Origin of the sequence: Ruegeria sp. SCP11, from assembly GCF_040329455.1 — a bacterium.
GTDB lineage: Bacteria > Pseudomonadota > Alphaproteobacteria > Rhodobacterales > Rhodobacteraceae > Ruegeria > Ruegeria atlantica_E.
This window is the reverse complement of record NZ_JBDZYG010000006.1, coordinates 56540-112848: the sequence shown is the minus strand read 5'-3', so window position 1 is coordinate 112848 and position 56309 is coordinate 56540. Positions and strand designations below refer to the sequence as shown.

General features: G+C 57.8%; 57 protein-coding genes, 1 pseudogene and 1 riboswitch (2 of these 59 running past the window's edge). Of the genes and pseudogenes, 27 read left to right on the top strand and 31 right to left on the bottom strand.

All coding sequences use genetic code 11. The features are described 5' to 3' along the window. Positions 1 to 173, bottom strand: partial view of a thioesterase family protein gene (locus tag ABLN94_RS11055; RefSeq protein ID WP_352992355.1) — the start only. 634 nt of this gene lie to the left of the window's left edge; only the first 173 of its 807 coding nucleotides appear in the window; its start codon is at positions 171 to 173; its stop codon lies off the left edge, out of view. Positions 174 to 317: 144 nt separating this feature from the next. Here ABLN94_RS11055 and ABLN94_RS11050 point away from each other — a divergent pair, with 144 nt between their 5' ends. Next, positions 318 to 1253 carry a 2-hydroxyacid dehydrogenase gene (locus tag ABLN94_RS11050; RefSeq protein ID WP_352992353.1) on the top strand — a complete coding sequence of 312 codons (936 nt, stop codon included), beginning with the start codon at positions 318 to 320 and terminating at the stop codon, positions 1251 to 1253. A gap of 1 nt (position 1254) precedes the next feature. Here ABLN94_RS11050 and ABLN94_RS11045 read toward each other — a convergent pair whose 3' ends face one another. Then, entirely contained in the window at positions 1255 to 1611 is a 357-nt protein-coding gene (locus tag ABLN94_RS11045; protein WP_170492467.1) for a hypothetical protein, read from the bottom strand. Positions 1612 to 1721: 110 nt separating this feature from the next. On the opposite strand from ABLN94_RS11045, the pseudogene ABLN94_RS11040 reads away from it, so the two are divergent. The 3 genes and pseudogenes from ABLN94_RS11040 to ABLN94_RS11030 all read left to right on the top strand — a co-directional run. After that, positions 1722 to 1991, top strand: a pseudogene (locus ABLN94_RS11040) ((S)-ureidoglycine aminohydrolase); the annotation flags it as partial. Between the two features lie 101 nt (positions 1992 to 2092). Next, positions 2093 to 2416, top strand: a complete 324-nt coding sequence (locus ABLN94_RS11035) for a hypothetical protein (RefSeq protein WP_352992351.1) — start codon at positions 2093 to 2095, stop codon at positions 2414 to 2416. Positions 2417 to 2470: 54 nt separating this feature from the next. Beyond that, positions 2471 to 3457, top strand: a complete 987-nt coding sequence (locus tag ABLN94_RS11030; RefSeq protein WP_352992349.1) for a type I glyceraldehyde-3-phosphate dehydrogenase — start codon at positions 2471 to 2473, stop codon at positions 3455 to 3457. Positions 3458 to 3631: 174 nt separating this feature from the next. On the opposite strand, the gene puuE is transcribed toward ABLN94_RS11030, so the two are convergent. Then, complete coding sequence (gene puuE, locus ABLN94_RS11025) at positions 3632 to 5050, bottom strand: allantoinase PuuE (RefSeq protein WP_352992347.1); 1419 nt, start codon at positions 5048 to 5050, stop codon at positions 3632 to 3634. Positions 5051 to 5650: 600 nt separating this feature from the next. Here puuE and ABLN94_RS11020 point away from each other — a divergent pair. Then, complete coding sequence (locus ABLN94_RS11020) at positions 5651 to 7453, top strand: autotransporter assembly complex protein TamA (RefSeq protein WP_352992345.1); 1803 nt, start codon at positions 5651 to 5653, stop codon at positions 7451 to 7453. Continuing rightward, entirely contained in the window at positions 7450 to 11532 is a 4083-nt protein-coding gene (locus ABLN94_RS11015) for a translocation/assembly module TamB domain-containing protein (protein WP_352992343.1), read from the top strand. Before ABLN94_RS11020 ends, ABLN94_RS11015 begins: the two co-directional genes overlap by 4 nt. Here ABLN94_RS11015 and ABLN94_RS11010 read toward each other — a convergent pair. The 5 genes from ABLN94_RS11010 to ABLN94_RS10990 all read right to left on the bottom strand — a co-directional run bounded on the left by ABLN94_RS11010 (position 11529) and on the right by ABLN94_RS10990 (position 18399). Next, positions 11529 to 12038 carry a thioesterase family protein gene (locus ABLN94_RS11010; RefSeq protein WP_352992341.1) on the bottom strand — a complete coding sequence of 170 codons (510 nt, stop codon included), beginning with the start codon at positions 12036 to 12038 and terminating at the stop codon, positions 11529 to 11531. The genes ABLN94_RS11015 and ABLN94_RS11010 overlap by 4 nt on opposite strands. After that, positions 12031 to 12819: a cyclase family protein gene (locus ABLN94_RS11005; RefSeq protein ID WP_352992339.1), complete on the bottom strand. Its 789-nt coding sequence runs from the start codon at positions 12817 to 12819 to the stop codon at positions 12031 to 12033. The genes ABLN94_RS11010 and ABLN94_RS11005 overlap by 8 nt, the downstream gene beginning before the upstream one ends. A gap of 111 nt (positions 12820 to 12930) precedes the next feature. Then, the gene (gene fdhF, locus ABLN94_RS11000) at positions 12931 to 15714 is read right to left on the bottom strand and encodes a formate dehydrogenase subunit alpha (protein ID WP_352992338.1); all 2784 of its coding nucleotides are present in this window, start codon (positions 15712 to 15714) and stop codon (positions 12931 to 12933) included. Between the two features lie 14 nt (positions 15715 to 15728). Then, complete coding sequence (locus ABLN94_RS10995) at positions 15729 to 17432, bottom strand: NAD(P)H-dependent oxidoreductase subunit E (protein ID WP_352992336.1); 1704 nt, start codon at positions 17430 to 17432, stop codon at positions 15729 to 15731. 85 nt (positions 17433 to 17517) lie between these two features. Beyond that, a complete protein-coding gene (locus tag ABLN94_RS10990; RefSeq protein WP_352992334.1) occupies positions 17518 to 18399 on the bottom strand; it encodes a LysR family transcriptional regulator in 882 nt (293 codons plus the stop codon). Between the two features lie 156 nt (positions 18400 to 18555). On the opposite strand from ABLN94_RS10990, the gene ABLN94_RS10985 reads away from it, so the two are divergent. Further along, positions 18556 to 19068 carry an ester cyclase gene (locus ABLN94_RS10985; protein ID WP_352992332.1) on the top strand — a complete coding sequence of 171 codons (513 nt, stop codon included), beginning with the start codon at positions 18556 to 18558 and terminating at the stop codon, positions 19066 to 19068. 54 nt (positions 19069 to 19122) lie between these two features. Here ABLN94_RS10985 and ychF read toward each other — a convergent pair whose 3' ends face one another. Continuing rightward, complete coding sequence (gene ychF, locus ABLN94_RS10980; RefSeq protein WP_352992330.1) at positions 19123 to 20220, bottom strand: redox-regulated ATPase YchF; 1098 nt, start codon at positions 20218 to 20220, stop codon at positions 19123 to 19125. Between the two features lie 197 nt (positions 20221 to 20417). On the opposite strand from ychF, the gene ABLN94_RS10975 reads away from it, so the two are divergent. The 8 genes from ABLN94_RS10975 (at position 20418) to ABLN94_RS10940 (ending at position 26712) form a co-directional block, all read left to right on the top strand. Beyond that, complete coding sequence (locus ABLN94_RS10975; protein WP_352992328.1) at positions 20418 to 20903, top strand: acyloxyacyl hydrolase; 486 nt, start codon at positions 20418 to 20420, stop codon at positions 20901 to 20903. A 78-nt stretch (positions 20904 to 20981) separates the two neighbouring features. Continuing rightward, on the top strand, positions 20982 to 21773 hold the full coding sequence (gene trpA / locus ABLN94_RS10970) for a tryptophan synthase subunit alpha (RefSeq protein WP_352992326.1): 792 nt from the start codon (positions 20982 to 20984) through the stop codon (positions 21771 to 21773). A 139-nt stretch (positions 21774 to 21912) separates the two neighbouring features. Continuing rightward, entirely contained in the window at positions 21913 to 23079 is a 1167-nt protein-coding gene (locus tag ABLN94_RS10965; RefSeq protein WP_352992324.1) for an alpha-hydroxy acid oxidase, read from the top strand. Between the two features lie 121 nt (positions 23080 to 23200). Then, a complete protein-coding gene (locus tag ABLN94_RS10960) occupies positions 23201 to 23857 on the top strand; it encodes a 50S ribosomal protein L25/general stress protein Ctc (protein ID WP_352992322.1) in 657 nt (218 codons plus the stop codon). A 128-nt stretch (positions 23858 to 23985) separates the two neighbouring features. Next, the gene (gene pth / locus ABLN94_RS10955; RefSeq protein ID WP_352992320.1) at positions 23986 to 24672 is read left to right on the top strand and encodes an aminoacyl-tRNA hydrolase; all 687 of its coding nucleotides are present in this window, start codon (positions 23986 to 23988) and stop codon (positions 24670 to 24672) included. An 81-nt stretch (positions 24673 to 24753) separates the two neighbouring features. Further along, positions 24754 to 25917 carry a serine hydrolase domain-containing protein gene (locus ABLN94_RS10950; protein ID WP_352992318.1) on the top strand — a complete coding sequence of 388 codons (1164 nt, stop codon included), beginning with the start codon at positions 24754 to 24756 and terminating at the stop codon, positions 25915 to 25917. Positions 25918 to 25926: 9 nt separating this feature from the next. Then, positions 25927 to 26304: a DUF2237 family protein gene (locus ABLN94_RS10945; protein ID WP_352992316.1), complete on the top strand. Its 378-nt coding sequence runs from the start codon at positions 25927 to 25929 to the stop codon at positions 26302 to 26304. 207 nt (positions 26305 to 26511) lie between these two features. Further along, the gene (locus tag ABLN94_RS10940) at positions 26512 to 26712 is read left to right on the top strand and encodes an antibiotic biosynthesis monooxygenase family protein (protein ID WP_352992314.1); all 201 of its coding nucleotides are present in this window, start codon (positions 26512 to 26514) and stop codon (positions 26710 to 26712) included. A 53-nt stretch (positions 26713 to 26765) separates the two neighbouring features. Here ABLN94_RS10940 and trpB read toward each other — a convergent pair whose 3' ends face one another. From trpB to ABLN94_RS10900, 8 genes are all read right to left on the bottom strand, one after another. After that, complete coding sequence (gene trpB / locus ABLN94_RS10935) at positions 26766 to 28013, bottom strand: tryptophan synthase subunit beta (RefSeq protein WP_352992312.1); 1248 nt, start codon at positions 28011 to 28013, stop codon at positions 26766 to 26768. Positions 28014 to 28080: 67 nt separating this feature from the next. Then, complete coding sequence (locus ABLN94_RS10930) at positions 28081 to 28416, bottom strand: hypothetical protein (protein ID WP_352992310.1); 336 nt, start codon at positions 28414 to 28416, stop codon at positions 28081 to 28083. Positions 28417 to 28462: 46 nt separating this feature from the next. Then, positions 28463 to 29104 (bottom strand): phosphoribosylanthranilate isomerase, encoded by a 642-nt coding sequence (locus ABLN94_RS10925; RefSeq protein WP_352992308.1) that lies wholly within the window; start codon positions 29102 to 29104, stop codon positions 28463 to 28465. A gap of 9 nt (positions 29105 to 29113) precedes the next feature. Beyond that, on the bottom strand, positions 29114 to 29464 hold the full coding sequence (locus ABLN94_RS10920; RefSeq protein WP_170492591.1) for a lipopolysaccharide assembly protein LapA domain-containing protein: 351 nt from the start codon (positions 29462 to 29464) through the stop codon (positions 29114 to 29116). A gap of 6 nt (positions 29465 to 29470) precedes the next feature. Continuing rightward, the gene (ihfB, locus tag ABLN94_RS10915) at positions 29471 to 29755 is read right to left on the bottom strand and encodes an integration host factor subunit beta (protein WP_037310872.1); all 285 of its coding nucleotides are present in this window, start codon (positions 29753 to 29755) and stop codon (positions 29471 to 29473) included. Positions 29756 to 30026: 271 nt separating this feature from the next. Continuing rightward, a complete protein-coding gene (gene rpsA, locus ABLN94_RS10910; RefSeq protein WP_039532111.1) occupies positions 30027 to 31703 on the bottom strand; it encodes a 30S ribosomal protein S1 in 1677 nt (558 codons plus the stop codon). Positions 31704 to 31934: 231 nt separating this feature from the next. Continuing rightward, the gene (locus ABLN94_RS10905) at positions 31935 to 32843 is read right to left on the bottom strand and encodes a hypothetical protein (RefSeq protein ID WP_352992305.1); all 909 of its coding nucleotides are present in this window, start codon (positions 32841 to 32843) and stop codon (positions 31935 to 31937) included. 237 nt (positions 32844 to 33080) lie between these two features. Further along, positions 33081 to 33605, bottom strand: a complete 525-nt coding sequence (locus tag ABLN94_RS10900) for a hypothetical protein (RefSeq protein ID WP_352992303.1) — start codon at positions 33603 to 33605, stop codon at positions 33081 to 33083. Positions 33606 to 33823: 218 nt separating this feature from the next. Here ABLN94_RS10900 and ABLN94_RS10895 point away from each other — a divergent pair, with 218 nt between their 5' ends. Beyond that, positions 33824 to 34303 (top strand): YHS domain-containing (seleno)protein, encoded by a 480-nt coding sequence (locus ABLN94_RS10895; RefSeq protein ID WP_352992301.1) that lies wholly within the window; start codon positions 33824 to 33826, stop codon positions 34301 to 34303. 17 nt (positions 34304 to 34320) lie between these two features. Here the strand turns inward: ABLN94_RS10895 and cmk are convergent, their stop codons facing one another. The 11 genes from cmk to miaB all read right to left on the bottom strand — a co-directional run bounded on the left by cmk (position 34321) and on the right by miaB (position 45996). Next, positions 34321 to 34938, bottom strand: coding sequence for a (d)CMP kinase (gene cmk / locus ABLN94_RS10890; RefSeq protein WP_352992299.1), 618 nt, complete (start codon positions 34936 to 34938; stop codon positions 34321 to 34323). Then, a complete protein-coding gene (gene aroA / locus ABLN94_RS10885) occupies positions 34935 to 36281 on the bottom strand; it encodes a 3-phosphoshikimate 1-carboxyvinyltransferase (protein ID WP_352992297.1) in 1347 nt (448 codons plus the stop codon). The genes cmk and aroA overlap by 4 nt, the downstream gene beginning before the upstream one ends. 98 nt (positions 36282 to 36379) lie before the next feature. Beyond that, positions 36380 to 37453 carry an amidohydrolase family protein gene (locus ABLN94_RS10880; RefSeq protein ID WP_352992295.1) on the bottom strand — a complete coding sequence of 358 codons (1074 nt, stop codon included), beginning with the start codon at positions 37451 to 37453 and terminating at the stop codon, positions 36380 to 36382. Positions 37454 to 37538: 85 nt separating this feature from the next. Further along, on the bottom strand, positions 37539 to 38252 hold the full coding sequence (trmB, locus tag ABLN94_RS10875; protein WP_352992293.1) for a tRNA (guanine(46)-N(7))-methyltransferase TrmB: 714 nt from the start codon (positions 38250 to 38252) through the stop codon (positions 37539 to 37541). Positions 38253 to 38345: 93 nt separating this feature from the next. Continuing rightward, entirely contained in the window at positions 38346 to 39527 is a 1182-nt protein-coding gene (metK, locus tag ABLN94_RS10870) for a methionine adenosyltransferase (RefSeq protein ID WP_352992291.1), read from the bottom strand. Between the two features lie 5 nt (positions 39528 to 39532). Beyond that, a riboswitch (SAM-SAH riboswitch) is annotated at positions 39533 to 39580 on the bottom strand. Between the two features lie 42 nt (positions 39581 to 39622). Further along, positions 39623 to 41119, bottom strand: coding sequence for an apolipoprotein N-acyltransferase (lnt, locus tag ABLN94_RS10865; protein ID WP_352992289.1), 1497 nt, complete (start codon positions 41117 to 41119; stop codon positions 39623 to 39625). Next, a complete protein-coding gene (locus ABLN94_RS10860; RefSeq protein WP_170492374.1) occupies positions 41116 to 42003 on the bottom strand; it encodes a hemolysin family protein in 888 nt (295 codons plus the stop codon). Before ABLN94_RS10860 ends, lnt begins: the two co-directional genes overlap by 4 nt. Before the next feature lie 36 nt (positions 42004 to 42039). Beyond that, positions 42040 to 42534 carry an rRNA maturation RNase YbeY gene (ybeY, locus tag ABLN94_RS10855; protein ID WP_352992287.1) on the bottom strand — a complete coding sequence of 165 codons (495 nt, stop codon included), beginning with the start codon at positions 42532 to 42534 and terminating at the stop codon, positions 42040 to 42042. Positions 42535 to 42567: 33 nt separating this feature from the next. Beyond that, positions 42568 to 43590 carry a PhoH family protein gene (locus ABLN94_RS10850; protein ID WP_352992285.1) on the bottom strand — a complete coding sequence of 341 codons (1023 nt, stop codon included), beginning with the start codon at positions 43588 to 43590 and terminating at the stop codon, positions 42568 to 42570. A 139-nt stretch (positions 43591 to 43729) separates the two neighbouring features. After that, positions 43730 to 44494: an outer membrane protein gene (locus tag ABLN94_RS10845; RefSeq protein ID WP_352992283.1), complete on the bottom strand. Its 765-nt coding sequence runs from the start codon at positions 44492 to 44494 to the stop codon at positions 43730 to 43732. A 182-nt stretch (positions 44495 to 44676) separates the two neighbouring features. Continuing rightward, positions 44677 to 45996 (bottom strand): tRNA (N6-isopentenyl adenosine(37)-C2)-methylthiotransferase MiaB, encoded by a 1320-nt coding sequence (gene miaB, locus ABLN94_RS10840; RefSeq protein WP_352992281.1) that lies wholly within the window; start codon positions 45994 to 45996, stop codon positions 44677 to 44679. A gap of 120 nt (positions 45997 to 46116) precedes the next feature. Between miaB and ABLN94_RS10835 the strand changes: the two genes are divergently transcribed. Then, entirely contained in the window at positions 46117 to 46980 is an 864-nt protein-coding gene (locus ABLN94_RS10835) for a hypothetical protein (RefSeq protein WP_352992279.1), read from the top strand. Between the two features lie 7 nt (positions 46981 to 46987). Here ABLN94_RS10835 and ABLN94_RS10830 read toward each other — a convergent pair whose 3' ends face one another. Continuing rightward, complete coding sequence (locus tag ABLN94_RS10830; protein WP_352992277.1) at positions 46988 to 47785, bottom strand: phytanoyl-CoA dioxygenase family protein; 798 nt, start codon at positions 47783 to 47785, stop codon at positions 46988 to 46990. An 87-nt stretch (positions 47786 to 47872) separates the two neighbouring features. Between ABLN94_RS10830 and ABLN94_RS10825 the strand changes: the two genes are divergently transcribed. Continuing rightward, positions 47873 to 48763: a LysR family transcriptional regulator gene (locus tag ABLN94_RS10825; RefSeq protein WP_352992275.1), complete on the top strand. Its 891-nt coding sequence runs from the start codon at positions 47873 to 47875 to the stop codon at positions 48761 to 48763. 2 nt (positions 48764 to 48765) lie between these two features. On the opposite strand, the gene irrA is transcribed toward ABLN94_RS10825, so the two are convergent. Continuing rightward, positions 48766 to 49182 carry an iron response transcriptional regulator IrrA gene (irrA, locus tag ABLN94_RS10820; protein WP_352992273.1) on the bottom strand — a complete coding sequence of 139 codons (417 nt, stop codon included), beginning with the start codon at positions 49180 to 49182 and terminating at the stop codon, positions 48766 to 48768. 188 nt (positions 49183 to 49370) lie between these two features. Between irrA and fabA the strand changes: the two genes are divergently transcribed. Genes fabA through ABLN94_RS10800 form a run of 4 tightly spaced genes read left to right on the top strand, consistent with a single transcriptional unit; the run spans position 49371 to position 52200 of the window. Next, the gene (gene fabA, locus ABLN94_RS10815; RefSeq protein WP_170492352.1) at positions 49371 to 49880 is read left to right on the top strand and encodes a bifunctional 3-hydroxydecanoyl-ACP dehydratase/trans-2-decenoyl-ACP isomerase; all 510 of its coding nucleotides are present in this window, start codon (positions 49371 to 49373) and stop codon (positions 49878 to 49880) included. A gap of 48 nt (positions 49881 to 49928) precedes the next feature. After that, positions 49929 to 51158: a beta-ketoacyl-ACP synthase I gene (gene fabB / locus ABLN94_RS10810; RefSeq protein ID WP_352992271.1), complete on the top strand. Its 1230-nt coding sequence runs from the start codon at positions 49929 to 49931 to the stop codon at positions 51156 to 51158. Positions 51159 to 51163: 5 nt separating this feature from the next. Next, positions 51164 to 51955, top strand: a complete 792-nt coding sequence (locus tag ABLN94_RS10805) for an enoyl-ACP reductase FabI (RefSeq protein WP_352992269.1) — start codon at positions 51164 to 51166, stop codon at positions 51953 to 51955. A 59-nt stretch (positions 51956 to 52014) separates the two neighbouring features. Further along, complete coding sequence (locus ABLN94_RS10800) at positions 52015 to 52200, top strand: hypothetical protein (RefSeq protein WP_352992268.1); 186 nt, start codon at positions 52015 to 52017, stop codon at positions 52198 to 52200. Between the two features lie 22 nt (positions 52201 to 52222). On the opposite strand, the gene ABLN94_RS10795 is transcribed toward ABLN94_RS10800, so the two are convergent. Further along, positions 52223 to 52651: an FKBP-type peptidyl-prolyl cis-trans isomerase gene (locus tag ABLN94_RS10795; RefSeq protein WP_352992266.1), complete on the bottom strand. Its 429-nt coding sequence runs from the start codon at positions 52649 to 52651 to the stop codon at positions 52223 to 52225. Positions 52652 to 52779: 128 nt separating this feature from the next. On the opposite strand from ABLN94_RS10795, the gene ABLN94_RS10790 reads away from it, so the two are divergent. The 5 genes in view from ABLN94_RS10790 to ABLN94_RS10770 are tightly spaced (at most 59 nt apart) and all read left to right on the top strand, a layout consistent with a single transcriptional unit that may run on beyond the window. Further along, positions 52780 to 53469, top strand: coding sequence for a haloacid dehalogenase type II (locus ABLN94_RS10790; protein ID WP_352992264.1), 690 nt, complete (start codon positions 52780 to 52782; stop codon positions 53467 to 53469). Further along, positions 53466 to 54293 (top strand): alpha/beta fold hydrolase, encoded by an 828-nt coding sequence (locus tag ABLN94_RS10785; RefSeq protein WP_352992262.1) that lies wholly within the window; start codon positions 53466 to 53468, stop codon positions 54291 to 54293. The genes ABLN94_RS10790 and ABLN94_RS10785 overlap by 4 nt, the downstream gene beginning before the upstream one ends. Further along, positions 54290 to 55264: a threonine ammonia-lyase gene (locus ABLN94_RS10780; RefSeq protein ID WP_352992260.1), complete on the top strand. Its 975-nt coding sequence runs from the start codon at positions 54290 to 54292 to the stop codon at positions 55262 to 55264. The genes ABLN94_RS10785 and ABLN94_RS10780 overlap by 4 nt, the downstream gene beginning before the upstream one ends. A 59-nt stretch (positions 55265 to 55323) precedes the next feature. Beyond that, positions 55324 to 56112 carry a 3-oxoadipate enol-lactonase gene (gene pcaD, locus ABLN94_RS10775; protein ID WP_352992258.1) on the top strand — a complete coding sequence of 263 codons (789 nt, stop codon included), beginning with the start codon at positions 55324 to 55326 and terminating at the stop codon, positions 56110 to 56112. Between the two features lie 12 nt (positions 56113 to 56124). After that, a protein-coding gene (locus tag ABLN94_RS10770; RefSeq protein WP_352992256.1) for an alpha/beta fold hydrolase crosses the window boundary here: on the top strand, positions 56125 to 56309 show its 5' end (the start). The gene runs 538 nt beyond the window's last position; 185 of the gene's 723 nt are visible here — the first part of the coding sequence; the start codon lies at positions 56125 to 56127; its stop codon lies off the right edge, out of view.

Genomic DNA, 56309 nt, shown 5'->3' with positions numbered 1-56309 from the left:
ATCTTCTCGGAACCCACCTCGGTTTCCGCCGCGCGCACGATCAGGCCACTGACCGGACCCGCGTGACAGTGATCGGCGGACCAGGGCCCACGTGCTGGGTCGTTGCCGATAAAGGCACCGTCTTCGCGCAGATGAAAATAGGCCTGCTGGCTTAGGTCGTATGTCCCGTTCATGGACTGCCTCAAAAAGTGTTTTCTGGTCGCGCAGCCCGACAACCGGGCTTTACCTTTCGGCGAAGAATGACTTAGCTCTCACTGCGATGTCCAGTCGTGTAACGGGACGTCACGACACAAGACTTCGAAAATGAGGGGAGAGACATGGCGTTGTTGATTGAAACCGGGCTGTCCGATTGGATAAGCGATATCGACATTGCCCGAGATATTCAGCGGCTGCACCCCAACGCAGATGTGCGGACGCCGGAGACACTGGGCGACCCGGCGGATATCACGATGCTCGCAGTGGTCGGATTGCAGGATGAACACCCCAAACGCCTGCCCAATCTGAAACTGGTGCAAAAACTGGGCGCCGGGGTCGAAACCATCGTTAGCAACCCCAATCTGCCCGACCATGTACGTATCGCGCGGTTGAAACCCGATGCCCCTGCTCAGGGAATCGCTGAATGGTTTGTCGCTTACGTCCTGCGCCACCAGCGCCACATACCCTTTCACGAAGCGGCGCAAGCCCGCGCGGAATGGTCACCCAAAGCTCCGATTTACTCACCCGACACTGTGGTCGGCGTGCTGGGGCTGGGCCATATCGGCGCGCGCAGTGCGAAAATGCTCCGCGCAGTTGGCTTCCAGGTTGTGGGCTGGAGCCGCTCATCCAAAGAAATCGACGGCGTCACCTGCCTGCACGGCGATGCCGCTCTGCCCGAGTTGCTGGGCCAATGCGACCATGTCTGCGCAATCCTGCCCTCTACCCCCCAGACTGTTGGGCTGTTCGACGCCCAGATGCTGTCCGCCATGAAACCCGGCAGTCAGTTGCTGAACGCAGGCCGTGGCGACCTGATCGACGAAGTCGCCCTGATAACGGCTTTGGATAAAGGCACGCCGGGCCACGCGGTGCTGGATGTTACCTCAACCGAGCCGCTGCCGTCCGACAGCCCGCTTTGGGCACATCCCGGCGTCACCATCACCCCGCACGTCTCGGGCTGGCATCTGGGTGAAGCGCTGGCAGATGTGGGCGAAAACTTAAGGCGACTGACCGCAGGCGAAGCTCTGCTGCATGAGGTAGACCGCGCACGGGGCTACTAAATCAGGGCGTCAGGATCCAGTTGCCGCCAGCATCGCGGCACCGACGGGTCCTGACCTCTCGACTCTGCTCCGCGCCCTCGGGCTGAATAAAGTGCTGCAAGTGCACACAATTGTCACGGACGTCGCGGACACGGATTGTACCTTTCGATCCGGTTGCATCATTCACCCAGGTACTTTCTTCACCGACCCGAGGGGTACTACCCGCCAGCATCGCGGCCGAGGTTGCACTCAAAACCTCGAAATCCGCCGGGCTCAGCCCCATTTCCGCGATGATTCGGGAAATAGACTTGGCCTCCACGCCCGCAGCCATACCCAGCAGCGCAACCGTCATCACTGTAGAAGAAATCCAGGCTTTCATGTTCGCCTCGCCTTTCTGAAAAAGATTTGCATTCAAGATTATACCGGCAGCAAACGGGGGCCAAGCCCTGACAGGCAACCTTCTGTTTATCCCGAACAAACCTAACGAGCCTGCGCCGCGATATGCACGTCAACATCGTCAATTTCGAACCCGGCGGCGTCATTCCCTTTGCCGAAACACATATGATCGCGCACGGCCTCTACGTGTTGGAAGGCAAAGCTGTTTACCGGTTCAATCAGGACTGGGTCGAGGTCGAGGTCGCGGCTGGGGATTACATGTGGCTGCGCGCCTTCTATCTGCAGGCCTGCTACGCGATTGACCCGGGGCGATTCCGGTATTTGCTTTACACAGATGTGAACCGGCATATGCCCCTGTCTTAAGCCAAACGCTGACGCGAAATTGACCTTTTCAGGTGCAGGGGTTCACAGAAGCGCTTGAATCTGGTGAAATAACACCGGTTTTTAGCACTGGAGATTGTTCAATGGTACTTCGCGGATCCCTGCTGGCACTGGCAGCTGTAGTTGGCCTGACGGCCTTGGAGGCAACCCCTGTTGCCGCCAAAGAGGAAACCAAATCGGTCTTCGTCATGAGCCGCACCTGGGCCGTTACACAGGTCTCGGATGCTCCGGTCGTGTACCGCGCCACCCGTGACAACAACAATCTGAACCCGTTCGGCCCGCCGCCGCGCCTGCGCACCATTCAGGCCATGGCAGCCATTCAGGCGGCCACAGGATGCAAGCCAATCCGGGCCAGCATGTATCAGAACATTTCGGGACAGTTCTTCTCGCAGGTCAGCTGCAACTGATCTAACGGCGAAACGGGCATTGAGGTTCACACAACGCGCTGCCATAGCTTGCGCATGAAACTCGCGATCAACGGATTCGGCCGCATTGGCCGCACGATCTTGCGGCAGCTTCTGGCGTTGCCGTGGGGCAAGGATATGGAGTTGGTGCTGATCAACGATATCGCACCGCTGGAAACTTGTTCCTACCTGTTCAAATATGACAGCACATTTGGACCCTATCGAGGAGAAGTAGAGACCGGCGACGGGGCGCTTGTGGTTGATGGCCACACAATCCCTGTGACCCATTGCCCGGATCTGTCCCGTGTCGATCTGACTGGCGTTGATGTCCTGATGGATTGCACCGGCGTTGCGCGCACCTCGGACGTGGCCAGCCAAGGGCTGACTGCCGGGGCGGGCAAAGTATTGATCTCCGGCCCCTCGCCCGCGACCGAGGTCACTATTGTTCTGGGTGCGAACGAGGATCATCTGGGCAACGCAAGAATCGTGTCGAACGCGTCCTGCACCACCAACGGGCTGGCACCTCTGGTCAAGGTTCTGGACAGGATCGGAGGCATCGCCTCGGCCCATATGACGACCATCCACTGCTATACCAACAGCCAGCCGATGATTGATGCACCACGTGGCGATCTGGCCCGGTCGCGCGCCGGCGCGCTGTCCATGGTCCCGACAACCTCAAGTGCCACGCATTTGATTGATGAGGTCATGCCCCACCTCGCGGGCCGCATCTCGGGTGCAGCGGTACGTGTTCCCACAGCCAGCGTGTCTGCGGTGGACTTGGTTGCCACGCTGGACCGAGGCTTATCCGCCACCGCATTTGAGACCAAACTGCGCGAGGCCGTCGCCCAATCCCCCGTTCTGGGTTGGACCGATCACCCGCTAGTGTCCTCAGACCTGCGCACTCGACCGGAATCTCTCGTAATTGCTGGCCCAGAATTGCGGGTGATCGGAGATAATCAGGTCCGCATTTTCGGCTGGTATGACAATGAATGGGGCTTCTCAGCGCGCATGCTGGACGTTGCCCGGCTGATGGCCCGCCCCTGATCCTGCAATGACGCAGCGCGCGGGGTTGCTCGGGTGAAGCAATAGACGCGGACATGATGCCGTCCATATTTTCTCTGATTGATGACCCAGTTCGGATCACCTCGGGCTTCAATCAAACCCTAAAAAACAGCGCGAAGGCTTCAGCAGCCTAGGGCATGGCGACAATCCGGCGGTTTATGACGGCAACAAATCCCGCAGGCGGAACTCAGCGATGCGTTCAACCTGACGGCAGGCCTCGGCGAATTCCGCATCGCGGTCCTGTTCGATCCGCCGCTGAAAGGCCTGCAGGATCGAGGCTTTGTCATGGTCACGCACTGCAATGATAAACGGGAACCCAAACTTCTCAGTATACCGCTGGTTCAGCTCGGAAAATGTCTCGCGCTCCCCATCCGTCAGCGCGTCCAACCCGGCCGAGGCTTGCTCGGACGTGCTTTCCTGCGTCAGCCGCTTGGCTTGTGCCAGCTTGCCCGCCAGATCCGGATGCGCGGCCAGCACACCCAAACGCTCCTCTTCCGAAGCCGAGCGGAACATGCGGCTTAACGCATTATGCAGCCCGCCCGCAGTGTCATGCACTGGCCCCAATTCCAACTCAAAGGCGCGCTCGGCAATCCAGGCCGAATGCTCAAAAATACCACCATAAGCCGCAAGGAACGTATCACGCTCCATCTGCGAAGGTTTCGGGTGCTGCACAGGCGGGTGTTGCGCTGCCCAATGCTCAGCAATCTGCAACCGCGTCGCGAACCAAACATCCGAAAATCCGCGCGCGTAATCCAGAAACCGCTTCAAAGCCATCACTCGACCCGGGCGCCCGACAAGACGGCAATGCAGACCAATCGACAACATCTTGGGCATCCCGGCCTCACCTTCGGCATAAAGCGCATCGAAACTGTCTTTGAGGTAGGTGTAGAACTGATCGCCCGAGTTGAACCCTTGCGGCGAGGCAAAGCGCATGTCGTTGCAGTCCAGCGTGTAAGGTACGATCAACTGATCCCGCCCCCCTGTCTGCATCCAGTAGGGCAGGTCGTCCGCGTAGGTGTCAGCGACATAGGAAAATCCACCCTCTTCGGCCACCAGTCGGACAGTATTTAAGGAACAACGGCCGGTGTACCAGCCACGCGGTCTTTCCCCCACAACCTCGGTGTGCAGTCGAATGGCCTCGGCAATCTCGGCGCGTTCTTGCGCTTCGGGCATGTCTTTGTATTCGATCCATTTCAGACCGTGGCTGGCGATTTCCCAGTTTGCCGCTTTCATTGCGGCAACCTGATCCGGTGATCGAGCCAAAGCGGTCGCCACACCATAAACGGTGATCGGAATGTCCTGCATCAACCGGTGTAGACGCCAGAACCCGGCACGCGACCCGTATTCATAGATCGTTTCCATATTCCAATGACGCTGACCGGGCCATGGCGCAACACCGACAACCTCGGATAAGAATGCCTCGGACGCAGCGTCGCCGTGCAGAATATTATTCTCGCCGCCCTCTTCGTAGTTCAGCACAATCTGCACGGCCAGCTTTGCTCCGCCGGGCCACTTGGCATTCGGAGGGTTTGCCCCGTATCCAATCATATTCCGAGGGTATCGAGGGGGTTGCATGGCATCTCCCTTTCTTGAGCGTTTCGACGGCTTTGGCCCAGATCGGCGCCTTCGATTATCAAACTAAACCGAACGCGTTTCCGGTCCTTTCGGCATTTCCACTACTGTGAACATTGCGCCAGACTGCCGAAAAGCAAAAGGCAAATTATAAGGGGGCCCGAGGCTGGCTATGTAACAACCCACGTTCTGGGCACGACGCGCGGCTGCCCGACCGAAGGACTGATAGTTACTCCAAGTCAAATCATCGGAGTGACCCGCCGCAAACTGGCCGAAACCGATGCCGAGAAGCGTGACCATTTGCAGTTGTCGTTTTCCCCTTTGCCTAACTGACCTACAGTGGCCGTTGACCCAATTCTGAAAGCCTCCAGTTTGGTCTAGCGCTATAGCTGTGACGCGAACTGCTGGAAATCTTAGGCGACAACACCCGCGATGCCAGGTTTTGAAACAGGGGCTGGACGGGCACACAAACCGTTAATTCAGCACAGGTTTCGATAATTCCTTTTCCTGCGTTGAAACTGATGCTCTAACATCAACCTGTCAGCCGTCGTGTTGCATAAGACGGCGATATTGAGTTCGACTTGGGGCAGTTGGAGCCATTCGATGCGGGGAAGCAGGCCACGGGCCTTTGTGAAATATTGCCTTCTCGGCGCGATTGTCGCCTTTCCGACATCTTTGGCGGCGTTGGAGACAACGCTGAACGCGCCGGGCGCTCCAAAAGCCTTGATTGAACGCATCGAGGAAACTTCATCGGTTGCGACTGCAGAAGACCGGGGATTGGACACCCCACTGGAGATTCTGTCTGCCGCCTTGTCGGATTACCGCACTATCGTTCAGATCCTATATGATGAGGGCTATTTTAGCCCGGTCGTCAGCATCAAGCTGGACGGGCAGGAAGCGGCTGACATGAGCTCCCTCACCGTGCCCAACGCGATCAACCGTGCAGTCATCACGGTCAACACCGGGCCGACCTTCACCTTTGGTACCGCCATCGTTGCCCCTGTCGCACCGGACACTGTTCTGCCCGAAGAGTTCGCGCCGGGCAAGTTGGCAACAACCGGAGCCATTCAACAGGCGGCCTCGGCCGGAGTTCAGGGCTGGCGTGATGCGGGCCACGCTAAGGCGACGGTCGAGGACCAGAAGGTCATTGCCCGCCACGCCCAGAACCGGCTGGATGCGCAGATCGACCTTGCACCAGGTCAACGCCTGACATTTGGCAAGATGTTCATTAAAGGCGATACCGACGTGCGCCACCGCTCGATCGAAAAAATCGCGGGATTCCCATCAGGCGAGGTGTACTCGCCCGCAGAAATCCAGAAAGTTGGAACCCGGTTGCGCCGCACTGGCACATTCAGTGTCGTGTCGATCGAGGAGCGTGAAACCCCCAACCCCGACGGCACGTTGGATTTTGATGCGACGTTCGAAGACATGCCAAAACGTCGCATTACATTAGGGTTCGAACTTGCCTCCAACGCCGGATTAGACGTCACCGCGACCTGGACACACCGCAACGTTTTCCGTCGCGCTGAACGGCTGCGGTTCGAAGCTGCCTTGCGAAACATTGGGGGTACGGAAGATCTGGATGGTCGTATTGGCCTACGCCTGGATCAACCCGACCGATTGGGTCCGGATGACAACACGTTTTGGAGCGCACTGCTGGAGCGACGAAATACCGAAAACTATAACGTGAGCATTGCTTCGCTGGGCTATGGTGCGCGGCGTACCTTTTCCGACAGGCTCTATGCCGAAGCTTCGATCGGGTTCCAGTGGTCGGATGCCGATGACGCCTATGGCAGCGGTCGCAAGTTTCGCTATTTCATCATTCCATTCCGGTCAGAATGGGATCAGCGCGACAGCAAGGTCAGCGCCACGCGCGGGTACTATCTGGACGCTCAGGCGATGCCCTTTGCCGGGCTGTCAGGAACGGAAAACGGCCTTCGGCTGTTCTTTGATGGGCGCGGCTATACCAGCCTGAGCACAGGAGGGCGGATAGTTTTGGCGGGTCGCGCGCAATTGGGATCTGTGATCGGACCTTCCCCCAGTGGCGTGACGCCAGATTTTCTGTTTTTCTCGGGCGGCGCGGGTACCGTACGCGGTCAACCCTTCGAAAGCCTTGGTATTCCGGTTAACGGCGGCGTGGCAGGTGGCAAGTCCTTCCTCGGGCTGTCAGGTGAGGTTCGCGGAAAGATCACCGACACGATATCACTTGTCGGATTCTATGATTTCGGTACGGTGGATACGTCGTCATTTATCGGCAGCGATGCAGAGTATCATTCCGGTGCCGGGCTTGGGGTTCGGTATGATCTGGGTGGCTTCGGCCCCTTACGCCTTGATCTTGCCCTGCCCGTTCAGGGTGACACGGGCAGCGGTCTGCAATTTTATATCGGGATCGGACAGGCATTTTGATACGGCAGTATTCATATCCGGTTGTAACGACAGTGCTGATCCTGACCGCGCCGCATTTGGCCGCGCAAGAGGATGACGGCGGTGGCAGCATGCTGGAACGTTTCCTGCAGGACACGCTGTCAGGGGATGATCAAAACGTCACCGTCAAGGGTCTGCAAGGCGCGCTGAGTGCACGGGCTACAATCGAGGAAATCACCGTATCCGACGACGACGGCGTCTGGCTGACCATCAAGGATGCCGAACTGGACTGGAACCGGTTGGCCCTGATCCGTGGCCGGTTTTCCGTCAATGCCCTGACCGCACAAGAGATCGACATCGCCCGCGCGCCTGGTACCACGACTAAGGACACTCCGGCACCTTCGGCCGAAACCAAGCCCTTTCAACTGCCCGAATTGCCCGTCTCAATCGAGATCGGTGAAATTCGGATAGATGAGCTGTCGCTGGGCGAGCCCCTGATTGGAGTCGCCGCTGATCTTTCGGTAACGGGAAACTTGTCATTTGCAGATGGGGCTCTGGACACCAATCTGGACATCACCCGGCTGGACCGGGCAGGGGATGAGGTAACGCTGGCCGCGGGATTCCAGAATTCCTCACGCGAGATCAATCTGGACCTGCAGGTGAATGAAGCTGCAGGCGGGCTGATTTCGACCGCACTGAAAATTCCTGACAGCCCGCCGATCGGCTTCTCTGCCAAAGGCGCGGGGCCTCTGACCGACTTCACGGCAGATATTGCGCTAAGCAGTGATAACCAGCAGCGGGTCACCGGGCAGGTTCAGCTGCGCGCCGCTGAAACGGGTGCAGCAGATGGGATCGCCTTTACTGCCGATCTGGGCGGTGACCTGACCCCCTTCTTGGCCGAGGATCTGGACCCGTTCTTTGGCCCGAAAACACGCCTGTACGTCGATGGCCAAACCAAACCGCAAGGCGCGCTGGACATCCCCGATCTGGAACTGACCACTCAAGCCCTCGATCTGAAGGGGGAGTTGCAACTGGCAGAAGGCGGCACGCTGCAGTTGGCGGCCTTGCAAGGCCGCATTACCCCACCTGATGGGCAAGCGGTCGTGTTGCCTGTGGCAGGCGGAGATACATCGATCGAGGCCGCGCAGATTTCGGCGCTGTTCGACCAACGAAACGGCAACCTGTGGGATCTGAGCCTGACAGCAAATGCGTTTCAGTCTCCGCAAGCGAAGCTGGACACCGCCCGGATCACCGCACAGGGCGTTTTGGAACAAGGCGAAATGTTCAGCGTGCAGGGCGACGTGCAAGCCATCGTCAATGGTATTGACCTGAACGATCAGGGCCTGACCACAGCCTTGGGAGACCGCCTAACACTGGACGGTCAGTTTGATTACGGCAGCGACCAGTCCCTGAACCTGTCCGGCTTCGAACTGGTGGGGACAGATTATACGCTTGCACTGGACGCGCTGATCGACGGGCTGACCAGTGGATTGACAGTTGATGGATCAGCCACTCTTGAGGCGTCTGATCTGTCTCGGTTCTCGGAGCTCGCCCAACTTGATCTGGGCGGGTCGGCTTCGGCGCGAGTCGATGGCAAAGGCTCGCCACTGGAGGGCAGTTTTGACGGCAAACTGGTCGTCGAAGGCCGCGATCTGGTTACTGGGCGCGACGATATCGACCCCGTTATCGAGGGCGAAACCACGATAACTCTGGACGGCAGCCGTGGCAGCGACGGAATTTCTATCCGTGAATTTAACCTGAACAGCGAGGCTGCGCAGGCGCAGGCCAGCGGCGAAGTTACCACGCCCAATGGCAATCTGACCATCGACGGGAAAGCCAGTGTGAATGCTCCTGATCTGGCCGTCTTTTCCGGTTTGGCCAAGCGTGACCTTGGCGGCGCTGTGCAGGCCGAGATAGACGGCAAAGGTGCCATTCAGACGCTGGAATTCGACGGCACCGCGAGTCTCATCGGACAGGACGTCAAGACTGGAATGTCCGACATTGATCCTTTGCTGGCCGGCAAGACCACTATCAAATGGGACGGCGCACGTACCGAGGACCAAATCGAAATTCGTCAGGCATCCGTCAATGGCACCGCTTTGACCGCGCAGGTCGCCGCCACGGTGGACGATCCAACCGGAGATCTGGCGGTCGATGGCAACGCCCGCGTTTACGCACCGGATCTGTCCTTGTTCTCGGGCCTAGCCAAACGCGATCTGAACGGCTCGGTAAACGTGAATGTGAAGGGCAATGGAACCCTCGCCAACCGGATCTTCGACATTCAGGGCGATCTGAACGCCGATGACATTCAACTCGGCATCGAAATGGTCGACAAACTGATCCAAGGCCGCACGACCCTGAGGGTCGATGCGGCTAAGGCAGAAGACCTCGTCGATGTCCGCACCTTCCGTCTACGGGGTACGGCCCTGTCGGCCACCGCTTCCGGTAAATTGGATCGTACGGCCGGAGGGCTGAACTTCACCGCCGAACTCGACGATTTGTCCCGCGTCCTCGCCTCAATGTCCGGGCCGCTGACTTTGGACGGCAACGTCGCCCCTACCGGATCGGGGCTAGAGGGTACCATGCGGCTGAATGGGCCCGACAGCTCTTACGCGGCGCTGACCGGAACGGTGGATACGAACGGTACGGCGGATTTGGATTTCGACGCCAAGCTGAACAAGATCGAACGCTTTGTGCCCGAGTTTCCCGGCACCATCGCGGCCACCGGTAACGCCAAGCGCGACAATGGGGTTTGGACCATCGACGGTTCGGCCAATGGGCCGGCCAATATCGAAAGTTCGATCGCAGGCACTTTTGATGAAACCACGGGCGAAGCCGATATGCGGGCGCAAGGTGGTGTCAATCTGGGCATCGCCAACATCTTTATATCGCCCAACAAGATCGAAGGATCGGCGCGACACAATCTGAGACTACGGGGCAAACCCGCGCTCAGTTCGCTGAGTGGCAGCATCACCACGTCGGGAACGTCACTGGCCCTCCCCGATATCGGGCAGACGATCACAGGCATCAGCGGCTCGGTCGAGCTGGCACAGAGCCGGGCCACGATTTCGATGAATGGCGGCATGCGAGCTGGAGGGAATTTTACCGTCTCTGGTCCTGTGAGCCTAGAGCCTCCGTTTAATGCAAACATTGTCACGCGGCTCAATCAACTCGTACTCACCGATAAGCTGCTTTATGAAACTACTTTGAATGGCGAAATCGCCATGACGGGTGCTCTGGCAGGCAACAGTGCCATTTCCGGGCAAATCACGTTTGAAGAGACCAATATCAACCTCGCCGCCGCAGCCGGTGCGGTTGGGGCCGCGCCGATCCCCGAGATCAAGCACATCAACGAAAGCGCCGCTGGATACCTCACCAGAGAACGCGCGCGTCTGGTCGTCGAAGAAGGCGCAACCAAAAGCGACTCGCGTATCGCACTGGATGTCAGCCTACGGGCTCCCAAAGCGGTTTTTGTACGGGGCCGAGGTGTGAATGCCGAACTTGGCGGTAGCCTGTTTATCGGTGGTACGACGGCCTCGGTCATCCCGTCCGGCCAAATCGAACTGATCCGGGGCAATATCGACATATTGGGCCGCAGGTTGGCTTTGACCAAGGGGCTCGTGACTCTGCAGGGTGATCTCAAACCGTATATCGAGTTCGCGTCTTCCACCAGCACATCGGATGGGACTGCCACCATCGAAATCTCTGGCCCTCTGGATGCGCCCAAGGTTGACGTCTATTCTGATCCAGAACGTCCTGCAGAAGAGGCACTGGCCATGCTCCTGTTCGGCAACCGTTTTTCAGAGATTTCTCCCTTTATGATTGCCCAGATGGCCGCGTCCTTGGCCCAACTCAGCGGAGCCGGCGGCGATACAACAAAGGGGCTGCGCGATTCAACCGGCGTGGACACGGTGGATATCGGTACGACCGAAGGCGGTGCTGGCCGTCTGGGTGCGGGCGCTTATCTCAGTGACAATCTCTATACCGATTTCACCGTCAACACCGAGGGCGATACCGAGGTGAACCTGAACCTTGACGTCACCGAAAGTTTCACCGTGCGCGGCACCGTTGACGGGCGTGGTGAAACGGGGATGGGGATCTTTTTTGAACGGGACTACTAGGCACGCCGAATACCAATTGGTTGCCCTACCTGCGGTGCAGGCTCAAGACCTGCATGGTCACAGACCATCCGGGCCAAGCGCGCGGCCGCCCAGTCCGGGTAAGGTACAGATCGCCCGGTTTCGTGGCTGACATTCATGAATAGCGCCTCTTGCGTAGCGCAGATTTCTGCATCTTCGGACATCATCTGTGCGAAGTAGTGACCGCGCTTCTGGTCCGCGTCCAGCATGCGGAAGCGGAACCAAAACCGCTGGTCCTGCCGCACCTCGCGCAGAAAATTCATGTGAGATTGCAGAATGTATGGCCCTTGATCCAGCGATTTGACCTGCGGCTCGCCCAAACCCAGATGTTCAACCATCAGCTTTTCCAGCGCCAGGTCGAAGGCCACGCCGTAGTAACCCACGTTCATGTGGCCGTTATAGTCAATCCATTCTGGCAGAACCGAAAAGCCTCGGATTTCAATTGGCGCATCATACGGCCCGTCATGTCCGCTGAGAGGGTCAGTCATCAGTTTCCTCGTCAAAGATCGCAACAGCACGGACGAACCCTGCCGAAGCCCCTTTGATCTTGAATGGAAAGCACGAGATTTCAAACCCCGTGGGTGGCAGGCCCTCAAGGTTCGTCAGCTTTTCAATGTGGCAGTAGCCAATTTCTATCGAGGCCCGATGCCCCTCCCAGATGATCGACGGATCGCGTGTTTCGGCATATTCCTGTGCTGTCAGCGCAAAAGGTGCATCCCAGCTCCAGGCATCGGTGCCGGTGACCCGCACACCGCGCTCGGTCAGGTACAGCGTCGCCTCGCGCCCCATGCCGCAGCCTTTCATCAGATAATCGGGCTGTCCGTATTGCGTCCCGGCCGAGGTGTTCACGATTACAATATCCAACGGCTGCAACACGTGACCTATCCGTTTCAACTCGGCCTCCACATCCGCAGCGGACACCACATAGCCATCATCAAAATGGCGGAAATCCAGCTTTACACCGGGGTTCATGCACCATTCCAAAGGCACCTCGTCGACGGTGATCGCCCGTTCACCGTTGTTCATCGTCGAGTGATGGTGGTAGGGCGCATCCAGATGGGTGCCGTTGTGGGTGGCAATCTTAAGCCGCTCGATGGCCCAGCCTTCACCGCCCGGAAGGTCATCTTTTAGCAAACCCGGAAAGAAGGACATGACCTGTTCGGCGGTCTGCTCGTGGGTCATATACTCAATCTCTGGCAGCATGATCGGTGGGTCCGACACGATGCCCATTTCCAAAGGAACGGAAAGATCGACGAAACGACGAGCCATGTATACCTCCTCCACCAACGACGGTGACAGGGTTGGCTGCAAGTAACTCTCTGTCAAGGAAAGAAAAAGGCGGCCCTATGGGCCGCCATTCAGAGTTTGTGAGTGGTGGTCTTATTCCGCCGCGATGGCGTCTTCGATCTTTTCGACCCTGATCGCCGAGAATTTGAACTCGGGGATTTTGCCATATGGGTCGATGGCCGAGTTGGTCAGGATGTTCGCCGCCGCCTCGACATAGGCAAACGGGATGAACACCATGTCTTCGGCAATCGCCCGGTCAGCACGCGCCATGATCTCGATCGAGCCGCGACGGGTGGTCAGTCGGATCATCTCACCCGGTTCGATCCCCATTAGCTTCAGCGTCCGGGGGTTCAGCGAACAGTTCGCTTCCGGCTCCACCGCGTCCAGAACGTTGGACCGGCGAGTCATCGAACCCGTATGCCAGTGTTCCAACTGACGGCCGGTGGTGGCGATCATCGGGTATTCCTCATCCGGTGCCTCATCCGGCGGGATGACACTGGCTGGAGTGAACCGGGCACGGCCTTCCGCCCGTGGGAAGCCGTCACCGAACACGATCGCCTGCCCCGGGTCTGTCTCGGACAGCGACGGGTAGGTGATGGTCTCGGTCTCCAGACGCTCCCACGTGATGTTGTTGAGCGAGTTCATCGTCAACTTCATCTCGGCAAAGACCTGGGACACATCGGTGTAATCCCAGTTCAGCCCAATCCGCTGCGCCAGTTCGACGGTGATCTTCCAATCCTCACGCGCCTCACCCGGAGGGGTCACGGCCGGACGCACACGCTGAACCTGACGGTTGGTGTTAGACACGGTGCCGTTCTTTTCATACAGCGCCGAGGCCGGCAGGATGATGTCAGCGTAGTTCGCCGTCTCGGTCAGGAAGATGTCCTGCACGATCATCAGGTCCAGCTTGGCCAGCGCGTCCCGCGCGTGGTTCACATCCGGGTCGGACATGGCCGGGTTTTCACCCATGATGTACATGCCCTTGATGTTACCGGCATAAGCCTGATCGATAATCTCGGTGACCGTCAGACCCTTCTCGTTCGAGAAATCTTCGGAATCCCACACACCGTTGAACTTCGCCCGGATGCCGTCATCGGTGACCGACTGGTAATCCGGAAGGAACATCGGGATCAAACCCGCATCCGACGCACCCTGCACGTTGTTCTGTCCGCGGAGCGGGTGCAGACCCGCGCCCGGTTTCCCAACGTTGCCGGTCATCAGAGCCAGCGAGATCAGACAGCGAGAGTTATCCGTGCCGTGGATGTGTTGGCTGACGCCCATGCCCCAGAAGATCAGACCGGCCTTGGCCTGCGCAAAGGTGCGGGCCACACGGCGCAGCTGATCCGGCTCAATACCGCAGATCGGCGACATCGCCTCGGGCGTGAACTGACGCAGATGCTCCTTCTCGGCCTCCCAGTTCTCGGTCCAGCGGTGGATGTACTGGCTGTCATACAGCTCTTCTTCGACGATCACGTTCATGATCGCGTTGAGCATCGAGACATCCGCGCCCGGACGGAACTGCAGCATCTCATCCGCAAACTTGCGCATACCAACGCCGCGTGGATCCATCACGATCAGCTTGCCGCCGCGCTTGGCGAACTGCTTGAAGTAGGTCGCCGCGACGGGGTGGTTCTCGATCGGATTCGAGCCGATGATGATCGCCACGTCCGCGTTTTCGATCTCGTTGAAGGTCGCGGTCACCGCGCCGGAACCGACGTTCTCGATCAGAGCGGCCACAGACGACGCGTGGCACAGACGGGTGCAGTGGTCGACGTTGTTGTGCTTGAAGCCCTGACGGATGAACTTCTGGAACAGGTACGCTTCTTCGTTCGTACATTTGGCCGAACCAAAGCCTGCAACGCTGCGCGGATCTTCTTCGCGCAGGGTTTTCAGCTTTGTGGCGGCCAGATCCATCGCCTCTTCCCAGGTCGCTTCGCGGAAATGGGTCGAGAGGTTGCCCGGATCGACGTTCAGACCCTTGGCTGGTGCGTCGTCACGACGGATCAGAGGCTTGGTCAGGCGATGCGGGTGGTGGATGTAGTCAAAGCCAAAACGGCCTTTGACACACAGGCGGCCTTCGTTTGCGGGGCCGTTGATGCCCTCGACGTATTTGACCTTGCCGTCTTTGACCTTCAGCGAGACCTTACAGCCCACACCGCAGAACGGGCAGACGCTTTCAGTCTCGGAATCGTAATCCTTGCTGTCGCCTTTCTGCTGGTCGTCCAACACGGTGGCAGGCATCAGCGCACCGGTCGGGCAGGCCTGAACACATTCACCGCAGGCCACACAAGTCGAGTCACCCATCGGGTCGTTCTGGTCGAACACCACCTGCGCGGTGTGGCCACGACCGGCCATGCCGATCACGTCATTCACCTGCACTTCACGGCAGGCCCGGACGCAGAGGTTGCAGTTGATACAGGCGTCGAGGTTAACGCGCATCGCAACGTGGCTGTCATCCAGAAGCGGAATTTTCTCGGCCTCTTTCGCCGGAAAACGGCTGTCGCTGACGTCGTTCAGCTTGGCCATGTCCCAGAAGTGGCTGGAGGTGTCGTGCGCTTCCTCGGGCTGGTCGGCGACTAGCAATTCCATGACCATGGCGCGTGATTTCTCAGCGCGGTCGGAATCCGTTTTCACCACCATACCGTCCGCTGCGGGACGGATGCACGAGGCGACCAGCGTGCGCTCACCTTCCACCTCGACCATACAGGCGCGGCAGTTGCCATCGGGGCGATAACCCGGTTGTGGCTTGTGGCACAGGTGAGGGATGGTGAACCCCTGCCCCTTTGCGGCTTCCCAGATGGTCCAGCCCTCGGGCACGGTGACATCTTCGCCGTTCAGGTTGAAGGTGACGGTCTTATTTGGGCTTGCATCAAGCATGGCTCTGTCTCCCCTCAGATTTCGTCAGCGAAATGTTTCATGACGAGGCGGATCGGGTTCGGGGCCGCCTGCCCCAGACCGCAGATCGAGGCATCGCCCATGACCTGACACAGGTCTTCCAGCAGGTCCTGATCCCACTTGTCGGCCTGCATCAGCTTCACTGCCTTTTCGCAGCCAGCACGACAGGGCGTACACTGGCCGCAGCTTTCGTCCTCGAAGAACCGCAGCATGTTCAACGCCGCGTCGCGGGCGGTGTCCTGATCGGACAGAACCACCACGGCGGCCGAACCGATGAAGGTGCCATGCGGCTGCAGCGTGTCGAAATCCAGTGGGATGTCATGCATCGAAGCGGGCAACAGACCAGAGGACGGACCACCCGGCTGATACGCCTTGAAGGTCTGCCCCTCGGCCATGCCCCCAGCCGCTTCGATCACGTCCAGAATGGTCGAACCTGCAGGCAGCAGGTAAACGCCCGGCTTCGCCACCCGGCCCGAGACCGAATAGCTGCGCAGGCCCTTACGGCCGTTCTTTTCAGTGCTGTTGAGGCATTCTGGCCCCTCGCGGCAAACTTTGGTGACCCAGTACAGCGTCTCGACATTGTGCACGAGTGTCGGGCGGTTAAAGACCCCAACCTGCGCCACAAACGGAGGACGGTGACGCGGCAGGCCCTTCTTGCCTTCAATCGACTCGATCATCGCGGATTCTTCACCGCAAATGTAAGCGCCAGCACCGCGACGCAAGTCAATATAGCCGGGCTCAACAATCCCCGCCTCTTCCAGCGCGGCGATTTCACGGCGCAGAATTTCCAGCACCGCAGGGTATTCGTCACGCATATAGATATAGCAGGTTTCGGCCTCGACCGCCCAGGCGGCGATCAGCATGCCTTCGAGGAAGACATGCGGCGTGCGCTCCAGATAATAACGGTCTTTGAACGTGCCGGGCTCGCCTTCGTCGCCGTTCACGGCCAGATAACGCGGACCTTCGTTCATGCGAACAAAGCCCCATTTCTTGCCGGACGGGAAGCCAGCACCACCCAGACCACGCAGGCCCGAGGACAGGACGTCTTCCTGCACCTTCTCCCAATCTCCACCTTCACGCAGCTCTTTCAGCTTGGCGTAGCCGCCATTGGCCTCGTAGGTCGCAAAGGTCTCGTAGTCGGGCAGATGCGCATGGGTGTCATTGGCGGCAATCGCGGCCTGCACCTTTTCAGGAGTCGCGTGGTCGATGTGGTTGTGACCGATCTCCAGCACCGGCGCGGTGTCACAACGGCCCATGCACGGCGCGCGAACGACGCGGACTTCAGCGGGGTCCAAACCATCCTCCAGCGCCTTCTGCAACTGCTGGGCACCGGCCATTTCGCAAGACAGGGAATCACAGACCCGGATGGTCAGCGCAGGTGGAGGGGTTTCACCCTCTTTCACCACATCGAAATGGGCGTAAAAAGTCGCGGTCTCATAGATCTCGGCCTGACCGATCCGCATCTCGACCGCCAGCGCTGCGATGTGGTCGGCGCTGATATGGCCGTGTTCGTCCTGAATCAAATGCAGGAATTCGATCAGCAGGTCGCGGCGGCGCGGGCGATCGCCCAGCAGGCGGTGAATCTCAGCCTGTGCCTCATCCGTGAACTGACGGCCTTTGGGCGTATGCCGCCCCTTGCCTTTACCTGACTTCCAGACGCCCTTGGGTGCGCCTGATGGCTTGGTGTCTAATGGTGCCATGATGCCCTCCGATTAAGGCTCCGTGTCTCATCAGACTAGCATATCGTCAAATCTCTTGTCGCAATCGCACGATAACGACTGCTTATCACCGCAAAGACGTCACCACGGCGCGCAAAGCCTCGACCGTCGGCAGTTCCGGGTCGCGGGACAGAGTGGCCAGACAAATCGGTTTGCTAACAACGGGATCGACCAGAGGCAGCACCTTCGTCCCCTTCAGATCACCCAGCGCGCGGACCAGAACCCGAGGCACAACGGTGGCCGCCAGCCCTTCTCGCGCCATCACCATCGAAGCCGTGAAGCCGCTGGTTTCTGCCACCACATCCGGGTGCAGGCCTTGGTCCGCGAAAATCCGGTCCAGAATGCGACGGTTCTGCATCTGCGGCTCTAAAAGGCTGAGCGGGAATTCGGCCACCCGCGCCCACGGAATCGGACCGGTCTCATCCGTCATATGCGACGGCACCAGCAGAACATAGGTTTCCTCATACAGAGGCTGCACCTGACGCAGATCAGTGCCGATACTGTCGCCATAGGTGATGCCCGCATCCAGACTGCCCTCATCCAGCCGGTGCTGAATAGCCGTCGCCGACATGGTTTCGATCCGCGTGATGATGCGGGGATGTGCATCGCGCAATCGCTTGATCAGGCGACCGGTGAAGGCAATCGCGGTCGGGATCACGCCCAAAATCAGCGTCCCGGTGATCTCACCCTTAGCGGCCAGAACCTGCTGTTCCAGCGCCTTCGTGTCGTCGAGGATACGTCGCGCCCGCTGGACAATCATCTCGCCCTCTTCGGTCAGGCCCTGAAATCGGTTCGCACGGCGCACAATGGAAACACCCAACCGGTCCTCAAGATTGCGGATGCGCATCGAGAACGCAGGTTGTGAAATCCCGCACTCCTCGGCTGCCTTGGCAAAGTGACGGTGCCGCGCCAGAGCGCTGAGTAGTTGCAGGTCGCGGATTTCAATCATGCTATTGTTTCTTCTTGACGTCAGAAGCGCAGAGTAACGCGTTTCCAGCTCGGTGAAACCTTTTGTTGCCGTCCGAAATACCGCAAATTGCAATTTCCCGTATCGCAATGCGCGCGTTATCGTGTCCGAAGTCGGCATGATGGACGGAGGAGGTCAATGGCCAGAAAATACATCAGCCTGGTCACGCGCCTTTGGGCACTGGCGATTATCCTTAACATTGCCGCAGGAGGAGGTGTGATGGCACAACAAACTGACAATTCCGCAGCAAAAAACTTGTCCCGGCAGGCCGTTGAAATGTGGGCAGCAGAGTCCTCGATAGACGAAACAATTTTCGCCGAAGGGTATCAAAACCATCAAGCACCTTTGGCTACCGGCGGCACCGGAAGCATCGATTTGGCTACATGGGCAGGAATTGTAGCGGAAAACCACAAGGCCTTCCCCGATCTGAAGGTCGAGATATTTGGGCAAATCGCCGAAGGTGACCGCGTGTCCACCCATTGGCGGTTCTTTGGGACTCAGCAAGGGTCCTACCTCGGCCAGCCCGCCTCTGGCCGTCCAGTCAATTGGACCGGTGTTCAGATCGACCGGATCGCCGATGAAAAAATAGCGGAAAGCTGGGTCGTCTGGGACTACTTCACACTACGGCACGAGCTTGGTGTGGGAAACTAGCGCCACAGGCCCAGCTACGCCCGGACTCAATTAATCCGGGCGCTTATGCATTGCTCAGGTGTTGAACAGGAAGTGCATCACATCACCGTCTTTGACGATGTAGCCCTTGCCCTCTGCCCGCATCTTGCCGGCCTCTTTCGCACCCTGCTCGCCGTTGGCAGTAATGTAGTCGTCATAGGCGATGGTTTCGGCGCGGATGAAGCCTTTTTCGAAGTCACCGTGGATCACACCAGCGGCCTGAGGCGCAGCGGTGCCGGTGCGGATGGTCCAGGCGCGGGCCTCTTTCGGGCCGACGGTGAAATAGGTTTCCAGTTTGAGCAGGTCGTAGCCCGCGCGGATCAGACGATCGAGGCCGGGTTCTTCCAAGCCCATTTCCTCAAGGAACATCTGGGCTTCGTCTTCTTCCAGCAGGCTGATCTCTTCCTCGATCTTGGCGCTGATGATAACGTGTGCATTGCCTTGGGCGGCGGCCATCTCGGCGACTTTGGCCGAGTATTCATTGCCTTCGGCAGCTTCCTCTTCGGACACGTTGCAGACGTACAGGACAGGTTTGGTGGTCAGCAGTTGCAACATCTTCCAGGCTTTGGCGTCTTCATCCGACACTTCGACCAGACGCGCAGGCTTGCCGTTTTCCAGCATCTCTTGCGCGATGGCCAGCAGTCGGTCCTGCTGTTGCGCCTCTTTGTCGTTGCCCTTCAGCTTGCGCACCAGATTGGCGCGGCGCTTTTCGATGCTTTCCAGATCGGCCAGCATCAGCTCGGTCTCGATGGTATCGGCATCGGCCACCGGGTCGACACGGCCGTCCACATGAGTCACATCACCGTCCTCGAAACAGCGCAACACATGGGCGATGGCATCAGTCTCGCGAATATTGGCCAGAAACTGGTTGCCCAAACCTTCGCCTTTCGAAGCGCCCTTAACCAGGCCCGCAATATCAACGAAAGTCATCCGCGTTGGAATGATCTGCTTCGAGCTTGCAATAGCCGCGAGCTTGTCCAGCCGATCATCAGGAACGGCCACATCACCCACATTAGGTTCGATGGTGCAGAACGGGAAGTTCGCCGCTTGCGCAGCAGCTGTTTTGGTCAGCGCATTGAAGAGGGTCGACTTACCCACATTCGGCAAACCCACGATTCCCATTTTAAAGCCCATGCTGGCCTCCTGAAGCGATACGACGGCGTCTTCTAGGCAGGTCCGGTGAAATGCGCAAGTCAGATGGCAGAAAGCTCAGAAAGTCCAAATTGCAACATCACGAAAAAGTTCGTGATACGTGAACTTGCCCGAATTGAATCCTGCATCCTAAGATCACCAAATAAGACGTTGCGAACAAACAATAGTGAATACTTGATATGAAGAACTTAGCTGCAGCCGTTGCGCTGCTCCTTGCAGCCCAAACAGCTCAGGCTCAGTCCATTGTCTTTGGCGCAGGATATTCCGATTTTTCCGACAGCTCGGCCGATGATGAAGCTGTGTTTTCACTTGAGTATCAACACAGCCCCTTTCACGAAGCTACTCGCTTTTCCGCAACTTGGGGCAGCGCTCTGACCGTGGACACAGCAAGTAACGTACATATCGGCATCGGCCTGATCGGGTTTTACACCTTTGCTGATCGCTGGTTCCTCGAAGGCAGTGTCATGCCCGGGTATTTTGCCGAAGGAGACGATCTGAACGATCTTGGCGGCGAATTCCAAATCCGGAGCCTGCTGGGCGTTGGCTACACACTGAACAGCGGCAACAAAATCTCTGCGGCGATAACGCACAAATCCAACGCCAGCACGAATGACGATAACCCAGGTGTCAACTCAGCCCTACTGCGGTATCACTTCGAGTTCTGAGGCAATCTGACCCGTCGGGATTGATTTCCGGGCAAAGTTTCTGCACATCAGGTTCAACTCTGAATGCAAGGACTGCAGATGACCCGTATTGATGCCAAGTTCGCCGCTCTGAAGGCCGAGGGGAAAAAAGCCTTTGTCGCATATATCATGGCAGGTGACCCCGATTTCGACACCTCGCTTGAGATCGTAAAAGGCCTGCCGGGTGCGGGCGTCGACGTGATCGAACTGGGCCTGCCTTTTACAGACCCTATGGCGGACGGTCCGACTATCCAGGCCGCCGGTCAGCGTGCACTGGATGGCGGCATGACACTGCAGCGGACTCTGGAACTTGCCCGCGCATTCCGCAAAACCGACGACAAAACCCCGATTGTGCTGATGGGATACTACAACCCGATCTATAGCCGCGGTGTGGAGAACTTTCTGGCTGACGCCAAAGCTGCCGGGATCGACGGTCTGATCGTGGTTGACCTACCGCCGGAAGAAGATGAGGAACTGTGCCTCCCTGCGCAGGCGGCAGGTCTGAATTTTATCCGCCTGGCCACACCGACCACCGATGACAAGCGCCTGCCCCGCGTTCTGCAGAACACCTCGGGCTTTGTGTACTATGTCTCGATCACAGGCATTACCGGCGCAGCCGAGGCGCAGGTCACGAATGTGGGCCCCGAAGTGGCCCGGATCAAATCCGCGACAGATTTGCCCGTGATCGTGGGCTTTGGCATCAACACGCCCGAGAAATCCAAGGCCATCGCCAGCGTAGCCGATGGCGCGGTCGTCGGGTCGGCCATCGTCAGCCAGATCGCTGCAGGCAAGCCAGTGACTGAGGTTCTCGACTTCGTAAAAACTCTGTCCGATGGCGCACATTCAGCCTGATCGTTCGACAGACATTCCAATCGGCAAAACCGCAGCACGCGCCCGGCCTGCTGCGGTTTTTTTTCATGCACACACCCAATTGCAACACACGGGGCACCCCAGTAGAAATACTTAACCACTCAACTAAAGGCCTTGGCCCATGCCCGTAATCACCACGATCGAAGACCTGCGGCGCATCTATGAGCGCCGCGTTCCTCGGATGTTTTACGACTATGCCGAAAGCGGTAGTTGGACCGAGCAAACCTTTCGCGATAACAGCTCGGACTTCGCAGATATTCGCCTGCGGCAACGGGTAGCCGTGGACATGGCCGGACGTTCAACCTCTTCAAAAATGATCGGTGAAGATGTTGCGATGCCGGTCGCGCTTGCTCCGGTCGGTCTGACGGGTATGCAGCATGCAGACGGCGAGATGAAAACCGCCAAAGCTGCAGAAGAATACGGCGTGCCCTTTACCCTGTCCACCATGTCAATCAATTCGATCGAAGACGTGGCCGAACACACAACCAAGCCCTTCTGGTTCCAACTCTACACGATGAAGGATCAGGACTACGTCAGCCGCCTGATCCAGCGCGCGAAAGATGCGAAATGCTCGGCACTGATGATCACGCTGGATCTACAAATCCTGGGCCAACGGCACAAAGATTTGAAAAACGGTTTGTCCGCACCTCCGAAATTGACAGCAAAAACTATCGCGAACCTGATGACCAAATGGTCGTGGGGCATTGAGATGTTGGGCGCGAAACGCCGTGAATTCGGAAATATTGTCGGTCATGTCGAAGGTATCTCAGATGCCTCTTCCCTCGGCGCCTGGACCGCCGAGCAGTTCGACCCCAGCCTCGACTGGGGTAAGGTAGAAAAGCTGATGGAAGAATGGGGCGGCAAAGTCATCCTCAAGGGTATTTTGGACGCCGAAGACGCCAAGATGGCCGCTAAACTTGGTGCTGACGCCATCATCGTTTCAAACCACGGGGGCCGCCAATTGGACGGTGCGCTCAGTTCCATCCACATGCTACCGCAAATCATGGACGCGGTCGGAGGTGACATCGAGGTTCATCTGGACAGTGGCATCCGGTCTGGACAGGACGTTCTCAAGGCCTTGGCTCTGGGCGCCAAAGGCACCTATATAGGCCGCGCCTTTGTCTATGGACTGGGTGCAATGGGTCAGAAGGGCGTCACCACCGCACTGGATGTTATCCATAAAGAGCTGGACACGACTATGGCATTGTGCGGCGAACGCAACATTGGTGATCTGGGACGCCATAACCTGCTGATCCCTGAAGGTTTCGGCGGTCGTTGGCTGGACTGACTTAAGCCGAATTACAAAAGCTCAAAAAGCCCTTTCCAAATCCAATGAATCAAGCTAAGGACGCGGCTTCACGCGGGCATACAGCCTTGGAGGATGCCCGCCCTAACATTGGAGAATTATCATGGCTGGAGAGATTCCTGATCTCGTAGCTCTGGAACGGACGGGGACAGGCAAGGGCGCCGCTCGTCAAGCACGCCGCGACGGCATGGTTCCGGGCATTGTTTTTGGTGGTGACAAAGAACCGCTGCCGATTCAGATCCCGTTTAACGTTCTGTTCAAGCGCCTGAAAGCAGGCCGGTTCAAGTCGACCCTGTGGAACCTGAAGGTCGAAGGCCACGAAGACGTCCGCGTCATCTGCCGCGACGTTCAGCGTGATGTCGTCAAAGACCTGCCGACCCACCTGGACCTGATGCGCCTGCGCCGGACCACCAAGATCGCGCTGTTCATCCCCGTTGAGTTCATCAACGAAGACGCAGCCCCCGGCATCAAGAAGGGCGGCGTTCTGACCGTTGTCCGTCCGGAAGTCGAACTGATGTGCACCGCCGGTGACATTCCTGAAAAGATCACCGTTGACGTGACCGGAATGAACATCAACGATGTTGTCACCATTTCATCGGTTGAGCTGCCCGCAGGCACCAAGCCGACCATCGACCGTGACTTTGTCATCGCGAACGTCTCGGCGCCGACCGGTCTGTCGACTAGCGACGACGAAGAAGAAGGCGAAGAAGTGGCTGCAGACGAAGTTGAAGTCGTCGGTCAGGAAGAAGCAGAAGAATAAATCCGGACCCAACATTCCGGATTTTGAAACGGGGCTCAAATCGGGCCCCGTTTTCTTTTGACACTACAGGCTGGAAAAGCGGTTGCATTCCGTGCCATCAACCATCTGCGCTGAACAAGGACGAGACTATGAAATTGTTTGTCGGATTGGGAAACCCGGGATCGAAATACGCCCGCAACCGGCACAATATCGGCTTCATGGCCGTGGACCGGATCGCCGAGGATCACGGCTTTGGCCCGTGGAAATCCAAGTTTCAGGCAGAGATCGCCGAGGGGCGTCTGGGTAACGAAAAAGTACTGCTGATCAAGCCGCAAACCTTCATGAATCGTTCCGGCCAGTCCGTGGGCGAGGCAATGCGGTTCTATAAGCTGGACTCGACCGACGTGACAATCTTTCACGATGAACTGGATCTCGCCCCCGGCAAGGTTCGGGTCAAAGCGGGGGGCGGGCATGCCGGGCACAATGGGTTGCGCTCGATCCACGAACACATAAGCCCGGCCTATGATCGGGTACGGTTGGGGATCGGCCATCCGGGACGGAAAGAAATGGTCTCACCCTACGTTCTCGGCGACTTTGCCAAGGCCGATGCGGACTGGCTGGATGACGTTCTGCGCGGCGTGTCGGACGGGGCAGGTTATCTGGCAGACGGAGACGGCGGAAAGTTCATGAATGCGGTCGCGCTGCGCACTGCCCCTCCTCGGTCATCAAAATCACCGGCTGAGGCGTCAAAACCTGCAACCAAGTCTGGGCCTGAGCCTGCGCCGGAAGTCGACGATCGAACGGCCATGCAAAAGCTGCTGGACAAGTTCAAATAGCGCTGGTCACTTTGCCGTAACGTCCCAATTGCAGAAAAGCATTGCAGGCGCTCCTATGCGGCAGGGAAAGGGAGGCAAACTATGAGAGCTGTGTTGAGGTGGGTGCTGCGCATCCTGCTTATGCTAGTGCTGGCAGCGGTCGTTGTGGGGTTCTGGAAACGCGAAGAGCTTCAGCGCCTGGTCGCCGTGAACTCTTTGTTTTCCGAGGAAAAGATCGTTCACAACTTTTCCAACATGGATGAAGCTTTCCTGACGATCGACTTGCCACGCGGCAATGGCCCGACCTCGGAACTCTCCTACGGCCCCGGTTTTGATCTGCCCGAGGGCACCGATAACTGGATCGAGGACCGCTCGGTCACCTCTCTGCTGGTCATGCAAGACGGGCAAATCCGTTTTGAGGAATATTATCTGGGCACTTCGCCCGAAGATCGGCGGATATCTTGGTCGGTTGCCAAGAGTTACCTATCGGCACTGTTCGGCATCCTGTTGGCCGAGGGCGCAATCGAGTCGCTGGATGATCCGGTGGTGAAATACGCACCGAGTCTGGCAGGAACCGCTTATGACGGCGCATCGATCCGTAACGTGCTGAACATGGCCAGCGGCGTCACCTTCAACGAGGATTATTTCGATCCCAACTCGGACATCAACCGGATGGGTCGCGTGGTGGCATTGGGCGGAGAGTTAGATGACTTCGCGGCCTCGCTTCAGGACACCTTCGCCACTCCAGGCGAGACATGGCAATATGTATCGATCGACACCCATGTCATCGGCATGGTGATCCGCGGCGCGACCGGGCGCAGCGTGACCGAGTTGCTCACCGAGAAGATCATTCAGCCACTGGGGCTGGAATATGACGGATACTATGTCACCGACGGTGCCGGAGTTGCCTTTGTGCTGGGTGGTCTGAACTTCACCACTCGTGATTTTGCGCGCTTCGGTCAGATGATCTTGCAAAACGGGGAATATGACGGCCAGCAACTCGTACCGTCGGAATGGATTGCCGAATCCGTCCTCCCCAGTGCCCCAACAGCGGCCGGCAAGATTGGGTATGGCTATCAGTGGTGGATTCCCCTTGGCGCGCATGAAGGCGAATTTTTGGCCCGTGGCGTCTATGGCCAATACATCTATTTCGACCAACCGCGCGGTGTGCTGATCGTGACGACCGGGGCAGACCGCCAGTTCCGTGACCCGGGCATCAACGAAGAAAACATAGAAATGTTCCGCAAGATCGCCCAAAGCCTGTAAGGTGGTTCTATGCAAAAACAAGACAGTATCAATGTTTTGGGGGGCGTGCTTGCCCCTTGTTCCCGCGATCCGCTAACCGGGTTCTTCCGCGACGGGGCCTGTAATACGTGCCACGAGGATCAGGGTAGCCATACGGTATGCGCCGTGATGACAGCCGAATTTTTGGCCTTTTCGAAATATGTCGGTAACGACCTGAGCACCCCCCGCCCCGATTTCAACTTTCCCGGTTTGAAACCCGGTGACAGCTGGTGCTTGTGCGCCGGGCGGTTCCTGCAAGCCCATGACGAGGGCTGCGCCCCCAAAGTGCATCTAGAAGCAACCCATCAGCGGGCGCTGGATGTAGTGCCGTTGGATATCCTGCAACAGCACACCGCTACACCGGATTGACGCCGGACGCGGAATACTCACTATGCAATCTGCAAGGCGACACCCTGTTTGTTCAGCCAGCCCTCAAAATGAACGAATGAGGTATGCCATGAGCTTTATTGCAATGAACCGTTTCAAAGTCCGCCTTGGAAGCAAACCCAAATTCGAAAACGTCTGGAAAGAACGTCAGAGCCGCCTAAATGAAGTGCGGGCTTTAAAGAGTTTCGCTTGCTCAAAGGACCCGAAGGCGACGGGTACCGCTTATTTTCCAGCCATGTGATCTGGGACCGACGCGAAGACTTTGAGGCCTGGACGAAATCCGAGCAGTTTCGCGATGTGCATAAGAACGCTGGAAACAGCAAGACCAAATCTGCGCTGATGGGTCCGCCACAGTTCGAAGGTTTCGAAACCGTTCTGCACCAAGGTTAAAGAAAAACCGGCCCCTGTATGGGCCGGTTTTATCACTTCAGGATATTGGGCGTTTAGCCCGCCGTACGACCTTCGGTATCCGACATGTCGAAGTTCAGGTATTTGGCTACGGTCTGCACGTCCTTGTCGCCACGCCCGCACATGTTCATACAGATCAAGTGATCCTTGGGTAGCTCGGGCGCGATTTTCATCACATGCGCCAGCGCATGGCACGGCTCGAGCGCCGGGATGATGCCCTCGGTCGCACAGCACAGTTGGAACGCCTCAAGTGCCTCTTTGTCGGTGATCGAAACATAGTTGGCGCGGCCGATGTCGTGCAGCCACGAGTGCTCAGGCCCGATGCCCGGATAATCCAGTCCGGCCGAGATCGAATAGCCTTCCAGAATCTGCCCGTCATCATCCTGAAGCAGATAGGTGCGGTTGCCGTGCAATACACCCGGGCGACCACCGGTTAATGAGGCGCAATGCTCCATCTTTTCGTTCACCCCTTTACCACCGGCTTCAACACCGATGATGTTGACGTCCTTGTCATCCAGGAACGGATAGAACAGGCCCATCGCGTTCGATCCACCACCAATGGCAGCGATGATCGTGTCGGGCAGACGGCCTTCGGCCTTATGCATCTGCTCCTTGGCTTCTTTGCCGATGATCGACTGGAAATCGCGGACCATCGCCGGGTACGGATGCGGACCGGCCACGGTGCCGATGCAATAGAACGTGTCGCGCACATTGGTCACCCAGTCGCGCAGCGCGTCGTTCATGGCGTCTTTCAATGTGCCACGGCCAGACGTCACCGGGATCACTTCGGCGCCCAGCAGGCGCATACGGAACACGTTCGGAGCCTGACGTTGCACGTCATGCGCGCCCATGTAGACCACGCATTTCAGGCCGAACTTGGCGCAGACGGTGGCAGTAGCCACGCCGTGCTGACCTGCACCAGTTTCCGCAATGATCCGGGTTTTACCCATACGCCGCGCCAGAATGATCTGGCCCAGCACATTGTTGATCTTGTGTGCACCGGTGTGGTTCAGCTCATCGCGCTTCAGATAGATTTTCGCGCCGCCCAGATGCTCGGTCAGGCGTTCCGCATAATACAGAGGCGAGGGGCGGCCCACATAGTTGGCCCACAGATCGTCCATCTCGGCCCAGAATGTCGGATCATCCTTGGCTTTCTCATATTCCTCTTCCAGCGACAGGATCAGGGGCATCAGCGTTTCGCTGACAAACCGCCCGCCGAAAATGCCGAAACGGCCCTGTTCGTCGGGGCCGGACATAAAGGAATTGAAAAGGTCGTTGGCCATGGGAGTCTCCATCGTCGTACCTGTTGTTCATAGGAGGTGGCGGCAGGATTTGCCATGCCAAAACGTATTATTCCGCCGCTTCAATGCGCTGCGTCCAAACCTGCAGTGCCTGCTCTCTACTTGGCACTGCAATGCATGGAAAATGGTGAAATTCGTTTACCTCCGCCAGCCGCGAAACCGCTTGCACAACGCGGCGATGCGGGCCTGAATGGGCAAAGGTCAGCATGGCTTCGGCGTCGTGCCAAACACTGAGCGAGAAATAGAGCCCCTGATGCAGGAACACATCTGCTTGCAAGCAGAGCGGATCACCCCGCGCCTGTAGCAGTGCCTGGCGCGCACGCCAAAACAGCTCCGGCCCGTGGTACCACCGCTTCAAGGAAATTCCGCCAATCGCTGCAAGCATGGTTGCGCCCTCCCCAACAGAGATACGCTCCCATCGGGTGATCAGATCACCGGGCCGCCTTGATAAAGGCTTTGATGAGGTCCCCGTCCTTGACACCGGGCGCACTTTCCACGCCCGATGCAACGTCGACCTGCTGAGCGCCCGTCATCCGAATGGCCTCGGCCACGTTGTCCGGATTCAGCCCTCCGGCCAGCATCCACGGCTTGCGCCAATACTTGCGCCCGGCCAGTAGACGCCAATCAAAAGCCAATCCGTTACCACCCGGCAAAACGGCATTCTTCGGGGCTTTCGCGTCAATAAGCAACTGATCGGCAACATCGCTATACGCGTCGATTGCAGCCAAGTCTTCAGCTTCCGCAACACCAATGACTTTCATGACCGGCAAACCATAGCGATCCTTGACCTCGCGCACCCGCTCTACCGTTTCAGATCCATGCAGTTGCAACATGTCAAATGGGACCGTTCGCGTAATGCTGTCGAGTAGCTCATCCGTGGCGTTCACCACCAAAGCCACCTTTGCCACGCCCACCGGAACCGGGGCAGCCAACTCGGCAGCCTGTTCAGGTGAAACGTAGCGGGGCGACTTAGGAAAGAAATTAAAGCCCAGATAGCGCGCGCCCGCATCCACTGAAGCACGCACGTGATCGGGTGCGGTTAAACCGCAGATTTTGACAGACACTTCAGGCATCGCGCTGTCTCAGCTTGCCTCGTCCAACAGTGCCAAAACTTCGTCCTGACCTTCGTTCTGCTTTTTCTTGAGCTTCTTGACCTCACGCTCAAGCTTGCGCACTTCGCTTTTCTTCACCGAAGCATCCCGGCGATGCTTGTGCTCGCGCAGCCATTCCCAAAGGAAACCGATGATAAGGCCAGCAACCACACCACCCAGCACCACCACAAACAGTGGCAGAGACGTACTGAGGTTAAAGCCAACGAGCTCGGCAAAAGGTTCCGGCATCAGCGTAAGTTCAACCGATTCACGATTGGCCAGAGAGACCGAAATCAGAACGATCCCGAGGATCGCCAAAAAAGCATATCGAATATAGCGCATCATGCCCTAGGCTTTACCGTTCAAACGATCCCTAAGCAACTTGCCAGTTTTGAAAAATGGAACACATTTCTCTTCGACCTGCACAGTTTCGCCCGTGCGGGGATTGCGCCCAACGCGCGCGTCGCGCTGCTTGACCGAGAACGCACCGAAGCCACGCAGTTCCACGCGGTCACCGCGCGCCATGGCATCGGTCACCTCTTCGAACACAGTATTCACAATCCGCTCGACATCGCGTTGATAAAGATGCGGGTTTTCGTCGGCGATTTTCTGAATCAGTTCTGAACGGATCATGAGCGTTACCCTCCCAGGCGACCGGTTAGCCATCTCTATTTATTTGGCCAGTATAGAAAAAAACCCGGTTCGGGGGAACGTCAACTCTGTGTACAAAGCCTTCATTTTCCTATCAATTCACGCGTTTTTTTGCTTGTGAGCGAGAATTACTCGCTTAATGCGTGAACGACAGGTGAATAAAGCCCAAAAATTGGAACATATTGATTCGCAACAAAAACGGCCCCGCGCAGATACGCGGGGCCGTAAATTCGGCTAAGGCTGAGGCCCGTGCTTAGTCGCCCGATTTCAGCGCTGCACCCAGGATGTCGCCCAGCGATGCGCCCGAGTCGGAAGAACCGTACTGTTCCACGGCCTCTTTCTCTTCGGCGATCTCGCGTGCCTTGATCGACAGGCCCAGACGACGGGTCTTGCTGTCGACGTTGGTGACGCGAACGTCGACCTTGTCACCGACCGAGAAACGCTCGGGGCGCTGTTCGGCACGGTCACGCGACAGGTCCGAACGACGGATGAACGACTTCATGCCTTCGTATTCGACCTCGATGCCGCCATCTTCGATCGCGGTGACTTCAACGGTGATGACCGAGCCACGCTTCACGCCGCCCACGGCTTCGGCGAACTTGTCACCGCCCAGGGCTTTGATCGACAGCGAGATACGCTCTTTTTCCACGTCAACTTCCGAGACAACGGCCGAAACCATGTCGCCTTTGCGGTAGTTCTGGATCGCATCCTCGCCACGCTCGTCCCAGGACAGGTCGCTGAGGTGAACCATTCCGTCGATGTCGCCTTCGAGGCCAATGAACAGACCGAATTCGGTGATGTTCTTGACTTCGCCTTCGACCTCGGTGCCCTCGGGGTGTGTTTCTGCAAACACTTCCCATGGGTTGCGCTGAGTCTGCTTCAGGCCCAGAGACACGCGACGTTTGGCGCCGTCGATTTCCAGAACCATGACGTCGACTTCCTGGCTGGTCGAAACGATCTTGCCGGGGTGGACGTTTTTCTTGGTCCAGGACATCTCGGATACGTGCACCAGACCTTCGACACCGGCTTCCAGCTCGACGAACGCGCCGTAGTCGGTGATGTTGGTGACGCGACCCTGATGGACCGAGCCCAGCGGGTACTTGGCAGCAACCAGATCCCACGGATCTTCCTGCAGCTGCTTCATGCCCAGGCTGATGCGGTGGGTCTCTTTGTTGATCTTGATGACCTGAACCTTGATGGTTTCGCCGATCGTCAGGATCTCAGACGGGTGGTTCACACGACGCCATGCCATGTCGGTGACGTGCAGCAGGCCGTCAACGCCGCCCAGGTCAACAAATGCACCGTATTCGGTGATGTTCTTGACAACACCCTCGACGGTCTGACCTTCGGACAGGTTGCCGATGACTTCGGCACGCTGTTCGGCACGCGATTCTTCCAGGATTGCACGACGCGAGACAACGATGTTGCCACGGCGGCGGTCCATTTTCAGAATCTGGAACGGCTGCTTCAGACCCATCAGCGGGCCAGCGTCGCGCACGGGGCGTACATCAACCTGCGAGCCGGGCAGGAACGCAACTGCGCCACCCAGATCGACGGTGAAGCCACCTTTGACGCGACCAAAGATTGCACCTTCGACGCGCTGGTCGTCGGCATATGCTTTTTCCAGACGGTCCCATGCCTCTTCACGGCGGGCCATCTCGCGCGAGATGACAGCTTCGCCACGGGCGTTTTCTGCGGCGCGCAGGTAAACTTCGACCTCGTCGCCTACAGCGATTTCAGGGGCTTCGCCGGGATTTGCGAATTCTTTCAGATCAACGCGGCCTTCCATTTTGTAGCCTACGTCGATGATGGCTTGGCCGGCTTCGATCGCCAGAACCTTACCTTTGACAACAGAACCCTCTTCGGGTGTGTCCATTTCGAAGCTTTCATTCAGGAGGGCTTCGAATTCCTCCATGGATGCGTTAGCCATGTGGCGTTGTTTTCCTTTACATAACGTTTTTGCTGGCCGAGCGGTTGTCTCCGCCGGTCTTGATTGAAGCCCACCTTCGGCAGGCCTGTTTGGTCATGGTAACCGCAAAACAAAGAGGGTCGGTTTTTCCGACCCTGCTCGCTCTCTATGTTTTCCGGTGTTTTCACCTTGTTGACGGGGCGTCTATAGAGATTTCCGCCCAATCAAGCAAGAGGCCAAGGCCAGTTATTCCTAGATCGGAATCTGCAGGCCGAAAAACACAGACAGTGCGTCTACGTCATCATCGACGGAACCTGGATTTCCAACCACCGGAAGAGTGTCTGGATTATAGTTCGACGTATCCATTACATTGAACAGCCGGGTGTAGGCGACACCAAATTCGAACATGCCACCCGAAACAATACGTTCTGCCGGGACAGATACGTTTGCCGAAAGGTCCAGCGAATACACTGTTTGCTGGTCGTTGATGGCCAACTCACCAATATTTCCAACCCATTCGTCGTTTATTTTCAGAGAGCGGTTGCCAGAATAAACTCCGGCGATGCCTTCAATCTGCAGCGACGTTTGCCCCCTTAGCTGAAAGCTCTTCCGCGCTCCCAACAGAAGGCCAATGCCCGTGAAGTCATTAGACCGGTGTTGGTCCGAAGATTCACCCGGATAGAACATCATGCCGTCCGACTTTGACGAAAAGTCGAGAACCCCTACACCGCCCAGGACTTGAACACCTTGGTCGGGGTATTCATGAGTGGCCATGATCCGAAACTGACCAAATCGGGTCGTGTTTTCCGTCTCTGCACCATTCATGCACAAACTGTGGGATAGAGAGATCACGTCAAAGGTCGAACAACGATCACCATCATCGTAATCGTCATCGTCAGTCAGCCGGTTGTAAGTGAAACTGATCTCACCACCCAACGAACCAAACATCGCATCATCTGTCAGGGCGATGTGACCGTAAAAGCCGCTACCGTAATCCGATTCAATTACCGACTGGTCAAAATTGTCATAGGCATATGGGTAATCGGAGAACGATGTCCCATACCCCCCACGAAGAGTCAGTTTTGTATCTGCAATTGCCTGAGACGATAGTATCAGGGCACCAACCACGCCGCTTGCGCAAACTCGTGAAAATTTTGTCATTTCCGTCCCGTTTTTTTTCGGAACATACATGACTGATCCGCTTAGACAGCGCTGCTGACCTTTCTCCCGTTAACTATTTGTTAAGTGTTGCCCTTACGTAACAAGCAGCCCACTGATAAACCCTAGGCATATGGCCGAAAACCCCTGAAGTTCACCTTTCATTGAATAGTGCAACGGACCAGAACTTCGGCGCCATGATCTTCGTGAGAAGGTAAGATTTAGTCGAGATTTGAAAAATCAGATCTCTTCGCCTTTCTTCAAAAGGTCTTCGATCAGTTCGCGTTGCAGATTGCCACTATCTCCGCCCCCGAACTGTTGGGCTCCTCCGGAATAAAGCGAACCATAAGTTTTTGCGATATTTACGGTCTGCGCCAGCCCCGAGATCAACTGATCCTTTTCCAGCGGCGAAAGTGGATGAATAAACGCCGCCCATAGCATCCCGTTCGCAATCGCATAGCGCGCGTCCAGGGCGCTGTCGAAATTGGCCTGCATCATGCGATGCATGTCTTCGGGGGTCAGGTCCTCTGCACTGCGGATCGGCACCATGGCGCGCATCCGATCAGCGTTGATATCGGTGATTACCAGAACCGGAACATCCGACACCGTCAGCTGAAACCCCGGACCCCGGGGTTGGGCCTCGGGGTCGAGCGCAAATATGATTTTGCCCAGGCGTTCATAATCCATCGGAGGTTCGGCTTCAGGGGTTTCCTGAGCCGCCAGACCTCCGGCCAGAAAAATCAGCATTAGGGCTAGTCGGATCATGGCATCTCTCCTGCAGGCTACACGTCAACCATAGGAACCCATCCGCACTCTGACCAAACAAAGCTTAGTGAAGAGTATTTCCTAAGCGGTCACAATTCTGAACGATCTGCAAGGTTTGACGTCCTTGCTGCGATAGCCCGTTCAGAACCGGCCACCTAGCTTTGTTTCAGCGGCTGGCAGAACCGTCAGCCCGAACCTGAACACAAAAGGAAAACGCAATGAAATCTCCGATATTGAGCACCCTGATCGTCACCCTGCCCTTGATCTCGGCCCCTGCTTTCGCGGCGGATGAAATCAACGTCTCGAACGGCATCTCGGCTGCGGGCGCACCGTTGGCCGCACATGGCGTCGATCTCGTAGCGCTGGTCAATGACGGCAATCCGGTTGAAGGCTTTGCCTCCCACTCTGCCACTTACGACGGTGCGTCTTACTACTTTACCAGCGTTGAGAACCGAGAGGCCTTTGAAGCCAACCCGGCTGCCTATCTGCCCCAGCACGGAGGCTTTTGCTCATTCGGCGTATCGGTCGGCAAAAAGTTTGACGGTGACCCGGACCAGTATCTGGTCGCGGATGGCAAGCTGTACCTATTCCTGAACGCCGAAACACGGGCCGCGTTCCTCAAGGATGTGACTGGAACTGCAAAAACTGCGGACGATCAATGGGCGCAGATCAAAAGCATCGCCGTTGGCGAACTGTGAACGCCTGCCCCGCGGTTCTAGTGTGTCGCGGGGCGCTTGTTTTCGATCAGTACAATCGCATGCGCCAGAGCCGCCTCAATACTTAGATCAGATGTGTCCAGTAGAACGGCATCGGCGGCAGGTTTCATTGGCGCGGCGCTGCGCTCTGCGTCTCTGGCATCGCGTTCCCGTACATCCGCCAGCACCTGCTCTCGCGTGACGTCGGTCCCCTTGGCATTAAGTTCCAAATAGCGACGTTCCGCCCGGACCTCAGCGCTGGCCGTCACGAACAGCTTTACTTCAGCCTCGGGGCAAATCACTGTTCCGATATCGCGCCCGTCCAGAACTGCTCCGCCTTCCCGCCGGGCAAAAGAGCGTTGAAAGTCTACCAATGCCGCGCGGACTTCAGAGATGACCGCAACTTTCGAGGCCGCCTGCGCAATCTTGGCCGTCCGCAAGTCGCCCCGTTCCAATTCATCAGGAGTCAACGCGTGCGCAGCCTCAATTGGATCAGTGCCATCCAACGTCCGGCGGCCGACAGCACGGTACAACAGGCCCGTATCCAGATGCGCAAAGCCGAAATGCGCCGCGACGCCTTTGGATATCGTTCCCTTGCCCGCTGCTGCAGGGCCGTCGATAGCGACCGTAAAACTCATGCACGCTCGACCTTGGCACCCAGCGCCGCCATCAGAGGTTCAAATATCGGGAATGAAGTCGCGATCGGTCCGCCGTCATCCAAAGAGACCGGAGATTTCGCGCCCATACCCATCACCATGAAGGACATAGCGATCCGATGGTCCAAAAAGCTCTCGCAAGTACCGCCACCGGGGACGTTGCCGATGCCAAGTCCTTCGACCGACCACCAATCCTCGCCCTCGTCAACGGTCACACCGTTGGCGCGCAGCCCCCGCGCCATGGCATCGATCCGATCGCTTTCCTTGACGCGCAGTTCTTTCACGCCGCCCATCATCGTTGTACCGATAGCATTCGCAGCAACCACTGACAGAACCGGGTATTCGTCGATCATCGAGGCCGCACGTTCCGGCGGCACATTGATGCCCTTCATGTTGGGCGAGTATTTGGCACGCAGATCGGCGACAGGCTCACCGCCTTCTTCGCGCTCGTTCTCATAGGTGAGATCGGCACCCATTTCGCGCAGCGTGGCAAACAAGCCAGCGCGCGTCGGGTTCAGGCCAATTCCCGGCACCAAAACGTCCGAGCCGGGGGTGATCAGCGCCGCGCAGACAGGGAAGGCCGCGCTGGACGGGTCACGTGGCACGGCGATAACCTGCGGTTTCAACTCGGGGCGGCCGGTCAGCGTAATCACCCGACCCTCATCGGTATCTTCGACGGTGATTTCCGCACCAAAGCCCGCCAGCATCCGCTCGGAATGGTCACGGGTGGCCTCTTTCTCGATCACGACTGTTTTGCCCGGCGCATTCAGACCGGCCAGCAGAACAGCGGATTTCACCTGAGCCGACGGCACCGGAACCTCGTAACGCACCGGCACCGGTTCAGCCGCGCCTACGATGGTCATTGGCAGACGCCCACCGGACCGGCCCACCGATTGCGTTCCAAACGACGCCAGCGGATCAGTGACCCGTGCCATCGGGCGTTTGTTCAAGCTCGCGTCGCCGGTAAAGGTCGCGGTGATTGGCGAAGTCGCCATCGCACCCATGATCAGTCGCACTCCGGTGCCCGAGTTGCCGCAATCGATCACCTGATCGGGCTCGGCAAAACCGCCGACGCCAACGCCATGCACAGTCCATTCACCACCGCCATGATCCGTGACCTCGGCGCCAAATGCTCGCATGGCCTTTGCGGTGTCCAGAACGTCTTCACCCTCAAGCAGGCCCGAGATCTTTGTCTCGCCCACCGCCATCGCGCCCAGAATCAGCGACCGGTGCGAGATCGACTTATCGCCGGGCACTTCGGCCGTGCCGGTCAGCGGGCCGCTGGGATGCGAGGTCATCGGGATGGGCGTGCCGTGTCCGGACATGGGGGCTCCTATTGCGCTATCAGTGCTCAAGCCGATTAGCGAATTGGGGGCCGATGGTCCAGCGGCAATGCGGCGTTGTCTGGATGCGAAACCGCCTGTCAGACCTCCCCCAGCCATTTTGCAGGGTTTTCTTCCGCGATCTGCCGGAAAATCTCTTCCCCCAGCGCATTTCGCAACCGGATACAGACAGCCCTTTCCGACAGCGCTTCCTGCCGTGTCATGTAGTAATCCGAACCGAACAAAACCCGAGATCTCAGCCGCTCGCTCTCCTGATCGTCGCCCGTTAGAAAAATGCGCAAGAACGGAGCGTAATCCTCGAACTGAAAGAGCGTGTAGGAAATGTCGGTCCACAGGCCCGGATAGTCTCCGCTGCCGATCATGCGTCGTATAGCGACCTGCCAGTTCCGGCTGAACGCATCGTCCAGGGGGTTTTCGCGGTCCGGGTTAACATAAGCATCCCAATCGCGCTGCCCACCAAAATGCGCCAGGCAAATCCGAAGGTTGGGGTGCGCGCGCATTACAGGAACAAAGGCTTCCGGCTCCGTGTAGCGGTCTGCCCAATAGTCCGAGAGATTGCGCCCCTGAACACCACCGCGCGAACAGTGCGACATCACTGGCAGGTTCTTTTCCTCAAGGCGAGGATACACATGCTGCATCAGAACCGGATCGTCAGGCGCAAAACCTAATCGCGGATAGAGTTTGAGGCCACGAAATCTCAGGTCGTCTACCGCGCGCCAGAGTTCCTCCGCCTGAGGGTCGGCACGTGGGTCAATCGTTGCAAATGGGATCACGGAACGACCAACCTCTGGATCGCCAGACAGCTTGGCCAATTCGTCATGTTGCGCACTAAGTGGCACCTCTGGCGCACCGAACCCAAAGGCAGACATCTCCATAGGCAACACAACGAAACGGGTATTTCCCGGATAGTGTCGCCGCAGGTTGTCCAGGATATCCCGCTGACTGTCTTCGTCCGTCTCCTGTTGGAAACGATACAACCTATCCAGTTTTTCCGCGACAGCCTGCTGCCCGATCAGACGCGCTCCGAATGACAATGCCTTTATCAGCCACGGCATCTTTTTGAACGGTTTCAGCGCCGGATATGGGTAGTCCTCGGGCACGTGGCGCGAGTGGAATAAGTGCGTGTGGCAGTTCGTGATCTGAATGTCAGACATGATAATCCTGAGAAAAACGTATGCTAAAAAATGCTGTCGCGCTCAGCCTAGCATAGCGATCAGGATTACAGAAATTTGAAACGGATCAGGCCTCGGTTCGCCGGAAGGTCAGGTAATGTGGCGTCCGTCCTTCGCGCAGAGCCTTCTGCTCATACCGGGTAGAAATCCAGTCATTCCACGGCTCGCGCCAGTCCGTCGGACGCTCAGCCAGCCATTCGAAACCAGCGCGCGGGACCTCTTCCAGCGTTTGGCGGACATAGTCGGGAATGTCAGTCGCCACGCGGAAAATCGAGCCCGGCTTCAGCGCGCGGGCCAGCGGCTCCAAGTGTTCCTGTGTCACAAAGCGGCGACGATGGTGCCGCGTCTTGGGCCACGGGTCGGGATACAATAGAAAGGCGCGCGATATGCTCGCCTCGGGCAGCACGTCGAACAGGTCACGCGCATCACCGGGATGTACAGCAAGGTTTTCAACGCCTGCCTTGCGAATCTTGCCCAGCAACATCGCAACGCCGTTGATATAAGGCTCGGCCCCGATGATACCGATATCGGGATTGCTGGCGGCCTGATGGACCAGATGCTCACCGCCGCCAAAGCCGACCTCAAGCCAAACATCCTTGCCGCCAAACAGTGCCTGCAGGTCCAGCGGGTTACGTTCGGGGTTGGTCTCCCAATCCACCGCGCCCGGCGACAGGGCGTCGAGGTCTTCGTTCAGATACGTCTTTTGACTCTGTTTCAGGGCCTTACCCTTGAAGCGGCCATAGAAGTTTCTGCGGGGGCGTTGTGGTGTCTGGGTGCTCATGGCGGTGCCCTTACTGCGCGGTTCGCAGTGTTGCAACCCCGGCGCGGCAACGAAAAAGCGCGCCGGTTTCGGCGCGCTTTGGGTCTTTTCGGATTAAACTGCCGATTTCAGTGCATCGGTCAGATCAGTGCGTTCCCAGCTGAACCCGCCGTCGGCATCCGGTTCACGGCCAAAATGGCCATAAGCAGCGGTGCGCTGATAGATTGGCTTGTTCAGTTGCAGATGCTCACGAATGCCCCGAGGGGTCAGGTCCATCACCTGACCGACTGCCTTTTCGATCTCGGCGTTCGATACCTCACCAGTGCCATGGGCGTCTGCATAGATCGAAAGCGGTTTGGACACACCAATCGCATAGCTCAGCTGTATGGTGCAGCGCTCGGCCATACCAGAGGAAACCACGTTCTTGGCAAGGTAACGCGCCGCGTACGCTGCCGAACGGTCCACCTTTGTCGGGTCTTTGCCCGAGAATGCCCCGCCACCATGCGGCGCAGCGCCACCATAGGTGTCCACGATGATTTTGCGCCCGGTCAAACCGGCATCACCGTCCGGCCCGCCAATCACGAATTTGCCAGTGGGATTCACGTGCCATTCGGTTTCAGCTGAAAGCCAGCCTTCGGGAAGGGTTTCGGCGATGTAAGGCTCGACGATGGCGCGGATGTCTTTCGAGGTCAGCGTCTCGTCCAAATGCTGTGTAGACAGCACGATCGAACTGACGCCTACCGGCTTGCCGTCGCGATAGACTACAGACAACTGCGATTTTGCGTCGGGGCCCAATGCCGGCTCAGTTCCGTTTTTACGCACCTCAGCCAAGCGACGCAGGATTGCGTGCGAATACTGGATCGGGGCAGGCATCAGAGCGGGCGTCTCGGTCGTTGCATAACCGAACATGATGCCTTGGTCGCCTGCGCCTTCGTCCTTGTTGTCCGACGCATCCACACCCTGTGCGATATGCGCGGATTGTTCATGCAGCAGGTTCGTCACCTCGACCGTTTCATGGTGGAACTTGTCCTGCTCGTAGCCGATATCCTTAATGCAGGCGCGCGCGATCTCGTCGATACGGCCCATATAGTCGTGCAGTTTTTCCTGATCAGACAGACCTACTTCTCCACCAATGACGACCCGGTCGGTCGTAGCAAAGGTTTCGCACGCCACGCGTGCTTCGGGTTCTTCGTTCAGAAAGGCGTCAAGTACGGCATCCGAAATGCGGTCACAGACCTTATCCGGGTGCCCTTCGGAAACGGACTCCGAAGTAAAAGTATAGTTCTGTCGGGACATTTAAGTGCTCCATTAAGATTCCCCATCACGCCAGGAAGCCGTTGTGACAGGCATGCGAGGAGATACGCCCGCTGATACACTGCGTCAATCCGAAATTAAGCGTGTTCTCGGCGCGCGTTGCGCCAAAGCAGTGCAAACATAGCCAACAGCAGCGCAAAGACAGGAAAGTCCCCAGTGCCGGAGTAAATTGTCGGCGCCAGCGGCGCAGGCAGTTTTGCATCCACAAAACCCGTCTGACCCAAAGCCAGCGCATCGGTGATGCGTCCCAGCGGGTCGATCATTGCCGAAACGCCTGTATTGGCCGCGCGCATCATCGGCAGCCCCTGCTCAATTGCGCGCATCTGCGCCTGTACCAAATGCTGATAAGGACCTGACCACGTACCAAACCACGCGTCATTGGTAATCTGCAGTAGGAAATCCGCGCGCTCCGGAGCGGACAGGACATCCTGAGTAAACACAGCCTCGTAGCAGATCAGCGGCAACGCCTTGCCCAGCTTGCCTGCATCCATCAGCGCGGCCCCCGGTCCTGCGCTGAACCCATGGCCAGCCGTAGTGGCCATCCCGTGAATGCCAAACTCAGCCATCAGGTTTCCGAACGGCACGTATTCGCCAAAAGGCGCAAGGTGGTGCTTGTCGTACAACCCCTGCTGCTGACCGTCCTCATTCAGGTAGACCATCGAGTTGTAAATGCGCGGCCCATCACCGCGCTGAATGCCCAAGAACACCGGCGCCCCCTGCGCTGCATCGACAACAACATCGAGGTAAGGCTGCGCACTCCCCAGCCAAGCGGGGATCGAGGTTTCGGGCCAGACGATCAGGTCTGGCCGCGGCTGCGCCGCGGTAAACTCAATCTGTCGCGCGAAAAAAAGCGGCGTATAGTCCGGGTCCCATTTCTGATGCTGTGGCGCGTTGGGTTGGATCAGACGCACGACATGTTCAGTGCCAGTAACGTCCGGACGTGTCGAAGCATAGCCCAGCACCAGACACACGGCGCCGACCGTCAGGCCGAGCGGAAGCACAAACCCGCGTCGTTGCGACAAAGCCGCTCCCAGGGGCAGCGTCGCAAACAGAGTCAATGCTCCCAGTCCGTACGGCCCGAATATCGACAAGAGCTGAGCCACTGGAGTATCCAGCCAAACCTGTGCCAACCCGGCCCAAGGGAAGCCGGTCAGCACATACCCCCTAGCGCATTCCGCCAGAGAAACAGCCACCGCCAGAAAGATAGCTTGCTCGACCGCGCTGCTACCCGGTCGCCGTGCCAGTCCAAAAGCGAGCGCCCAGAACAAGGCCAACCCTCCCGCCATGAAGACCAGAGCAAACGGCGCCATCCACGCGTGTCGTTCGGCATCAACGAGAAACGGTTCAACAATCCAGCTGAGACCATGCGCAAAATACCCCGTGGCAAAGGCCCAGCCTAGCCAAGCGGCTCGCGCTTTTGTCTCAGTCGAAAGGAACAGAGGTGCCAACAACACCAACGCAACCAGAGTTGCTCCCCAAACACCAAAAGGCGCAAGGCCGAACGCAGCCAGTACACCAAGCAGTGCCGCCAACAAGAACCTCAGCCAAAAGCGCCAGCCCTGAGCAGGGTTCATGCAGCGATTTCCGGTAACATCACACGTAAACGCTTGATCCGACGCGGGTCGGCGTCGATCACTTCAAATTCCGGCCCTTCGGGATGCAAAACAACCTCGCCACGCGCGGGCACCCGGCCCGACAGCATGAAGACCAGACCACCCAGAGTGTCGATCTCTTCCTCGTCCACGTCCTCATGACTGGTCAAAGAGCGTCCGATCTCGGCCTCGAACTCCTCAAGTGGGACGCGCGCCTGAACGATGTAACAGCCGGGTTTCTCCTGCACCCAAAGCTGATCTTCATCCGCGTCATGCTCGTCTGCGATTTCGCCGACCACTTGCTCGATCAGATCCTCGATGGTCAGTAAGCCGTCAACGCCACCATACTCGTCGATCACCAAGGCCATGTGGCGGCGCTCGGTCTGCATCTTGGTCATCAACACGCCAATCGGCATCGAGGGCGGCACGAATAGTAACGTCCGTAGCATCGAAACCAGATCGAATTCGGTAGATCCACCGTTGAAACCATGGGTCAGGGCAAAGTCTTTGAGATGCACGAAACCCAATGGAGTATCGAGCGTGCCCTCATACACCGGAATCCGTGACAGACCGCTTTCGCGGAACAACTGCGCCAACTCATCCTTGGCGATGGTCGATGGAACAGCGATGATCTCGGCCGTCGGTATGGCCACGTCCTCGACCCGCATCCGTCGCAGGTTGATCATGCCGCGAGGTTGTACCTTGTCGACCTCGTGCCCGTTGGCTTCGTGAACCTCATCCTCGCCGTGTGGCGAAAATGCGTCCACTATTCGAGAAAAAAATCCGGTTTTCTCTTTGACATTGTCACTGCCGTCCTTCGGTTGCGCGCCATGCGCCGCCATAGAACTGCCGTCTGTATCGCCCATAGTCCTGTTCCAAATATTCGGGCCTAGCGGCCCACTCTACGCTTTATATGGGTCATCAATACCCAGTTTGCCAAGTATAGCGACCTCAACCCCTTCCATCAAATTGGCGTCGGGGTCACGAATGTGATCGTATCCCAGCAAATGCAACATTCCGTGAATGATCAGATGCGTGACGTGGTCATCCATGGTTTTGCCTGTCTCGGCCGCCTCACGCGAACAAGTCTCATAGGCAATCGCGATATCGCCCAGCGCGATTTCTCCCGTGAAATCAGGTTCGGGCTGCGCTGGCATCGCACCCGGCTGTTCCGCAGCCAGATCTTCAGCTGGCCAACTGAGTACGTTGGTTGGCGCAGGCTTTTCCCGAAATTCGGCATTCAGCTCGGCAATTCGGGCATCATCGCAGGCCAACAGGCTGATTTCGCACAGATCTCCGTCCAGACCACAATGACCCAGCACTGCCCCAATGGCGCGCGTCGCCAAGGGTTCCAGCCCCTGCCAGCGCGCATCTTCAATCGTCAGTTCAAGGTTCATCTCACCATGCCCAAAGCCCGTGGCCTCGGACGATCACCCCGTCTCGCGGCCTGAGTCGGCCTCATACGCCTCGATGATGGCGGCGACAAGCGGGTGGCGCACGACGTCTTTGGAGGTGAAGTAGTTAAAGCTGATATTCGGAATCGTCTTCAGAAGACGTTCCGCATCCGCCAGCCCCGACTGTACCCCGCGCGGCAGATCGACCTGCGAGCGATCACCAGTGATCACCATACGGCTGCCCTCACCCAGACGAGTCAGGAACATTTTCATCTGCATGGTCGTGGCGTTCTGTGCCTCATCCAGCACCACGAACGCATTGGCCAGCGTCCGCCCGCGCATGAAAGCCAACGGAGCGATCTCGATTCGCTTTTCTTCAATCAGCTTGGCCAGTTGCTTGCCGGGCAGGAAATCATTCAGCGCGTCATAGAGCGGCTGCATGTAGGGATCGACCTTGTCCTTCATGTCACCGGGCAAATAGCCCAGCTTCTCACCCGCCTCGACTGCAGGTCGGCTGAGAATGATCCGATCCACATGCCCGCCGATGAACATCGACACGCCTACGGCTACGGCCAAATAAGTCTTACCGGTGCCTGCGGGACCGATCCCAAAGGCCAGTTCATTGTTGAACAGCGACTGAACATAAGCCTTCTGCGCATCGGTGCGCGGCTCGACCAGCTTTTTCCGGGTTTTGATTTCGACCGTGCCGCCTTTGAACATCTCAAGCTGATCGCCGTCGCGACTGCCGGTGCCCTGCTCGGAATTACCCATTCGCAGTTCACGGTCTACATCGGCCGCTTCCACGTCGCGCCCCCCTTCCAGGCGGGTGTAGAGGGCTTGCAGCACCTCGATTGCCTGTTTCTGGGAATCCTCGTCGCCCATGACAACCAATTGGTTGCCGCGGCGCACGATCTGGACGGACAGCTTTTGTTCGATTTCGGTCAGGTTGCGGTCATACCCGCCGCACAAATCAATCAACAACCGATTGTCAGGGAATTCAACAAACGCCTCGCGTTGGGGCATGTCATCTTGCGGTGGGGTTAGGGCACCGATGGCCAATCCGTTCTCCTGTCTTGGCGTTTCACCTTGAGCGTAGACAACAACTCTTGGTGGGCGCAAGCCACAGTTTCAAAATTTACCTGACGGATGGCAAAACCGCCGATAGTTGGCAAATGCGGATACCCACGCTGAAGGTTGTCTAGAACGTATAATTCAAACCGAAGCGCAGACCATGATAGCGCGGCGTTGATTTCGTCGAGAACCCATTCTCAAACTCAACCTCCTGCGAGTCGAACTGCACATATTCGTATTCACCCGTGATAGACCAATTCTCGCTCAGGCTATGTTCTGCACCGATACTGGCCGAAAAACCGTTGCGAGTATCGTTTTCCTCAAAGGGTTGAACCGTTGCCCCTGACGCCAGACTGCTGGTGGTTGTGACATCACCCTGCACGTATCCGACTGTTATGAAATACAAAACTGTGCCGCTTCTATTGGTCAAACCATTCCGGAACCGCACCGACAGAATATCCGAAACTTCGGACCCACCAGTGACCGTCACGCTGCCGATTTCAGTCATGACATCGTCATCCAGCGTCCCGAAATCATACCCCAGCTCGAACCCGTAGACATAGTCGCGCCCGCCCATAGCAGGCAGCACACCGCGCCAGCCGCCCCGGATACCACCGTAGCCCCCACTCAGGTCCAGTTCTCCGATATTAAAGGTGCCACCGGGGGTGGTTAACCCGAATCGATCTGTGCCGCCGGTTGCATATGCTCCGCTCAGGCCCAGATAAAACGCGCTCACGTCACTGCCGATCCGCGTTGGGCTCACAATCGGCGGATCGGACACGCCTTGCTCCAGATTACCTGCGACCGTCGCGCTTGAGATTAGGGAAAGCACGAGCACTGCTGAAAAGACAAGCCGGCTGTTTGGTCCAATGTAACGTGTCAGGATATTCACTCGTACCCTCCATAACGCCGCCCCGGCTATCGAACCCGCGCAGATCTGGATTTTTTTCAACACGGAGCCCTAGGCCCCCAAAAAACTGGCCTTTCTGGGAGCATATTTTTCATTGATAAATCAAGGGTTAATTTTTAACCCAAATGCCAACTATGGCTTTCAGACAGCACCTGAAAACCAAGTCAGATCAATGCGCCCGCCAGAGAATTGGCGCCCGAATCGGTGATCAAAACATCCCTTAATTCGCCAATGGATACATCGGCATTGGATACGTGAACCGAATGCAAATACTCGGATTTTCCAACCATTTGCCCCGGCAAGCGACCTGATTTTTCGAACAGAACGCGGACTTTGCGACCGACCATTGCGTCCTGAATTTCTCGCTGATGCTGGGTGATCAGTGCCTGCAGGCTCTGTAGGCGGTCATCCGCCGCCGCAGGATCAACCTGAGACCGCTCGGCCGCGGGGGTTCCGGGACGTGTCGAATATTTGAAGGAATAGGCATAGCCGTATTTGACTTGTTCCACCAAATCTAGCGTGGCCTGAAAATCCTCTTCAGTCTCTTCAGGGAAGCCAACAATGAAGTCGCCCGACATCACGATATCTGGACGCGCCGCGCGGATACGCTCGATCAGGCGCAGATAGCTTTCCGCGGTGTGGCTACGGTTCATACGCTTGAGGATGCGATCCGAGCCCGACTGTACCGGCAGGTGCAGATACGGCATCAATTTATTGCAGGTCCCGTGCGCCTCGATCAAGTCATCGGCCATGTCATTGGGATGCGAGGTCGTAAAGCGGATACGCTCCAGCCCGTCGACCTTGTTCAACTCCCAAATCAGCCCCGCCAGCGTCATGTCTCCGTTCGCGCCCGCGCCGTGATAGGCGTTGACGTTCTGACCCAGCAGAGTGATCTCGCGCACCCCACGTTCGACCAAATCGTGGGCCTCGCGGATGATGCGATCCGCCGGGCGGCTGACTTCGGCACCGCGGGTATAGGGCACCACGCAGAATGCACAAAATTTGTCGCAGCCTTCCTGCACGGTCAGAAACGCCGTCGGGCCACGCTTGGCCTTGGGACGGTTCTTCAGCTTTTCGAACTTGTCTTCTTCGGGGAAATCCGTGTCCAGCGCCTTAGCGCCGGCGCGTGTCTTGGCCTCCATCTCGGGCAGGCGGTGATAGCTTTGCGGTCCCACGACCAGATCCACCAGAGGCTGACGGCGCATGATCTCTTCGCCCTCGGCCTGAGCCACACATCCCGCCACACCAATTTTCAAGTCAGGCTTTTCCGCCTTTAGCCCTTTGAACCGGCCAAGCTCGGAATAGACCTTTTCCGCCGCCTTTTCGCGGATGTGGCAGGTGTTCAGCAGAATCATATCCGCGTCATCGGGGCTTTGGGTTTCGACATAGCCCTGCCCGCCCAGCGTCTCGGACATGCGCTCGCTGTCATAGACGTTCATCTGGCAACCATAGGTTTTGATGTACAGCTTTTTGGGTTCTGACATGGATATGGCCTTTGCATTCGCGGGATCGGCGTCATCTATACTCTACGAACGCCGCTTGCAATGCCGAGGCGGATACCCGATTTTGGCCGAAGATTCCAGCCAAGTGGAACCGGACAGGCAATGCAATACGACACACTTGATGTTTTCCTGAACTCAGGCAAATCAGCCCTAGCCAAGGGGCCGGTCGCACTGATCTTTGCCGAGGACGCAGTGGAAGTCGACAGCACCATCCGACACCACCTCCACCTGGGATTTAAGTCCGTAATCGCCTTCATGCCTCAAGACTCTGCGCTGGCCCCTGAATTATCAGGTCGGATTCATCGCGTTACCTTGACCTGCGTGCCCGGAGCGGTCGTTTTTGAAACCATAAACAAGATCATTCAGGCAGCGCCCGGCGTTTGGATGTACTATTGCTTCAATGCTGAGTACTTGTTCTTTCCATTTTGCGAGACCCGCACAGTGGGCGAATTGCTGGCCTTTCACGCCGAAGAACGTCGGGATGCAATGCTGAGCCACGTCATTGACCTCTACGCCGACGACCTGGACGCCTTTCCGAATGGCGTCGCCCCGGACCGCGCGATGCTGGACAGCACGGGATACTACGCCCACACCCGGCACGACTCCGAGGGCCACCCTGTCGAACGGCAGTTGGACATGTCCGGTGGCTTGCGCTGGCGGTTCGAGGATCACATTCCGTACGAGCGCCGCCGTATCGACCGGATCGCCCTGTTCAGGTCCCACAAAGGTCTGAAATTGCGCCCCGATCACACGTTCAACGAGCCGGAATACAATACCTATTCCTGCCCGTGGCATCACAACATGACAGCTGCTGTGTGCTCATTCCGCGCGGCCAAGGCGTTGAAAAGCAATGCCGGGTCCGCATTCGACATCCCGACTTTCTGCTGGCGCAATTCGGTGCCGTTCCAGTGGACATCCGGCCAGTTGCTCGATCTCGGGCTGATCGAATCAGGCCAATGGTTCTGAGCACACCTCAGCGCTGCAGAAGCACCGGGAACCAATCTTCGCGCAGGCGCTGGCCAGGGGTCATGTCATGACCAGGAAACGGCGGAGACGTCCGGCCCGGACGTTCCACATACCGCGCATCATCCCCAACCAGACGCAGTGAAAACGCTCGGCGGCGGCTATCCGACTGGTTCCCGCGCGCGCCATGAAGCGTGCGATAATTGAACGCCACCGCGTCACCCGGTTCCATCTCAAATTCGACAACCTTCATGCCCTCGGCATCCGGGTCCGGGACGGGGATATATTGGCCCTCATCGGGGAAAAACCCTTCTTCCGAGACCCACCGGGTCGGCAGAACCTCTTTCTCCCACCGGTGCGAGCCGGCGACACAACGCAGTGTTGCCTGTTTCACCGGGTCCAGTGGCGACCAGAAGCTGATCGTCTGTTGCCCTTCGACAAAATAATACGGCCCATCCTGATGCCACGGGGTTGCCATCGACGTCCCAGGCTCCTTGACCAGAACGTGATCGTGGAACATCTGCACGGTCTGCGATTGCATCAGGTCCGCCGCAACCTCGGCCGCCGGTGAGTTTTCAATCACATCACGAAACTGATCAATCCGCGACCAGTTGCAGTAATCGTCAAAGAACAGACCAGTCTCACCCTGCTTCTTGTTTTCCGATGCATACGGCCCCGGCTCGGCCATATTTGCGGCCACGCCCTCGCGCAGAGCTTCAACGTGATCGGCAAACAGCCCTTTGATCAGGACGACTCCGTCCTGCTGATAGGTGTCGATCATCTCTTGTGTGACCAGAGGATGCGTCATGTCTGTCTCCGTGCCGTAGGGTTGAGTGATCTGCACATGGGAAAGCCCTCTGTTCAAGTCATATCTTTCAAAGATACACTTAATCTCATGTTATATATTTCTCTGCGCCAGTACGAATATATCTGTGCCATCGGCCGGCATGGCAGCCTGTCCGCCGCGGCACAGAACCTGAATGTCTCGCAGCCCGCCCTGTCCAACGCGCTAACCCGAGTCGAAGAACAACTGGGCTATCCCCTCTTCGCTCGCAGGCGCGGGGCGGCGATGACGCTGACACCGCAAGGGCGCAATTTCATCGAAGAAGCCGAGGCCTTGCTGGCCAGTGCCGCGCGGCTGGAAAACTCCACCGACACCTGGGCGGGAAAGGCGCGGCTACGGCTAGGATGCTTTGTTGACCTAGCCCCGTTTCTGTTGGCCCGCGCTCTTAGACAATTGCGCGCTGAGTTGCCGGATGTCGCAATAACCTACAGGGTCGACAGCTTTCAGGGCCTGATCTCGGGTCTGATCGACGGTCGGATTGATCTGGCTGTGACCTACGGGCTGAGCATGGATGCGAGTTTTACCCGGCAGACGTTGTTCAGGAGCACTCCCAACGCACTGCTGACACCGGACCACCCTCTGGCCGCGCAACGCGACGTTTCGCTAACCGAATTGGCAACCTATCCACTGATCCTGTCCGAGGAGGGGCTATCAGCGCAGCACGTGCTGGGGCTGTTTCGGCAGATTGGTGAAAGCCCTATGGTGGCACACCGGGCGGCTTCGCTGGAGATTCAGCGCAGCCTTGCGGCGCAAGGCGAAGGGGTTGCGATCAGCTACGCCAATCCCCCGGCAGATATCAGCTATGACAATATGCCGTTGCAGAGCCTGCCCGTTTCGGACTCGTTCGCGGCCGAGCCCGTGGTGCTTGCACGGCATGGCACAGGCCCTACAGATGCGCAAACTGCAGCCGCAGAACGCGCTCTGATCCGATTAATGAAGTAAGGTTACTTTTTTCGCAGGCGAATTACGACGTCGACAGACGCGATTTCAACCCCTTCGGGCGCATCCGGCAGACGCTGAATCACCAGTTGATCCGAGGGCGCGTCACTCAGGCGGCTCTCATCTTCCCAATAGAAATGAGGGTGATCGTGAGTATTGGTATCGAAATAGCTTTTCGATCCATCCACGGTGATTTCCTGAAGAACACCTGCGTCGCAGAATGCACGCAAGGTGTTGTAAACGGTCGCCAAAGACACGGCGTCACCGTTCTTTTTCGCCGCTTCAAACAGGCTTTCTGCCGTGACATGCCGGTGCCGCCCGTCGCCAACCAGCAATTCGGCCAGAGCAACGCGCTGACGCGTCGGGCGCAATCCCGCGTTGACCAACCAATTCGTGGCTATGTTCTGGCTCTGAGGTGTCATGAATCCGATACCCGTTCTTTGCTGAAGTATATATAAGTGCTCTGGTCAGGCAATTTCAAATGAAATTCATTCGCAAAGAATGCACTGAACACAACATGATGTGGGCGAGCGCTCTTGCAGGACCTTGCGTACGGGTGCTAGACGAGGCCAGATTATATAAACGGACCCCTGGCAGGAGAGGCGGCAGAATGGCCCAATTCCCGAGCAGCTTTGACAAGGACGATCTGCTGAAATGCGCCCGTGGCGAGTTATTCGGCCCCGGCAACGCGCAGCTGCCTGCCCCGCCGATGCTGATGATGGACCGCATCACCGAGGTTTCCGGCGATGGCGGCGCGCATGGCAAAGGCCACGTAGTTGCCGAATTCGACATTACCCCGGACCTTTGGTTCTTTGATTGCCATTTCCCCGGCAATCCGATCATGCCCGGTTGCCTGGGCCTCGATGGCCTGTGGCAACTGACCGGATTCAACCTGGGCTGGCGTGGATGGCAAGGGCGCGGCTATGCGTTGGGCGTAGGTGAGGTCAAACTGACTGGCATGGTCCGCCCTGACCGCAAAATGCTGAAGTATTACGTCGATTTCACCAAGGCCGTTCAGACCCGTCGCCTGACCATGGGTGTGGCCGATGGCCGGGTCGAAGCGGATGGCGAAGTGATCTATCAAGTCAAAGACATGAAGGTTGCATTGTCCGAAAGCTGATCCCAGCTGACGGGAATGCAAAAGGGAACGGAACACAGGAGTACGCATATGCGTCGCGTCGTCGTCACCGGTTTGGGAATTGTCTCCTCAATCGGGAACAATGCCGAAGAGGTTCTCGCCTCGCTCAAAGCAGGCAAATCCGGCATCGAGGCCAACGAGCAGATGGTGGAACACGGCTTCCGCAGCCAGATCGCCGGAACGCTCAAGATCGACGTGTCCGAACACGTGGACAAGCGCACACTGCGCTTTATGGGTCCGGGCGCAGCCTATGCCCATATAGCGATGAGCCAGGCAATCGCTGATTCCGGCCTGACCGAGGATCAGGTTCAGAACCCACGTACAGGTTTGGTCGCCGGTTCAGGTGGCCCATCGACCAGCGCCATGCTGACGGCACATCAGACCGTACTGAAAACCGGTGCCACCAAGCGGATTGGCCCATTTGCGGTGCCAAAGTGCATGTGCTCGACGATTTCCGCGAACCTTGCGACCGCGTTCAAGATCAAGGGTATCAACTATTCGATCACCTCTGCCTGCTCGACCTCGCTGCATTGCATCGGTAACGCGGCAGAGCAGATCATGCTGGGCAAGCAGGACGTGATGTTCGCCGGTGGCGGCGAAGAGCTGGACTGGACCTTGTCCTGCCTGTTCGATGCGATGGGCGCTATGTCGTCCAAATATAACGACACGCCGGAAAAAGCCTCGCGCGCGTTTGACCAAGACCGCGACGGGTTCGTGATCTCGGGCGGTGGCGGCATCGTCGTGCTAGAGGATCTGGACCATGCGCTGGCCCGTGGCGCCAAGATTTACGCCGAGGTCACCGGTTATGCCGCTACCTCGGACGGGCATGACATGGTGGCCCCGTCGGGCGAAGGCGGCGAGCGCGCGATGCGTCTGGCGCTGGATACGCTGCCCGAAGGTCGCAAGGTCGGTTACATCAACGCCCACGGCACCTCGACCCCGGTCGGTGATGTGGGTGAGGTCGAAGCCGTGCGCCGCATCTTTGGTGAAGGCAACGTGCCCCCGATTTCATCGACCAAGTCGATGACGGGCCACGCGCAAGGCGCGGCAGGCGCGCTTGAAGCGATCTTCTGTCTGCTGATGCTGGACAACGACTTTATTACTCCGTCGATCAACGTCGACACACTAGCCGAAGGCATCCTGCCCGGTGAAATTGCAACTCAAGTGGTTGAAAACGCAGGCTTGGACAGCGTGATGACCAACAGCTTCGGCTTTGGTGGCACCAACGGATCCATGGTTCTGTCCAAGTATAACGGGTGAACAAGATGTCGGAACTTCTCAAGGGCAAACGCGGCCTGATCATGGGCGTGGCAAATGACCGTTCGATTGCGTGGGGCATTGCCAAGGCCATGCACGAGGCAGGCGCGGAACTGGCCTTTACCTATCAGGGTGAGGCATTCGGCAAGCGGCTAGAGCCACTGGCGCAAAGCTTGGGCAGCGACTTCATGGTGGATGCGGACGTCACCGACGACGAATCGCTAGATCGCGCATTCAGTGAGTTGGGCGCGCGTTGGCCAACGATCGATTTTGTCGTTCACGCTATCGCCTATTCGGACAAATCCGAACTTACGGGCCGGTTCCTGAACACCACGCGTGCGAACTTCAAGCACTCGATGGATGTCTCAGCCTATTCCTTCATCGAAGTCGCGCGCCGCGCATATCCTCTGATGAAGGAGAATGGGGGCACGTTGCTGACGCTCACCTATCAGGGTTCGAACCGCGTGGTGCCGAATTATAACGTGATGGGTGTGGCGAAGGCCGCGCTGGAATCTGCGACGCGCTATCTGGCCAATGATCTGGGCCCCGAAGGTATCCGTGTGAACGCCATCTCGCCCGGCCCGATGAAAACACTGGCAGGCGCGGCAATTGGTGGTGCCCGCAGGACATACAAGTTCTGCGATCAAAACGCACCGATGCGCTCGAACGCGACGCTTGAAGCGGTCGGTGGAACGGCTGTTTATCTGACCTCGGATGCCGGAGCCTGCACCTCGGGCGAAATCATTCGTGTCGACGGTGGCTTCCACGTTCTGGGCATGCCGCAACCCGATCATATGTGACCCGATCTTTCCCTGCCTGCGCCAAGATTTGACCATCTTTCGCGGGCACGGATAGCGGCATGAGCAAAGCAGACCAAATCATTGCCAACAACACGCGGGTTTCCCGGCGCAAGCAGGGCTTTCTGGGACAACGAGGCCGGATTGCGCTACTGGCTCTTACCACGTTGTTGATTCTGTTTGTGTATTTCACGCAATCAGATGTGCGTGCGACTTTCGCCTCTTGGACCAGCCTGATTTCAGGCTGATCCGACGCACTGATCAAAGCGGTCAATTGATCGAGACGACCTCAATATCAAAAATCAGATCCTGACCGGCCAACGGGTGGTTTGCGTCCAGCGTGACGGTTGCCTCATCCGAGTCGACAACGGTCACTGGTAACGCCTGCCCGTCTGGCGTTTGCATTTGCAACTGTGTTCCGGGGTCCAAAGGCACATCGTCCGGAATTCCCTCACGCGGAATCTGCTGGCGCATCGCCGGGTTTATTGGCCCGTAGGCATCCACGCAGGCAATCTCAACGCGTTTTTTCTCGCCCACGGTCAGTCCTGGCATGGCCGTATCCAGACCCGGAATGATCTGACCGGACCCGACCACGAATTCAAGCGGATCGCGCCCTTCGGAACTGTCGAATACGTTCCCGTCCAGCAGCGTGCCCTTGTAATGGATGCGAACCGTGTCGCCTTGCTTGATCTCGGTCATGGGTGGCCTCCGGCCGTTAGAAAGTTGAGCGGCCCACCCTAGGAGGTAACACGGTATTGTAAACCCTTCCCCCCTTTTGCACTTACCACTGTTGTGCCAACCTGCGCCCGATCAAGGGAGGGGACCAGATGCCAATCACCACTTGCGTATTCGATGCCTATGGCACGCTGTTCGACGTCGCCGCCGCCGCGCGGCAGGCCGCAGCCGAACCCGGTTTCGAGAAGTTGCAACAAAAATGGCCTGAACTTGCCAACCACTGGCGGCTGAAACAATTGCAATACACCTGGTTGCGCGCGATCACCGACGCCCATGCCGATTTCTGGGACGTCACGCAAGACGGTCTGGACTGGGCGCTGGAAGCCACCGGGCTGGACGGCGACCCGAACCTGCGCCAGCGCCTGTTGGACCTGTATTGGGAGTTGCTTGCCTATCCTGAAGTTCCCCAAATGCTGTCCGCCCTGAAAGATGGTGGTCTGAACACCGCAATCCTGTCCAACGGATCCCTTCCCATGCTGGACGGCGCAGTAAAGTCGGCGGGCATCGGAGGCGTGTTGGACGATGTGTTGTCGGTCGAAAGCGTCGGCGTCTTCAAACCTCATTCCACGGTCTACGATCTGGTACAACAGCGGTTCGGCGGTGAACGGGATGAGGTACTATTCGTCAGCTCGAACGGCTGGGATGCAGCCGGTGCCTGCGGCTATGGGTTCGTGACCGCGTGGGTTAATCGGGCAAAAGAACCAATGGACCGCTTGCCTTGGACACCAGCACATGTACTGTCCGACCTGACGACAATCCCTCAACTGGCTGGTCTTGAATGACTTTTTTCACCACCTCTGATGATAGGCGCCTGTATTACACCGACACAGGGTCTAGGGCGCCCCTGCTGTGTCTTGCTGGGCTGACCCGGTGCAGCCGAGATTTCTCGTTCCTAGCACCACATGTCACCGATCTACGGATGATCACGATGGATTATCGGGGACGCGGAGAATCGGACTACGACCCGGACTTCATGAACTACAACATCTTTCGCGAGTCCCATGACGCTATTGAACTACTGGATCACTTGGGTCTGGACCGCGTGGCTGTCCTTGGCACCTCACGCGGTGGTCTGATAGCCATGGCTCTGGCCGCCAGCCACCCCGAGCGACTATCCAGTGTCATCCTGAACGACGTTGGGCCGGTGATCGACCCGGTGGGTATCGCCAAGATTATGGACTATGTGGGCAAACAGCCTGTCTCTAACACCTATGACGAGGCTGCACAGGCCCTACAGTACGTGATGAGCCCACACTTTCCCGGCGTTACGCTAGAACGGTGGCGGCAGCAGGCGGAAATCCAGTTCGAACAAACCGAAGACGGACTAACCCTGCGCTATGACCCGGCCTTGCGCACGGCGCTGTTGGATCAGGCAGCGGCGGGTGCGACCCCGGATTTGTGGATGTTCTTCGAGGCTCTGCGCGACATCCCTACCGGTGTCATTCGTGGCGAGAATTCGGATGTACTCGGCAAAGACACGCTGACGGAAATGCACAAACGTCATCCCGGTCTTATATCAGCCGAAGTGCCAGATCGCGGCCATGTGCCCTTTCTGGACGAACCTCAGTCTCTGGACCTTATTCGCAAGGTATTGGACGCCGCATGAGCACGCTGGAAATGATCGAAGCGGCCGCCGATCGGCTGCAGGGCCATGTTCGGGAAACGCCGCTGCTGACCTCCCCGTTTCTGGATGAATTGGCCGACAGGCGGGTGTTGGTGAAACCAGAATGCCTGCAACATACCGGCAGCTTCAAGTTCCGAGGCGCCTGGTCGGCAATCTCAGCGCTCAGCGAAGTTGACCGGAAGCGCGGCGTGATCGCCTACTCCTCAGGCAATCATGCGCAGGGCGTGGCAAGTGCCGCTGCCCTGCATGGTATATCTTCGGTGATCGTAATGCCTTCCGACGCGCCGCAGCTGAAGATTGACAACACCCGCGCGCTGGGAGGTGAAGTGGTTCTGTACGACCGCGCCAACGAAAGCCGCGAAGAGATTGGTAAGGCTCTGGCCAGCGAACGCGGCCTGACCCTGATCCGCCCCTATGATGAGCCGCAGGTGATCGCCGGTCAGGGCACAACCGGGTTGGAGATCGCCCGTCAAGCTTCGGCGATGGGGATTGAAAAGGCCGATGTTCTGGTTTGCTGCGGCGGAGGCGGGTTGACCTCGGGGATCGCGCTGGCGTTGGAAGGCCACGCTCCCGGTCTGCGCGCCCGCCCGTGCGAGCCAGAGGGGTTCGACGACGTCAAACGCTCTCTGGCCACCGGTCAGATCCAGAACAATAACGCCGCCGCAGGCAATATCTGTGATGCAATCCTGACGCCGCAGCCCGGAGATATCACCTTTCCGATCCTGAAACGCCTGTGCGGTCCAGGCCTGTCGGTCACCGAAGAAGAGGCAATGCAGGCCATGGCACTGGCCTTTCTACGCTTGAAAATCGTACTGGAACCGGGCGGTGCGGTGTCACTGGCCTCGGCCCTGTTCCGCAAGGACGAAATCGAAGGCGAAGCAGTGATTGTTGTGGCGTCTGGAGGCAATACGGACCCGGAAGTCTTTGGAAAAGCGCTGGAATTCCTGACCTGACATAGATCAAGAGTTAAGCCAGTTTGATGCATTAACGTATGACCACAGGGGATTAAGTCATGCAAATCGCTGATTTAGGAGAGGTGCAACTGCACTATCGGGTCGATGGTGATCCGGATGGTGCGCCCATCGTTTTTGCCAATTCATTGGGCACCGATCTACGCCTGTGGGACGCGATGCTGCCCCATCTGCCCGCGGGCCTGCGGATAATCCGTTATGACAAACGAGGACACGGTCTGTCATCGCAACCCCCAGCCCCATACTCCATGGGCGCACTGGTGCGGGATGCCGAGGCGCTGCTGGATCATCTGAACGTCCGTGATTGTGTCTTTGTCGGCCTATCCATCGGCGGGTTGATCGCGCAGGGTCTGGCCGTAAAACGCATGGATCAGGTTCGTGCACTGGTGCTGTCGAACACGGCCGCGAAGATCGGCATCCCGTCGATCTGGCAAGAGCGGACGGATGCCGTGCGTCAGGACGGCATCGAAGCTCTGGCCGATGCGACGATGGAGCGGTGGTTCTCGAAAACCTTTCGCGCCTCGCCGAACCATCTGCTGTGGCGCAACATGATGGTGCGGCAACCGGTCGATGGGTATCTGGGCTGCTGCGCCGCCATTTCGGGGACGGATTTCTACACCCCAACCAGCGGCCTGCGCCTACCCACGCTGGGAATTGCAGGCAGCGAGGACGGCTCAACTCCGCCCGATCTGGTGCGCGAAACCGTCGAACTGATCCCCGGTTCCAAATTCGAACTGATGCGCCGGGCCGGTCATCTGCCCTGCGTTGAACAACCGTCGGAATATGCGGCCCTGCTGCGTAATTTTCTGACGGAAATCGGACATATTTGAAGGAGGACGGCATTGGCAGATTTTCTGTTGGTTCACGGGTCCTGTCACGGCGCCTGGTGTTGGCGCGACCTGATTCCCGCCCTTGGAGCGCTGGGCCATACCGCACGCGCCATTGACATGCCGAGCCACGGGTCAGACCCCACCCCGATTGCTGATGTCACGCTGGACAGTTGCCGGGACGCGGTTCTGTCAGCCGC

Bases quoted from the DNA above. Each gene is read 5' to 3' on its own strand.
- fdhF (WP_352992338.1), bottom strand. From the start codon at position 15,714: ATGCTTGATGCAAGCCCAAATAAGACCGTCACCTTCAACCTGAACGGC.
- fabA (WP_170492352.1), top strand. From the start codon at position 49,371: ATGGCCCAATTCCCGAGCAGCTTTGACAAGGACGATCTGCTGAAATGC.
- ABLN94_RS10895 (WP_352992301.1), top strand. From the start codon at position 33,824: ATGAAATCTCCGATATTGAGCACCCTGATCGTCACCCTGCCCTTGATC.
- ABLN94_RS10830 (WP_352992277.1), bottom strand. From the start codon at position 47,785: ATGACGCATCCTCTGGTCACACAAGAGATGATCGACACCTATCAGCAG.
- ABLN94_RS10925 (WP_352992308.1), bottom strand. From the start codon at position 29,104: ATGCCTGAAGTGTCTGTCAAAATCTGCGGTTTAACCGCACCCGATCAC.
- pcaD (WP_352992258.1), top strand. From the start codon at position 55,324: ATGCAAATCGCTGATTTAGGAGAGGTGCAACTGCACTATCGGGTCGAT.
- ABLN94_RS10985 (WP_352992332.1), top strand. From the start codon at position 18,556: ATGGCCAGAAAATACATCAGCCTGGTCACGCGCCTTTGGGCACTGGCG.
- ABLN94_RS10995 (WP_352992336.1), bottom strand. From the start codon at position 17,432: ATGGCACCATTAGACACCAAGCCATCAGGCGCACCCAAGGGCGTCTGG.
- metK (WP_352992291.1), bottom strand. From the start codon at position 39,527: ATGTCCCGACAGAACTATACTTTTACTTCGGAGTCCGTTTCCGAAGGG.
- ABLN94_RS10825 (WP_352992275.1), top strand. From the start codon at position 47,873: ATGTTATATATTTCTCTGCGCCAGTACGAATATATCTGTGCCATCGGC.
- ABLN94_RS10800 (WP_352992268.1), top strand. From the start codon at position 52,015: ATGAGCAAAGCAGACCAAATCATTGCCAACAACACGCGGGTTTCCCGG.
- ABLN94_RS10960 (WP_352992322.1), top strand. From the start codon at position 23,201: ATGGCTGGAGAGATTCCTGATCTCGTAGCTCTGGAACGGACGGGGACA.
- ABLN94_RS10975 (WP_352992328.1), top strand. From the start codon at position 20,418: ATGAAGAACTTAGCTGCAGCCGTTGCGCTGCTCCTTGCAGCCCAAACA.
- ABLN94_RS10785 (WP_352992262.1), top strand. From the start codon at position 53,466: ATGACTTTTTTCACCACCTCTGATGATAGGCGCCTGTATTACACCGAC.
- rpsA (WP_039532111.1), bottom strand. From the start codon at position 31,703: ATGGCTAACGCATCCATGGAGGAATTCGAAGCCCTCCTGAATGAAAGC.
- ABLN94_RS10900 (WP_352992303.1), bottom strand. From the start codon at position 33,605: ATGATCCGACTAGCCCTAATGCTGATTTTTCTGGCCGGAGGTCTGGCG.
- ABLN94_RS11030 (WP_352992349.1), top strand. From the start codon at position 2,471: ATGAAACTCGCGATCAACGGATTCGGCCGCATTGGCCGCACGATCTTG.
- ABLN94_RS11045 (WP_170492467.1), bottom strand. From the start codon at position 1,611: ATGAAAGCCTGGATTTCTTCTACAGTGATGACGGTTGCGCTGCTGGGT.
- puuE (WP_352992347.1), bottom strand. From the start codon at position 5,050: ATGCAACCCCCTCGATACCCTCGGAATATGATTGGATACGGGGCAAAC.
- lnt (WP_352992289.1), bottom strand. From the start codon at position 41,119: ATGAACCCTGCTCAGGGCTGGCGCTTTTGGCTGAGGTTCTTGTTGGCG.
- ABLN94_RS11010 (WP_352992341.1), bottom strand. From the start codon at position 12,038: ATGACTGACCCTCTCAGCGGACATGACGGGCCGTATGATGCGCCAATT.
- ABLN94_RS11005 (WP_352992339.1), bottom strand. From the start codon at position 12,819: ATGGCTCGTCGTTTCGTCGATCTTTCCGTTCCTTTGGAAATGGGCATC.
- ABLN94_RS10950 (WP_352992318.1), top strand. From the start codon at position 24,754: ATGAGAGCTGTGTTGAGGTGGGTGCTGCGCATCCTGCTTATGCTAGTG.
- ybeY (WP_352992287.1), bottom strand. From the start codon at position 42,534: ATGAACCTTGAACTGACGATTGAAGATGCGCGCTGGCAGGGGCTGGAA.
- pth (WP_352992320.1), top strand. From the start codon at position 23,986: ATGAAATTGTTTGTCGGATTGGGAAACCCGGGATCGAAATACGCCCGC.
- trpB (WP_352992312.1), bottom strand. From the start codon at position 28,013: ATGGCCAACGACCTTTTCAATTCCTTTATGTCCGGCCCCGACGAACAG.
- ABLN94_RS10780 (WP_352992260.1), top strand. From the start codon at position 54,290: ATGAGCACGCTGGAAATGATCGAAGCGGCCGCCGATCGGCTGCAGGGC.
- ABLN94_RS10860 (WP_170492374.1), bottom strand. From the start codon at position 42,003: ATGGGCGATACAGACGGCAGTTCTATGGCGGCGCATGGCGCGCAACCG.
- miaB (WP_352992281.1), bottom strand. From the start codon at position 45,996: ATGTCAGAACCCAAAAAGCTGTACATCAAAACCTATGGTTGCCAGATG.
- irrA (WP_352992273.1), bottom strand. From the start codon at position 49,182: ATGACACCTCAGAGCCAGAACATAGCCACGAATTGGTTGGTCAACGCG.
- ychF (WP_352992330.1), bottom strand. From the start codon at position 20,220: ATGGGCTTTAAAATGGGAATCGTGGGTTTGCCGAATGTGGGTAAGTCG.
- ABLN94_RS11020 (WP_352992345.1), top strand. From the start codon at position 5,651: ATGCGGGGAAGCAGGCCACGGGCCTTTGTGAAATATTGCCTTCTCGGC.
- fabB (WP_352992271.1), top strand. From the start codon at position 49,929: ATGCGTCGCGTCGTCGTCACCGGTTTGGGAATTGTCTCCTCAATCGGG.
- ABLN94_RS10990 (WP_352992334.1), bottom strand. From the start codon at position 18,399: ATGATTGAAATCCGCGACCTGCAACTACTCAGCGCTCTGGCGCGGCAC.
- ABLN94_RS10880 (WP_352992295.1), bottom strand. From the start codon at position 37,453: ATGTCTGACATTCAGATCACGAACTGCCACACGCACTTATTCCACTCG.
- ABLN94_RS10795 (WP_352992266.1), bottom strand. From the start codon at position 52,651: ATGACCGAGATCAAGCAAGGCGACACGGTTCGCATCCATTACAAGGGC.
- cmk (WP_352992299.1), bottom strand. From the start codon at position 34,938: ATGAGTTTTACGGTCGCTATCGACGGCCCTGCAGCAGCGGGCAAGGGA.
- ABLN94_RS10805 (WP_352992269.1), top strand. From the start codon at position 51,164: ATGTCGGAACTTCTCAAGGGCAAACGCGGCCTGATCATGGGCGTGGCA.
- ABLN94_RS10920 (WP_170492591.1), bottom strand. From the start codon at position 29,464: ATGCGCTATATTCGATATGCTTTTTTGGCGATCCTCGGGATCGTTCTG.
- ABLN94_RS10905 (WP_352992305.1), bottom strand. From the start codon at position 32,843: ATGACAAAATTTTCACGAGTTTGCGCAAGCGGCGTGGTTGGTGCCCTG.
- ABLN94_RS10930 (WP_352992310.1), bottom strand. From the start codon at position 28,416: ATGCTTGCAGCGATTGGCGGAATTTCCTTGAAGCGGTGGTACCACGGG.
- ihfB (WP_037310872.1), bottom strand. From the start codon at position 29,755: ATGATCCGTTCAGAACTGATTCAGAAAATCGCCGACGAAAACCCGCAT.
- ABLN94_RS11050 (WP_352992353.1), top strand. From the start codon at position 318: ATGGCGTTGTTGATTGAAACCGGGCTGTCCGATTGGATAAGCGATATC.
- ABLN94_RS10790 (WP_352992264.1), top strand. From the start codon at position 52,780: ATGCCAATCACCACTTGCGTATTCGATGCCTATGGCACGCTGTTCGAC.
- ABLN94_RS10945 (WP_352992316.1), top strand. From the start codon at position 25,927: ATGCAAAAACAAGACAGTATCAATGTTTTGGGGGGCGTGCTTGCCCCT.
- ABLN94_RS11035 (WP_352992351.1), top strand. From the start codon at position 2,093: ATGGTACTTCGCGGATCCCTGCTGGCACTGGCAGCTGTAGTTGGCCTG.
- ABLN94_RS10835 (WP_352992279.1), top strand. From the start codon at position 46,117: ATGCAATACGACACACTTGATGTTTTCCTGAACTCAGGCAAATCAGCC.
- trpA (WP_352992326.1), top strand. From the start codon at position 20,982: ATGACCCGTATTGATGCCAAGTTCGCCGCTCTGAAGGCCGAGGGGAAA.
- ABLN94_RS10965 (WP_352992324.1), top strand. From the start codon at position 21,913: ATGCCCGTAATCACCACGATCGAAGACCTGCGGCGCATCTATGAGCGC.
- aroA (WP_352992297.1), bottom strand. From the start codon at position 36,281: ATGTCCGGACACGGCACGCCCATCCCGATGACCTCGCATCCCAGCGGC.
- trmB (WP_352992293.1), bottom strand. From the start codon at position 38,252: ATGAGCACCCAGACACCACAACGCCCCCGCAGAAACTTCTATGGCCGC.